We start from the raw sequence: 56,053 nt of genomic DNA on the forward strand, positions 1-56,053 counted from the left end.
CCCCCGACAGGTGATCCAGCGAGGCGAATTTGCGCGCCACATGGTAGGGCTCGTTGTAGGTGGTGGTCGCCGTGGCAATCAGGCCGATATGCTCCGTCACCGCACTCAACGCCGAGAGCAGGGTCAGCGGCTCGAAATGATCCGATCGCGCCATATGGCTGGCGATCTCGCCCGTGGGCGCGGCAATGCTGTCGGCTACGAACAGTGCATCGAACCTGGCCGCTTCGGCCACCCGCGCCAAGTGTTTGTACTGGGCGAAATCCAGCCCGGCATTTGCCGGTACGTCCGGATGGCGCCACGCGGCCACATGGTGCCCGGTGGCCATGAGAAAGGCGCCGAGTTTCAGCTGACGGCTCATGTTAGAAATCCTTGCGCAGTTGCACGCCGAAGTAACGTTCATCGTCACGAGGTACGGCGCGGTAGATGTAGTTGCCGCCACTGGCCAGCAATGGCGAGTAGGACTTGTCGGCGAGGTTTTTGGCCAGCAGCGCCACGCGCCAGCCATCGCTGTAGTCCGCCAGGGCCACGCTGGCGTTCCAGATGCCGTAGGCGCCTTGTTTGGTGTCGAGGTTTTGGCTGATGTCGTACTGCACTTCGCTCTGCCAGCTGTAGTCGGTGCCCAGTTCGATATCCAGGCCGTTATCGAGTGGGATGGTGTAGTCGGCGCGTACGTAACTCTTCCAGTCCGGGCTGTAGGGCAGCGGCTTGCCGTTGACGTTGCAGGTGGCCGCCGCGCCCGCCGGGCAGGCGAATTCGTCGATGCGTGCACGGGTGTAGGCCAGGGCGCCGGAGAGCTTGAGTTGCTGGGTGGCCTGCAAGGCGTAATCGAGTTCGACGCCTTCGGTGCTGACGCTGCCGGCGTTGATCAGGCGGGTCACCACTTGGCCGGCGACCGAGTCGAAAAAGTTGGCCTGGTAGTTGTCGTAGTCGCTGTGGAATACCGCCAGGTTGGTGGTCAGTCGGTTGTTCCAGGCTGTGGCCTTGATCCCGGCTTCCCAGGTGTTGGAGGTTTCCGGCTTGAGCGCATCGGTATCGCGCGGCTGCATGTTGAAGAACACGTTGTAGGCCGGGCCTTTGTAGCCGCGCGAGTAGGTCAGGTAGCTGGTGATGTTATCGGTCAGGTCGTACTGCACGCCGAGGCGCCCGGACCAGCCGTCTTCGTCCACTGAGCCCGAGCTGGACGTGGCCGGTTGAATCCCGCTGACGGTGGTGGCCGAGGTGGATACGCGGCGGTGATCGTATTTCAAGTCGTCATGGGTGTAGCGCAGGCCGGCGATCCCGCGAAAGCGCGAGGTGAAGTTGAGCGTGGTCTCGCCGAACACCGCGTAGCTGTCGCTGGTGGTGCTGTAGTCGGCGACGCCACGGTCGGTGCGCGTGGTGGTGGTGAGCGTGCGCTGGTAAGTCTCTTCGTCCTTGCCATGCATGTAGAACAGGCCGCCGACGTACTCCAGGAATTCACCCTTGGGCGAGGCCAGGCGCAACTCTTGAGAGTACTGGTCGAAGGCCAGCTCACCCTTGTCGGCAGTGCCGGGAAACGCGGCGGTCACGCTGCCGAGGCGGTCGCCATCCTGGTATTGGGTGTTGTCCCAGCCGCGCCAGGCGGTGATTGAGGTCAGGGTGTAGTCGCCCAGGTTCCAGTCCAACTGGGCGGACAAACCTTTGTTGGTGTCCTCGACATGGCTGCGCGTATCGGTGTTGATGTCGCGGTTGTCGCTGGAGGCCCGCACCGGGCTCAAGGCGTTGCTGAATGCCGGGTTCAATGACTTACTGACCACACCATTCGGCGCATCGTCGTGAGACTGCATGTAGTCGGCGATCAGCGTCAGCGTCACGTCGTCGTTGGGGGTGAATTCCAACTTGCCGCGAATGCCTTTGTGGTTGTAACCGTTGACCTCCTGACCGTTGTGCTGGTTGTCGACGTTGCCGTCATAGCTGCCAAACAGCGTGCTGACCGAGCCTTTGAGCACGTCCGGCACCAGGCTGCCGCCGATGCCGAAACGGGTGCGACTTTCATTGCCGCTGTAGTACGACTGGTCGATGTAGCCGTGGGTCTCGGCGGTGGGGGCCTTGCTGGTGATGTTGAGCACACCGGCCGAGGCGTTCTTGCCGAACAGCGTGCCTTGGGGGCCGCGCAGCACTTCGATGCGTTCCAGGTCCAGCAGGTCGAGGGTGGCCTGGCCGGGGCGCGCATAGACCACGCCGTCGATCACCGTGGCCACGGTCGGCTCCACGCCGGGGGAGGTGGAGATGGTACCCACGCCGCGTACGAATAATGAGGTGTCCTTGTTCGATGCGCCGGTACGGAAGTTCAGCGACGGCACCTGTTGCGCGATGCTCGCCACGCCGTTGCGGTTGTCGCGCTCCAGTTGCTCGCCATCGAGTACCGAGACCGCCACCGGGACTTTCTGCAGGGATTCTTCGCGGCGGGTGGCGGTGACGGTCACCGCTTCGAGGGTGGCTTGCGGCTCGTCGGCGGCAATGGCGGCGCCTGCCGGAAGTGCGGTCAAACCGGCGAGGAATAACAAGTGAGTGTGTTTGTGCATGTTGTGCCCGCTCAAAAAAATGCCCTGGTCCGCTGCGGTTCTACGACCGTCAGCGCCTGTGAAGCTGTCTTGGGCATTCGCTTGAGCGAGTAGCAGACAGCGCGCTTTGTTAGCGCTAACATCGGCATTATTGTTAGCTCTGCTTTAGAGCGTCAAATACTTAAAAATTAGTCTCATATTCTTTTTGGTTGTTAACAGGATTCTCCCGTGAGCGAAGAAAAACCGCGCAAACGCCGTGGCGCCGGGCGTGTCACCTTGAATACCGTGGCGCGCCAGGCTGGCGTGTCGGCTATTACGGTGTCGCGTTATTTCAACCAGCCGGAACAGGTGTCCCCAGAACGCCGCGAACGCATTGCCCAAGTAGTCGCCGAGCTGGGTTACGTGCCCAACCTGGTGGCCGGCGGATTGGCGTCGGCGCGTGGGCGGATCGTGGCGATGGTGATCCCGAACATTTCCGGACCGATTTTTGCCAATACCATTCAGGGGTTCAGCGATACCCTCAGTCGCCATGGCTACCAACTGTTACTGGCGTCGAGTTACTTCAGCGCCGAGCAGGAAGAAAGCGCGGTGCGGGCGTTTCTGGGTTGGTCGCCAGCGGCGCTGGTGCTGACCAGTCGCTTCCACAGTGCGGCGACTGAAAAGATGATTGCCGACGCGGATATTCCGGTGGTGGAAACCTGGGACTACGTGCCCGAGCGCGCACCGGTGCAGATCGGCTTTTCCCACTACCAGGTCGGCGTCAGCGCCGCGCGTTACCTGCATGGCAAGGGCTATCGGCGCATGGCCTTCGTGCAGAACAGCGTGGCGGGTGACTTCAGCGCCCATGAGCGTGGGGAAGGATTTGCGGCAACCCTGGTCGAACTGGGCGTGCAGCCCCAGGTGTTCATCCCGGACGCCGGCCGCGCACCGTTCGAGGCGGGCAAGCAGGCCATGGAGGCGCTGATGAGCCACGCCACCCCACCGGAGGCGATCTTCTTCGCCAATGACAACCTGGCCGCCGGTGGCCTGCTGGCCGGGCAGCGTTCCGGATTGAAGTGCGCGGTGCTCGGGTTCGGTGATTACCCGTTTGCGGAAATGCTGCTGCCGAGCCTGAGCACCATCAAACCGCCGGCGCTTGAGATTGGTGTGCTGGCGGCGACGCGGGTCCTGGAAAGCCTGGGGGTCTTACCGGTTGCGGATGACGTCCAGCGGCTGAATTTCTTGCAATGTCAGTTGATCGCGCGTGAGAGTGCCTGACACAACCGGGCGCTACTCACGCGGGCTCGTATGCTTATGTGCCGGTCCGACGAGCTGCCTTCGGGTAGGCCTTGTTTGCCCAGGCGATATCGCCTGGGCTGAGCATCAAGTTTCTTGAGTGGAAGGTATTACTCGTCGTCAACGCGGGGTTGATCGCGTAGTGCATGGCTGAGTCTTCGTCATACGGCAGAAAATCATAGACAGCGCTGCGCGGCAGGGGCAGCAAGTTGGCTTGCTGGTAGTGATGGGGTATATGCCGGTCAAGTTTGGCCAGGTCCCACGGGATATTCGCGTCAGGATGCTGATGGGCATGCCGGGCGCCGAGCATGTGGCCGAATTCGTGCAACACGGTGTGGGCGAATGAAGTCGACGAGTAGTCTATCGGCAGGTTCATGGTCGGCATTCCGGGGGAGACTTTTTGTGCATCGGTACCGACCATTGAGACCCCGGAACCTTGATGAATCGGCACCCCCGAGATGCGAACATCGCCTTCTTCCCCGCTGACGAATTCGAACTTAAGGTTGATATGGGGCAGCCACTCGCTGGCGGCCTGCTTGACCGCCTGCACATAAGGGTCGTCCATCTCGTAGTCATACATGGCGATTTTGAGGGTGCTGTGCTGCGGCCAGTATTTATCGGGCTCACCCACATCGCGGCGACTTCGGGAGAGGCGTTCGGTCGGTTGAATGCTGTCGCCGTCCTCGGCGGGCGAGGGGGGTGACGCGGGCAGCGGAGGCGTGAATAGTCTTGAAGCGATCATGGCGTCTTACTCGGGTTATCTGGGACAAGTCCGAGCATTGATTGGCACGGATCGCCCAGAGCGTTCCATTGCAGCCCCGGCGCTCGCCCGAGGTTTATTTGCGGCGCGGTGGCATTTTGGATACGGTGCAAGCCTCTTCCTCCAGGACTTTTCCATGACCGAGTCGCCGCCGAAAACCCGCCGCGCACCCAAAGGTGAAAAACGCCGCGAAGAGCTGCTGGATGCGGCCTTGCAAGTGTTTTCCCTGGAAGGCTACAGCGGTGCCTCGATGGCGCAGGTGGCGGGGATCGTAGGGATTTCCGTGGCCGGGTTGCTGCACCATTTTCCGAGCAAGATCTCGCTGTTGATGGGCGTGTTGCAGCGGCGTGATGAGGTCAATCAGCGGATTGCCGATGAAGTGCGTGCGGAGAAAACCCTCAATGGTTTGCTCGGCAGCCTGCGCGCAATCAATCGTTCAAATGCCACGGCGCCTGGCGTGGTGCGCGCGTTTACCATCTTGAATGCCGAAAGTCTGTTGGATACCCAGCCGGCCTGGGCGTGGTTCCAGGCGCGCTACGCGGCGATTCACCAACGCATGCAAGGACAGTTTGCCGACCTGGTGGCGGCGGGGGAGGTGCGCGGCGACGTCGACATCGCCGGGCTGGTGGAGGAGATCCTGGCCATGATGGATGGCCTGCAGATCCAGTGGTTGCGGTTTCCCGAGCAGGTGGATCTGGTGGCGCGCTTCGACGCCTACATTGCGCGGGTTGAAGCGGCCATTCGAACCTGAGTCAAACACAGTCAAAAATGTGGGAGGGGGCTTGCCCATCCCACATTAGACCGAGTCGGGATCAGTTACCGGAAGCACTGCCCTGGCTGCTGTCATCGCTCATGTCATAGCCATCACCTTCACTGGTGCCGCTGTCGCCTTCATTCTGATGCAGCACACCGCCAGTCTTCACCTGTGGCAGCTCACGCAACGTCGAATTGAGCGCTGAACGCGGCAACGGGTTGCTGGTGGTCGTCGACAGTTCCTGGCGGAACGGGTTGACCAGCTTGGCGTTCAGGCGAATGTCCTGAGACGACGCGCCCACCGACAAGTTGAAGCTGTCGGCGTCCACCACCCATTGCTTGCTCTTGACGTCGTAGTAGGCCAGCGAGCGATCGTTAAGCTCGATGGTCACGCGCTTGCTCTCGCCCGGCTTCAAGAACACTTTCTTGTAGCCCTTGAGTTCCTTGAGCGCCCGCTCGACTTTCGGGTTGTTCTGGCCCACGTACAGCTCGGCGACTTCGGCGCCCGCCACCTTGCCGGTGTTGGCCAGGTCAAACGACACCTTGATCGGCGCCCCTGCAACTGCAACCCCTGGCGTCACGCTGATGTTGCTGTAGCCGAAGGTGGTGTACGACAAGCCATAGCCGAACGGGTAGAGCGGCTTGATGCCTTTTTTCTCGTAACCGCGATAGCCCAGGAACAGGTCGTCCTTGTAGCTCATCTCAGCCAGGGTTTCCTGGTTGTCGAACTTGGGGAAGGTCGCGTAGATCGGGTTGTCTTCGATGTTGCGCTCGATGCTGATTGGCAACTTGGCCGACGGGTTGACCTTGCCCAGCAGGATCTCCGCCAATGCCTGGCCGCCGTTCTGCCCAGGGTAGAACGCATGCAATGCGGCCGGTACCTGGTCGATCCAGTCGCTCATTTTCAACCCGGTACCGCCGTGCAGGGTGACGACAGTATTGGGGTTGACCTTGGCGATGCTCTGGATCAGTTGGCCCTGGAACTCCGGCAGGTCGAAGCTGTGGTCAAAGCCTTCACCTTCGTATTCATTGCTGTTGCCCGCAGCCACCAGCACGGCGTCGTACTTGGCCAGGTCCTGTGGCGCCACCAGCGAGGCCCAGCTCATCTGCACGCCCACCAAACCGCCCATGGTCGAGAGGTAGCCGTTGCGGCGCGAGTATTCCAGCTTGATGTCGACGGCTTTGCCAGCCTCCAGATTGACCTTGGCGAATACCGGAATGGTCGGTGGGATGCTGTTGTTGGGCAGCGGCTTGCCGTCGCCGTTATCCAGCACTTTCTTACCGTTGACGTAGAGACGCACGGCACCGTCGGCGCGAATCTTGAACACCTGTTCGCCGCTGACGGTCGGGGTGATCTGGCCGCTGTAGCGAATCGAAGTGGCCGCCGTATCGCCGTTCACCGGCAGGCTGTCGGTGGACCAGTCCAGGTCGACATGGCGATCGGTGCGGCTGGCCGCCGGGTCGCCGGACCAGTTGGTGTTGTTGAAGAACTCGGTCTTCACGCCTTTGACGCTGTTGCCGTCGCTGTCCGTGTGAGTCCAGTTGGAGGCCGTCGGGTCCAGGGACAGGCCGTCGATAAACTCGACCTTGGCACCCGGCGCCAATTGCTGCAGGCCGCTCAGCTCGCTGATGTAGTTGGCCGCCATCACATTCGCGCTGCCGAAACCGGTGGGCGGGGCGTATTTGGCCAGGTTGCCGACCACCGCGATGGTCTTGACCTTCTTGGCATCCAGAGGCAGCAGGTTGTTCTGGTTTTTCAGCAACACGATGCCTTCGCGCGCCGCGTTCAGGGCCACGCGGTTGCTGGTGGCGCTGTTCATGTTGTGGCTGGTCAACGGCGCTTTGCTGTCGAACTTGTACAGGTAGATCTGCTTGAGGATGCGCCGCACCTTGTCATCGATGGTCGCGCTGCTCAGCTCGCCGCTGTCCAGAAACGGCTTGAGCACCGTGCTGTTCATCTGGTAGCCCATCATGTCCAGGTCGGTGCCGGCCTGCGCTGCCGGCAAGCCGTTGACCACCGCGTTGTAGTCACTCTGCACGAAGCCTGGATAGCCCCATTCGGTCTTCAGGATGTCGCGCATCAGGTGTTTGTTCTGGCAGGCGAACTCGCCGTTCACTTTCTGGAACGCACACATCATCATCGCCACCTTGCTGTTCTTCGAGGCGGACTCGAAGGGCGGCAGGGTCATCTCGCGCAGCACACGCTCGCTGATGATTTCGTCGAGGTGGAAGCGATTGCTTTCCTGGTCGTTGGCCGCGAAATGCTTGGCGTTGGCCCAAACGCCACGGGACTGGATACCGTTGATCACTGCCGGCCCCAGGCTGGCGCCGAGGAACGGGTCTTCACCGGACAGATACTCGAACGCACGGCCACTGTAGGGCATGCGGTACAGGTTCACGCCGGGGCCGGTGACGAACTGATAACCGCCGCTGGCGGTGTCGTAGCCCAGTGCACGACCCAGGTCGATGGCACGGCGCGGGTTCCAACTGGCGGCCAGGTTCGGTCCGGAAGGGTAGACCACGCCCTGGGCGTTGCCTTCACTGGTGTAGCGCACACCGACGCCGCCGTCGGCACCGTGGATCTGTGGGATGCCGTATTGGGTCAGCGGCTTGACGTCCCAGCCACCGGTGCCGCCGATGTAGGCGAGTTTTTCTTCCATGGTCATCTTCGCCAGGGTTTTGTCCGCGGCCTTTTCTGCACGGTTCACCCGGCCTTCGTCCAAGGCAGGGCTGGTGGCCGCGTGCACCTGGGACACGGCCAGCGCCAGCAGGGCAAACGCCGACTGCGCACCGATCATCTTGCGTTTATTCATGGGGTTTCTCCGACAACTGTTTAGTAAAAATAGGGTGACGCTCGTCACTTTTTCGTGGGCAATAGTTCGCCTTGATCGCAATGTTTAACCGATGGCTAATTGCAATTACTTGGCGGGTTTTGCAGATTCTGTAAGTTTAATAATTGTGTTAATTATTGTTGTGGATGATGTCTTGGCGATATCACGAGATGGCATTTTGAACCGCGAAAACGTGATAATTAAGGCAATTATTGCGGTTATAAGTCAAACGAAAGCTAATTTTTGCGTGAAATAAGAAATATTTCATTACGATTTTGAACTAAGACTAAACCTACCAGTCGATTGGTTTAAGAAAATAGATGGTGGCATGGCGAACTAGTGGCGTTGCTCGGTAGTTCTAAAAGGCCATGTTTTATACACGCTGTCATACACAACGCTTTGCTGTAGGGTCTTGAACCGATTCAAGGCGCCACGTGAGCGTTTCGCAGTTTTTTATCTGGAGAATGTTTATGAAAAAGTCCCTGCTGGGTGCCGGTTTTGTGCTGGGCGTTGCATTGAGCGGCGCGGCCATTGCGGCTGAAGCCACCGACGCGGATGCCAAGTCCGGCGCCGCCGATTCCACCGTGTTGACCCAGTCCCACGATGCCAAGGCTGCCAAGAAGCAGAAGGCAGAAACCACCAAGGGTGGCCGACCGTTGAATGGCAGCCAGGCCGCGCCGAAGACCTCGAACTAACGGCGAAACGCGGCCCCCTGCGGGAGGGGAAAGCCCACTCCCACAGGGGTTCCCAGTAGCCCTTTAGAACATCGCCCCTCAGATAGCTACTCATGCCAAGTCCCTCAACGCCCATCAACGCCTGCCAGATGCACATCCCGCACACCGAACAGGTCTGCGCGTGGCTGATGCAGCACGCCGGCTTGAAAACCGTTGACCTGGAGCGCGCCCGGCGCCTGTCCCAGGAGTCTGACGACACCGAACTACTCAGCCTGCTCACCCGCCTCGGACTGGTCTCCGAAGTGGAGTTGGCCCGCGCCTGGGCAGACCTGCTTGGCGCACCGCTGTTGCTGGCGGACGCAGCGCCGCCGTTGCTCGACCCGTTGCCGGCCCTGACCGAGCGTTTTATGCGCCATCACCAAGTGGTGCCCGTGGGCTGGAGCCAGGGCGGGTTGCGGGTGCTGGCGGCCAACCCGGCGTTGGTTTATCCGTTCCAGGCCATGGCTTATGCGTGCGGTGTGCCGGTGTGGCTGGCGGTGGGCCCGCGCAATGAAGTCGATACCCTGATCGAGCGCTACTACGGCCAGGGCCGCTCGGCGATGGGTACCCTGATCGAAAACCTCGACGAACAGGGCGGCGCGCTCGAAGACATCGAACACCTCAAGGACATGGCCTCCGAAGCGCCGGTGATTCGCCTGGTCAACCTGATCCTGCAGCGCGCGGTTGAACATCGCGCCTCGGACATCCATATCGAACCCTTCGAAAATCAGCTCAAGGTGCGCTACCGCATCGACGGCGTGCTGCACGAGGCGGAGGCGCCGCCGTCCAGTTCATCGGCGGCGGTGATTTCGCGGGTAAAGATCATGGCGCGCCTGGACATCGCCGAACGCCGCCTGCCCCAGGACGGGCGCATCATGCTGCGCATCCAGGGCAAGGAACTGGACTTGCGTGTGTCCACCGTGCCCACCAGTTTTGGCGAGTCGGTGGTCATGCGTTTGCTCGACCGCCAGACCGTGCAGTTCGATTTTCAGAGCCTGGGCTTCGATGGCCAGCGCCTGGAAACCTTCCTCGAAGTGCTCGAACGCCCCCACGGAATCCTGCTGGTCACCGGTCCGACTGGCTCGGGCAAGACCACCACGCTGTACACCGCGCTGTCGCGGCTCAATACCGCCGAGCGCAAGATCATCACCGTGGAAGATCCGGTGGAGTACCAGCTCGAAGGCATCAACCAGATCCAGGTAAAACCGGCCATCGGCCTCGACTTTGCCGGCGCACTGCGCTCCATCGTGCGTCAGGATCCGGACGTGATCATGATCGGCGAGATCCGCGACCTGGAAACCTGCCGCATCGCCATCCAGTCCTCGTTGACCGGCCATTTGGTGCTGTCGACCCTGCACACCAACAGTGCGGCGGCGAGTATCACGCGCTTGCTGGACATGGGCGTTGAGAGCTATCTGATCGCCTCGACCGTCAACGGCATCCTCGCCCAACGCCTGGTGCGCCGTCTTGATCCGGCTACTCGAGAAGCCTTCGAAGCACCGGCCGAATTGATCGCCGAACATGGCCTGGATCGTTTTACCGAGCAGCGCCCGATCATGCTCTATCGCCCTCGCGCCGACGCGCCCGGCGGCGGCTACCACGGCCGCAGTGCAATCACTGAATTGTTGGTGATGAACGATGAACTGCGCAGCCTGCTGATGCGTCAGGCCGACGCCGCCACCCTGGAACAGGCTGCCCGTCGCGGCGGCCTGCGCACCTTGCATGAAGAAGGCCTGCGCCAAGCCGTAGCCGGGGTGACGTCCCTGGAAGAAGTGCTGCGCGTTACCCGAGGGGAGGGCACGTGAGCCTGTTCAAATACCGCGCCCTCGACAGCCAGGGCACGCCGCAAAATGGCACCCTGGAAGCCAAGGACCAGGATGCCGCCGTCGCCGCGCTGCACAAGCGCGGTTTGTTGTTATTGCACATTGATGTGGCCGGCGCTCAAGGGCTGCGCAACGCCCTTGGGCGCGGCCAGTTGAACGGCGCGGCGTTGGTCAGTTTTACCCAGCAACTGGCCACGCTTTTGGGCGCCGGACAGCCGTTGGAACGCTCCCTGGGCATCCTGCTCAAACAGCCCGGCCAGCCCCAGACCCGCGCGTTGATCGAGCGCATTCGTGAGCGCGTCAAAGCCGGTCAGCCTTTGTCCAAAGCCTTGGAAGAGGAGGGCAGCCAGTTCTCGCCGCTGTACCTGAGCATGGTGCGTGCTGGCGAGGCGGGCGGTGCCCTGGAAAACACCCTGCGTCAGCTCAGCGACTATCTGGAGCGCAGCCAACTGTTGAGGGGCGAGGTGATCAATGCGTTGATCTATCCGGCGTTTCTGGTGGTCGGCGTACTGGGTTCACTGGCGCTGTTGCTGGCCTATGTGGTGCCGCAGTTCGTGCCGATCTTCAAAGACTTGGGCGTGCCGATTCCGTTGATCACTGAGGTGATCCTGAATCTCGGCCAATTCCTGGGTGCCTACGGCTTGGCGGTGTTGGCCGGGTTGATCGTGACGATCTGGACCCTGGTCGCTCGCCTGCGCGACCCGCGGCGCCGCGAAAAATACGATCGCCGCGTGTTGGGCATTCGCCTCATCGGCCCACTGTTGCAACGGGTCGAAGCCGCCCGACTGGCGCGCACCCTGGGCACCTTGCTGAGCAATGGCGTGGCCCTGCTGCAAGCCCTGGTCATCGCCCGGCAGGTCTGCACCAACCGCGCCCTGCAAGCGCAAGTCGCCCAGGCCGCCGAGTCGGTCAAGGGCGGCGGCACCCTGGCGAGTGCCTTTGGCTCGCAGCCGCTGCTGCCGGACCTGGCCTTGCAAATGATTGAAGTCGGCGAACAGGCCGGCGAACTGGACAGCATGCTGCTCAAGGTCGCCGACGTGTTCGACGTTGAAGCCAAACGCGGCATCGACCGCCTGCTCGCTGCGCTGGTGCCGTCCCTGACCGTGGTCATGGCGGTGCTGGTGGCGGTGATCATGCTGGCGATCATGCTGCCGCTGATGAGCCTGACCAGCAATATATGAACCCTCAAGGACCCACCTCCATGCGCTCAAAACCTGCACGCCGCCAAAGCGGTTTCACCCTGTTGGAAATGCTCGCCGTGATCGTACTGCTGGGCATCGTCGCGACCATCGTGGTGCGCCAGGTCGGCGGTAACGTCGATAAGGGCAAATACGGCGCGGGCAAGGCGCAACTGGCCAGCCTTTCGATGAAAATCGAAAGCTACGGGCTGGATGTCGGCTCACCGCCCAAGACCTTGCAGCAACTGGTCGAAAAACCGGGTAACAGCGCCGGTTGGGCCGGGCCGTACGCCAAGCCGTCGGACCTCAAAGACCCGTTTGGCCATGCCTTTGGCTATCGCTTTCCTGGCGAGCACGGCGCGTTTGACCTGATCTTCTACGGCCAGGACGGCCAACCCGGCGGCGAAGGCTACAGCGCCGACCTGGGCAACTGGGAATAACCCACGACCATGCCCAACGCCCAACGCGGCTTTACCCTGCTGGAGATGCTGGTGGTGATCGTCTTGATCAGCATCGCGGCCGGGTTGGTCGGTTTTGGCCTGCAACAAGGCCTGCGTGCGGCGAAAGAGCGCCAGGCGGTCGGGCAGATCGTCGAGGCGCTGCGCAGCACGCGCGCCCGGGCGATTGTCGGTGGCACCACTGAAAGCACCGTCTTCGATTTGCGCGACTTGAGTTTCCAGGCGCCCGGTCGCCCGAAAAAACACTGGCCCGCCGAGCTACAGGTAACGCTGCACACCGCCGAGCAAGCGGGCTCGGCGGTGGATTTCTATCCTGATGGCAGCTCCACCGGCGGCAACGTGCTGCTGGTCAACGGCAGCCGACGTTGGCGCATCGACATTGGCTGGCTGACCGGCAGCGTCCAGTCCAAGGCCCTGCCATGAAGGACCAGCGCGGTTTTACCCTGTTGGAAATGCTCGCCGCGCTGACGCTGATGGCGATCTGTAGCACGGTGCTGCTGGTCGCCTTCGGCCAGAGCGCGCGCTCGTTGTTGCAGGTAGCCCATAGCGACCGCCTTACCCATGCCGCCTTGAGCGTAATGGATCAGGAGGGTACCGGGCCTCTGGCGAGCGGCACGCGCCAGGGCGAACTGGACGGCATCGCCTGGCAACTGCGCATCGCCCAACAGCCCAGCCGCATCGGCCAGGCGCATTTGTTTCGCCTGGACCTGAGTGTCAGCGAAGGCCCGCGCCAGGCGAGCTTCAGCACCTTGAAACTGCGCGCCGCCGGGGCTGGATTGTGAAGCGGCGCCAGCAGGGCTTTACCCTGCTCGAAATCATGATCGTGCTCAGCCTGCTGGGGGTGCTGCTGACCCTGGTCGGCGGCGCGTTGCTCGGTGCCAATCGCGCGGTACTCAAGGCCCAGCGCTACACGGTCAGCCTGGATGAAATGCGTGCTGCCCAGCAATTTTTGCGCACCGCCATCAGCGAGGCGTTACCGCTGGATGTGACCGAGGACGACAGCCAGGTCGATGGTTTTTTCGCGGGCGGACCGCAGCGCATGCAGTTTGTGGCGACCTTGCCCGGTGTACTCGGTGGCGGCATTCAGCGTTTCACCCTGCAACTGACTGGCCCTGAGGCGCAGCGTGATTTGCAGGTGGCGTTCGCGCGGTTTGAGTCCCTGGCGCAGGTCAGCGTGCCTGCGTCACGCAGCGAGCCACAGGTGTTGCTCAAGGGCGTCGAGGACCTGCAATTCAGCTATCGCGGCTTGTCGCCCAAGGGCCAGGCCACCGGCTGGATCAGTGAGTGGCCGTGGACCAAACGCCTGCCCTACGCGGTGCGGATTGTCGCCCGCGTCGACGGCCCGGTGCCGTGGGTGACCCAGGTGGTTGCATTGCGCCTGAACCTGTCCGGCGGGGCGCCCGAATGATCAAGCACCAACGGGGTGTGGCCCTGCTGCTGGTGCTCTGGGTGCTGGCCTTGCTCAGTTTGTTGCTGGGCGGGCTGGCCGGTTGGGTACAGCTGGAAACGCGCCAGGCCGCGTGGCATCGCCAGCACACCCAGGCCGTGCTGGCGGCGGAGGCGGGTGTGGCGCTGGCGATGCAAGCCGTGGCCGACCCGTTACAGCGCAAACAGTGGATTGCCGACGGGCGTGAAATCCCGCTGGTGTTCGACGACGCCCAACTGCACGTGAGCCTGCGCAGCGAGCGCGGCAAGTTGTACCTCAACAGCGCCGAAGTGGGGGATTTTGCCCGCTTGGCCCTGGCCTGCGGCGCCACACAGGCCCAGTCCAAGCAGTTGGCCAGGGACTTGGAAGTACGCCGCAACCAGGGCCTTGCACCGTTTCGGGTGGTGGAAGAAGTGCGACAACTGCCGGGCATGACCCAGGCCTTGTACAGCGCGCTGGTGCCGGAAATCAGCCTGTGGAGCGGCCTGGATCGGCCCGATCCGGCGTTCGCGAGCCCGTTGATGCGCCGTGCCTTGAACCTGCCGCACCAAAGTGCGGTGGGTGCCGACCCCGGTGATGTGCTGGTGGTCAGCAGCCGCGCCCAACGCCCCGGCGGTTACCACGCCGAGCTGCAAGCCACGGTGTTATTGAGCCCCGCGCAAGGCAGCGCACAACCTTATCGAGTACTACGTTGGCAAGAATGAATGAACACTTAACCGCGCGGCTGCACCTGCTGACGCAGCCGCTCGCCCGGCGCTGGCACGGCAGCCTGCTGCAACAAGGCTGGCGCCTGTGGCTCAAGGAGCTGCGTGGCTGCCTGCCGGGGTGGTTGTTGCCCCATGACATTCCCGAGCACGTCTACCCGTGGCCGATCACTGTGCCTGTGGTAAAGCTCACCGGCGAGGCGCGCCAGGTGTTGTTGCTGGCACCGGACGCCGTGTTGGTGCAGAGCCTGCAATTGCCTGTGGCCGCCGCACGCAACCTGTCCACGGTCGTCGGTTACGAACTGGACCGCTTCACTCCGTTCGACGCCGCCCAGCTGTACTTTGTCGCGCGTCAGGAACGCCGCACGGCCGCCCATCTACAGGTGACGCTGGTGGCGATCCTGCGCGAGCGTCTGGACCAGATCCTCGATGACTGCGCGGCACTCGGCTTGCAACCCCACGCCGTAGACGTATACGACCGCGCGGGCGTGCCCATGGGCATCGACCTGCTGCCGGCGCCGTTGCGTCCGCGTCAGCGCCCGGCGGGCAAGGGCTTGCAGCGCAGTCTGCCGTGGCTGTGCGGCGCCTTACTGATTGCCGCCATGGTGCTGTGGCTCAACGACCGCCAGCGCGTGCTCGACGCCATGCAACAGAGCGTGCGTGCGCAAAAGGCCCAGGTCGCCGAGGTCCAGGCCCTGCGCCAGCAACTGCTCAACACCCGGGGCGCCGCGCAGTACTTGATCCGCCGCAAGGCCGCGCAGCCGCCCTTGGCCGCACTGCTCAATGAACTGACCGCCTGCCTGCCGCCCGACACCTGGATCGACCAGTTGGAAGTCAACGACGGTGCCGACGTGTCCTTCTCCGGGCAAAGCGCCAAGGCCAGTGCCCTGATCACCCGCATCAAGAACTGCCGCAGCCTGGAAAACGCTCAGTTCGAAGGGGTCATCCAACCCGATGCGCAAACCGGCAAGGATCAGTTTTCCTTGCGCGCCCACCTGCACCAGGAGGCCGCCGATGCGCCGACCACTGACACCCCGTGAACGCCGTGGCGCGGCCTTGATCGTCCTCGCGTTGGTGCTCGGCGGCGCGTATTGGCTGTTGATCGACAGCTGGTTCGCCGGACCGTTGCGCACCCTGGGCGAACAGGCCGAGCAGCTGCGCGAACAGCAGCAACGCTACGCCGGCGTGCTGCGCCAGGGCGACAGCTTGCGCCAGCAACTGGAAGAAGCGCGCCAGGACCCGGCCAGCAGCACCAGCCTGTTACCCGGCGATGACCCCAGCGCGGTGGCCGCCGATTTGATGCAGCGCATCGCCGACCTGATCAATAGCCGCGCCGGTCTCGGTGGCGGCTGCAGCCTGACCCAGCGCATGCCCATCACCCCGGAGCAGGACGATGCCGAGCCCTATCGCCAGGTCAAAGTCAGCCTGACCCTCAACTGCGCCATCGAGCCCTTAACCGCGATCCTCCATGAACTGGAGTACCAGCGACCGTTTTTGTTTGTCGATGAAATGAGTATCCGCCGCGCCCCGGATGCACCCGCCAGTGGCGGCGCCGGCAAATTGGTGGTGCACCTGTTGGTGCGTGGCTACCTGCAACCGGCTGCCGCCGCGCAGGTGCGCCGATGATCAGCACCTTGCGTCCCCTGGAGTGGGGCTTGATCGGCGTGGCCGGCCTATTGGGGCTGCTGATGGCCGGCATCCTCAGCAGCATCGGCGATGCGCCGCAGTGGTTGCCGCCGCCCGCGCCCGACACACGCGCCAATGCTGCGGCCAAGGTGCTGGTGGCCCCGAGCGCAACCCTGGACAGCCTGGCCGGCACCTGGCAGGCACCGTTGTTCAGCCCCGACCGCAGCCCCGACCGCGCGGTGGGCCAAGGCACTGTCTCCAGCCTGTCGAGCCTCACGCTGACCGGCATCGTCCTCGACGGTGACCTGCGCGTGGCGCTGCTCAAGCGCGCCGACGGCCCCCCGTTGAAAGTCCACCAGGACCAGACCCTGCCCAATGGCTGGCGCCTGGAGCACCTGACCCCCCGCGACGCCCGTTTCGTACTCGACGGCCGCAGCCAAACCCTGAGCCTGCGGGCCCTGCGTTTGCCGCCGCCGTCCAGCACACCGCCGATTACCCTTCCTCGCGAGTCCACCCCTTGATCGATACCTTCCCTGGCGCCTTGCGCACCACCGCATTTTGCCTGGCCACCGCCGTCGCCCTCGGTGGCTGCGGGACATTCCCCGACCACCTCGACCCGGACGAGGCCCTGCTGCACGAAGCAATGCAGGGCACCGGCTCGCAACGTCCGCCCGTGGACCCGGCCAGCGAACAGGCGCCGGTCGACAGCGGCCAGCCCCAGACAAAAACGCCGCCCCAGCGCCAACTGATTCGCGGCAACCAACAGTTTGTGCGGCAACCGGTTGCGGCACCGTCTGCGAAGGAGGAGGGCGGCGGCGACATCGTGTTCAACTTTGCCGACCAGCCGATTGAAGCGGTGATCAACAGCGTGATGGGCGATCTGCTGCACGAGAACTACAGCATCGCTCAGGGCGTGAAGGGCAACGTCAGCTTCTCCACCTCCAAACCGGTGAACAAGCAGCAGGCGTTGTCGATTCTGGAAACCCTGCTGTCCTGGACCGACAACGCGATGATCAAGCAGGGCAGTCGTTATGTGATCCTGCCGGCGAATCAGGCGGTGGCGGGAAAACTGGTCCCCGAAATGCGCGTGTCGCAACCGTCCAGTGGCCTGTCGGCGCGGTTGTTTCCGCTGCGCTATATCTCCGCCACCGAAATGCAGAAACTGCTCAAGCCGTTCGCCCGCGAAAATGCCTTCCTGCTGGTGGACCCGGCGCGCAATGTGCTGAGCCTGGCCGGCACCCCCGAAGAACTGGCCAATTACCAGGACACCATCGACACCTTTGACGTGGACTGGCTCAAGGGCATGTCGGTGGGCGTGTTCGGCCTGCAACGCGCCTCGGTGGCCGAACTGATGCCCGAACTGCAAAAGATGTTCGGCCCCGACAGCGGCATGCCCCTGGCGGGCATGGTGCGCTTTCTGCCTATCGAGCGGACCAACTCGGTGGTGGCGATTTCGTCGCAGCCGCAGTACCTCAGTGAAGTCGGCGACTGGATCCACACCATCGACGAAGGCGGCGGCAACGAGCCGCAGATGTATGTGTATGACGTGCGCAACATGAAGGCCACCGACCTGGCCAAGTACCTGCGGCAGATCTACGGCACAGGCGCGATCAAGGACGATACCCCGGCCAAAGTCGCCCCCGGTTTGCGCACGGCAACATTGTCGTCGCCGGGCACCAACAGCACGTCCGGCAGCACGCCGGGTGGCCTGAGCAACAATCTCAATGGCAACCAACCCGCCGCAGAGGATGAGGAGCAGGAGCCCGAAGTCGAGCAGGACACCGCCGAGCAGGGCGCGACCGAAGACGCCCCGGCCAAAAGCCTCGACGCAGGCACCCGGATCACCGCGCAAAAAAGCAGTAACCAACTGCTGGTCCGCACCCGCCCGGTGCAGTGGAAAGAGATCGAATCGGCGATCAAACGTCTCGACAATCCACCGCTGCAAGTGCAGATCGAGACGCGCATTCTCGAAGTCAAACTCACCGGTGAACTGGACCTTGGCGTGCAGTGGTACCTGGGACGCCTGGCGGGCAATTCCACCAGCACCACTGTGGCCAATGCCTCCGGCAGCCAAGGCGCGTTGGGGGGTGGCGGTGCTGGGCTAGGCGCGGATTCGTTGTTCTACTCTTTCGTCAGCACCAACCTGCAAGTGGCGCTGCATGCATTGGAAACCAACGGTCGCACCCAAGTGCTGTCGGCGCCGTCGCTGGTGGTGATGAATAACCAGCCAGCGCAGATTCAGGTGGGGGACAACATTCCCATCAGCCAGACCACGGTTAACACGGGGACCTCGGATACCACCTTGAGCAGTGTTGAATATGTGCAGACCGGGGTGATCCTCGACGTGGTGCCGCGGATCAATCCGGGTGGATTGGTGTACATGGATATTCAGCAGCAGGTCAGTGATGCGCAGGATCAGGCGTCGACTAACAGCGACACGCCGACTAATCCGCGTATTTCCACGCGGTCGGTGTCCACCCAAGTGGCGGTGCAGAGTGGGCAGACGGTGTTGCTGGGCGGGTTGATCAAGCAGGACAACGCCGAGTCGGTGAGTGCGGTGCCTTACCTTGGAAAGATCCCGGGGTTGCGGTGGTTGTTTGGGAATACGAGCAAGTCCAAGGATCGGACGGAGTTGATTGTGTTGATTACGCCTAGGGTGATTACCAGCAGTAGTCAGGCGCGGCAAGTGACGGATGATTATCGGCAGCAGATGCAGTTGTTGCGGCCGGCTCGGTAGGTCTGGGTATGTGGTTTGATGTGGGGCTTGCTTCGGATCTGCGGTTTGTCGGTGTACATATCCGTTATTCAGGTAATAGCGGCTTGTGGTTCCGCTCTTACATCGGGTCACTTTTGTAAAGGCCGGAATGCCGGCCAGCGTGGTTGACGGGGCGATTCCAGATCAAAAGCAAGGTCGCGGCGGCCTCAGAGCCGACCGCATTCCAAATGTGGGAGGGGCGGTGCGACGATTCGACTTGCTCCCGATTGCAGTGGTTCAGTTACAGCTCTGTTGGCTGACATACCGCCATCGGGAGCAAGCCCCCTCCCACAGTTTGATCTCCGTAGACCAGACAGATACCTAGGCTCGGTGTGCCCGTAATCCGACATTGATTTGGGGGGGGCCCCCCAAATCAACATCGAATTCCGGCCAGCGTGGTTGACGGGGCGATTCCAGATCAAAAGCAAGGCCGCGGCGGCCTTAGAGTCGACCGCATTCCAAATGTGGGAGGGGGCTTGCTCCCGATTGCAGTGGTTCAGTTACAGCTCTGTTGGCTGACATACCGCCATCGGGAGCAAGCCCCCTCCCACAGTTTGATCTCCATAGATCAGACAGATAGGTCCTAGCCTGCTGTTCTGCTTTTGATCTTTATCTTAGGCGCCCCGTCAAACACGCTGGCCGCACACCGAGCTTAGGCGAGGTGCCGAGTGTTGGGGCAAGAGTCCTTGGTTACTTTGGGATGGGCCGGCATTCCGGCTCTTTTCCAAAGTGACCCGCCGTAAGGGCGGAGCCAATAACCCGCTGTTACCCCAACAACGGATATCCCCCAATCCACCTAACCCCTCGCACCCAAAAACATCATTATTATGAATAAAGTAATTAATAAATAATGAAATTAGAGAATATTAGCTTATATCAAAACAGCATTATATTTTCAAAACCCATTCCGTTATGTTTGATCGCAACAGCCTACCCCTGACCTCGGATGGTACCCAGCGTAATCAAGATTCTGCGCGCCATAACCGGGTGATCATCCCCCGCAGCAGAATCGTTGGAAGTGAGTTCAACGTATGTTGCCAATTCAATCCCCGCAGTCGCCCTAACCCCAAATCGCCGCAATAGCCCCATAAAACCGAGCACCGCGCATCGCCGCGTGACTGCCCGACTTCGCGATTTGGAAATACAGGCACGCCTATGAAGCAAACGTCAAAACCCACCGCCATCCTGGCCCTGGCAATTCTGGCCAACACCGCCCATGCCCAGGACGACAGCACCTTGTCCACCGTGGTGGTCACCGGCAACCGTGGTGCTGAGCAGCGCACGGTCACCAGCAGTCCGGTGCCGATCGATGTGGTCAGCGCCAAGCAACTGCAAAGCACCGGCAAGCCGGGTTTGATGGAGGCGTTGAGTGCGGTGATCCCATCGCTGACCCTGCCGGAAAAAACCGGTTGGGACGCCAGCGGCATTGCCCGCGCGCCGAACCTGCGGGGTATGAGCGCCGCCGAAGTGCTGGTGCTGGTCAATGGCAAGCGCCGCCACACCGCCGCCACGCTGAATATCAACGGCATCAACACCGGCGCCGCCCCGGCAGACCTGGACCTGATCCCCATCAGCGCCATCGACCATGTGGAAGTGTTGCGTGACGGCGCCGCAGCCCAGTACGGCTCCGATGCCATCGCCGGGGTCATCAACGTGATCCTCAAGGCCGACACCAGCGGCACTTCGGTGACCAATGCCGGCCTTGGCTATGACGGCAAAAAACAGACCGTGCAACAAAGCCTCAACAAAGGCTTTGAGATCGGCAACGGCGGCATCGTGCAACTGGCACTGGATGCCCGCAGCCAGAACGATGACAACAAGGCCAGCGCCAACGGCTACACCTACGCCCAGGCCTATGAGCAAGCCGGCCGTTCCACTTATGGTGGCTACGGCACGCCGAAGACCAACCTGCTGACCCTGGGCTACAACGCCGAGTTGCCTATCGACGACGATTTCAGCCTGTATTCCTTCACCACCTATTCACGGCGCAAGGCCGAGCAGGGGCAGAATTTCCGCCTGCCGACCATCACCAACACCATCACCACCGGGCCTAACGGTTACCCCGGCGGCTACACGCCGACCTGGTACATCGATGAGGACGATTTCCAGGCTGCATTCGGCGGCAAGGGCACCGTCGGCGAGTGGAACTGGGATTTGTCCACCACCTACGGGCGCAACGAAGCGGAGCAGGGCACTACCCATAACCAGAACCCGTCTTTGGGCGAGGCCACGCCGAACAGCTTCACCTCCGGCACTTGGATCAGCACCGAGCTGACCACCAACCTCGACTTCAAGCGCGGCTTCGATATCGGCCTGCAAAAGCCGCTCGACCTGAGTTACGGCTTCGAGCATCGGCGCGATACCTATGAGGTGCAGGCCGGTGATTACGAGTCTTATGCCAACGGCGGTTACTGCGTAGCCCCAGGCAATTGCGCATCAAGCGGGGCGCAGGTCACCAACGGCATTTCGCCGGATGAAGAAAGCAGCGCCTCGCGCAACAGCCTGGCCAGTTACGTCGATGTGGGCTTCAACCCGGTGCCGGACTGGTACGTGGGCACCGCGTTTCGCTACGAGCATTACAACCAGGGCGTGGGCGCCACCCGCAGCGGCAAGTTGACCACTCGCTACGATTTCACTCCACAGTTCGCCGTGCGCGCCACGGTGAGCAATGGCTTCCGCGCGCCGTCCCTGGCCAACAGCCTGTTCAGTGCGCGTTCCACCACCTATGGCGTGGTGGACGGCGTGTATCAGTCGATCAACTACGGGGTGCTGCCCACCGGTTCGGCGGCTGCCCAAGCCCTGGGCGCCCAGGATTTGAAACCCGAGCGCTCGACCAACTTCAGTCTCGGCTTCACCCTCACGCCCACCGACCGCCTGAGCTTCACCGCCGACGCCTACGTGATCAACCTGCGCGACCGCATCACCTTGACCGGCACCTTGCTGGGCCCGGAAATCACCCAGGTGCTGCAAGGCAACGGCATCACTTCCACCTCCGGCGGCCAGTACTTTATCAACGGGGCCGACACCCGCACCAAAGGCCTCGACCTGGTCGGCAACTACAGCCAGGACCTGGGCCAGTACGGCGCGCTGAAGTGGACCGCAGCGTTCAACTGGAACCAGACCAAAATCCTCAACTACAAGGAGTCCACCACAATCCTCGGCACGTCCTACGACCTGATGGACCGCCAGGCACGCAACCTGATCACCGGCGTACAGCCCAGCACCAAGCTGATCCTGGGCGGTGACTGGAGCATCGATCGCTTCAACCTCAACCTGGCCCTGACCCGCTACGGCTCCTACAAGGAGGTCAATGTGTCCGCCGACCGCAGCCTCGACCGGGTCTACGCGGCCAAATGGATCACCGATCTCGACCTTGGCTACAACCTCACCAAAGACCTCAACGTGGCGATCGGCGCCAAAAACCTGTTCGACGTCTACCCCAAGAAACAAGGCGTGCCCAGCAGCACCATGGTCAGCAGCTACGGCACCTATTCGCCCTACGGATTCACCGGCGGGTACTACTACACCCGCTTGACCTATGCCTTCTAAGGCCGAGGAATAAACCATGCCTATTGTCGCCAAACCCTATGACCTGATTGACCAGCCCCGCGAGGTTCGCCAGGTCCGTGTCTCCCCACCGATCAAAGCCCTGCAAGTGGTGCCTGCCCGGCACCCGTGGCGTTGGGCCGGGTCGATCTTCGCCGCTCTGGTGCTGCTCGCGATCGCCCATTCCCTCGCCACCAACCCGCGGTGGGAGTGGGGTGTGTTCGGCCAGTGGTTCTTCTCGCCGTCGGTGCTGCGCGGGCTCGGGCAAACGTTGTTGCTGACACTGTTGAGCACGGTGTTCAGCGTGATCCTCGGCACGGCGCTGGCCCTGGCGCGACTGTCCGGCTCGCCGCTTTTGGCGGCCCTGGCCTGGGGCTATATCTGGTTTTTCCGTTCGATGCCGGCGTTGCTGGTGCTGATCATCCTGTACAACTTTGCCTACCTGTATGACCACATTGTGCTCGGCGTGCCGTTCACCAGCGTGGTATTTGCCGAGTGGTCGACGGTGGACGTGCTCAGCCAGTTCACCACGGCGGTTCTCGGTTTGAGCCTGATGCAGGCGGCCTACGCGGCGGAGATCATTCGCGGCGGCCTGATCGGTGTGGACGCCGGTCAGCATGAAGCGGCAGCGGCGCTCGGTTTGCCTGCATCACGCCGCATCTTCCGGATCATCCTGCCCCAGGCATTGCGCTCGATCCTGCCGTCGGGCTTCAACGAGATCATCGGCCTGGTCAAGGGCACGTCCATCGTCTACGTGCTGGCCCTGCCGGAGCTGTTCTACACCGTGCAGGTCATCTACAACCGCACCCAGGCGGTGATCCCGCTGCTGATCGTCGCCACCGTGTGGTACCTGATCATCACCACCGTGCTGACCAGTGCTCAATATTACGTCGAGCGTCATTTCGCACGGGGAACGGCAAGGGTGCTACCGCCCGCGCCGTTGCAGCGCATACGCGGTTGGCTCAAGGAGAAATCCCATGAGTGAAGCGCGCGCAGGACGTATCCAGATCCAGGGCGTGGGCAAGCGCTTTGGCAGCCAGCAGGTGCTCAAGGACATCGACCTGACCATCGACCCCGGTAAGGTCACGGTGATTCTCGGGCCGTCCGGCTCGGGCAAGTCCACCTTGCTGCGCACCATCAACCACCTGGAGAAAATCGACAGCGGGCACATCACCATCGACGGTGAATACGTCGGTTATCGGCGCAAAGGTGACCTGCTGTATGAACTCAAGGAGCGCGAGATTCTCAAGCGCCGCATCGACGTGGGCTTCGTGTTCCAGAACTTCAACCTGTTCCCGCACCTCACCGCTTGGGAAAACGTCGCCGAAGCGCCTTTGGCCCACAAGCGCTGGAGTAAGGCTGAGGCGCAGTCCAAGGCCGCAGAGCTGTTGGCCAAGGTCGGCCTGGCGGACAAGGTCGATGCTTATCCGCGCCAGCTTTCCGGCGGTCAGCAACAGCGTGTCGCTATCGCTCGTGCCCTGGCGCTGGACCCGAAGGTGCTGCTGTTCGACGAGCCCACATCGGCCCTCGACCCCGAGTTGGTGGGGGAAGTCCTCGACGTGATCAAGGGCCTGACCCAACTGGGCGTGACCTTGGTCATCGTCACCCATGAGATCGGCTTTGCCCGTGAAGTGGCCGACCACGTGGTGTTTCTCTGCGACGGCCAACTGATCGAAGAAGGCCCGCCTGAACAGATTTTCCGCCAACCCCGACATCCCCGCACCGTGGCCTTTCTCGGCAAAGTGCTTTAGTTAACGGAGTGACTGCCCATGTTTATCTCTACCGCTCGTATCGGCCTATTGGCGCTTGCCGTCAGCACCGCACAAAGCGCATTTGCTGTGCAACAGGTCGACCTCAGCCCCGACCGCGTGCGCGTTCATGTGCCGCGCAACGAGGCGGCCATCGCGCAGATCCCACCGGGTTTCAAGTTCGCCCAGCCGGGCAAGTTCACCGTGGCCGTGTCCGGCGTGGCCGGACCACCCCTGGCGCTGCTGGCCAGTGACGACAAAACCACCATCGGCAGCGAAGCCGACACCGCGCAACTGGTGGCCGACAGCCTTGGCCTGCAACTCAATGTGGTGCAGACCAGTTGGGAGGATTGGCCCCTGGGCGTCAGCTCGGGCAAGTACGACGCGGTGATCAGCAACGTCACCGTGACTGAGGCGCGCAAGAAGCGTTTCGACTTCGCCACCTATCGCCAGGACGTGCTCGGCTTCTACGTCAAGACCACCAGCAAGATCTCTGAGATCAAACAGGCTGCGGATATTGCTGGGCTGAAGATCATCGTCGGCTCCGGTACCAACCAGGAAAAAGTCCTGCTGGCTTGGAACGAAGCCAATGAAAAGGCCGGCCTCAAACCCGCGCTGTTGCAGTACTTCGACGACCAGGCCGCCGCGCAATTGGCGGTGCAGTCCGGGCGCAGCGATGCGCTGTTCGGGCCTAACTCGGTGTACGCCTATTCGGCGGCGATCACCGGGGGCATCAAGCGCGTCGGCACGGTGAACGGTGGCTGGCCGTTGCAGGCCGACATCGCTGTGACCACGCGCAAGGACAACGGCCTGGTCAAGCCTATCCACACCGCCCTGGAAGGCGCGATTGCCGGCGGCCAATACGAACAGGTGCTGCAACGTTGGGGCCTGGATGTGGAGCGCGTGGACAAGTCGCTGATCAACCCACCGGGCCTGCCGGATTAAGGAGCAATCGACATGGGACTGACACGACGTGAAGCGTTGTCGAGCATAGCGGCGGTAGGCGGCGAAAAAGCCGTCAAGGATGCACTGGCGGCATTAGGTTTGGGGCCGTCGTCGCATCGCCGTCCGCAACCGTTGAAACTCAAGGAAGGCTTGGGGCAAGGCACCCGCGTGCTGGTGTTGGGCGCCGGGATCGCCGGTCTGGTCACCGCCTTGGAGCTGACCCGCGCCGGGTTTGACGTGCAAGTGCTGGAGGCGCGTGAGCGGGTCGGTGGGCGCACCTGGACCCTGCGCCATGGCGACCGCGTGGACTACAAGGATGGCCGCACGCAAAAGGCGGCATTCGATCAAGGGCATTACTTCAACGCCGGCCCGGCCCGGATTCCCAGCCAGCACCGCACGATCCTCGACTATTGCAGTGAGCTTGGCGTGCCGTTGGAAGTGCTGGTCAACAGCAGCCATGGCGCCCAGGTAAGGCCCGATGTGCAAAAGCCGGCGTTCAGCGTTGGCCAGGCGATCAATGATGCGCGGGGGCACTTGTCCGGCCTGCTGGCCAAAGCCGTGCAGCGTGATGCCCTTGATGATGTGCTGAGTACTGAGGAACGCACGCGGTTGCTGGCGTTTTTGCAGGTGTACGGCGACCTGTCCCAAGAGTTGGCCTTTGAGGGCACGATTCGCTCGGGGCACCTTGAGTCTCCTGCCCATCCGGGCGCGTTGCCGGCCAGTCGCAGCCCGTTGTCGCTGGATCAACTGCTGCACCCGGAACTGTGGGGCGCATTGCTGCACACCGAGTTTCCGGAGTTTTCGGCGACCATGTTCCAACCAGTCGGCGGCATGGACCGCATCACCGACGCGTTCTATCGACGGGTGAGTGATCACGTGCAGTTGGGGGCCGTGGTGCGTCAGATCCGCCAATTGGAGGACGGCGTGGCGGTGACCTATCACGACCAGCACAGTGGCCGCGAACAGGTGGTGCGTGCCGATTACCTGATCTCGACGTTGCCGCTGCCGTTGCTGGCCAAACTCGATACCGACTTCAGTGACCCGATCAAAGCCGCGCTGCTCAGCACCCGCAGCGACCAGGCGACCAAAGTGGCGTGGCAATCCCCGCGCTTCTGGGAAACCGACTACCGCACCTATGGCGGGCTGTCGTGGATCGAACACCCCGCGCGCCTGTTGTGGTACCCGAGCAACGACCTCAACACCCGCGAAGGCCTGCTCGTAGCCGGCTATGTAACCGGCGAGGGCGCCGATGCGTTTGGCGCAAAACCCTTCACCGAGCAATACGCCACGTCCAGAGAAGCGGTTGAATTGCTGCACCCCGGTTTCTCCAAACACCTGCGTAACCCGCTGGCCGTGACCTGGGAACAGATCCCCTACAGCGAGGGCCCGTGGTTGCAACGCGAACACTTCCCGGCTGACGCAAGCAGCCTGCTCGAAGCCGGCCATGGCCGTGTGTACTTCGCCGGCGATGGCCTGGTGCAAAGCGGCGTGGGCATCTGGCAGGAATCGGCGGCCAACTCGGCGCGGCATGTGATCGCGCAACTGGCCGAACGGGTAACCCAACAACGACAGGTCGCGGCACTCGCCGCCTCTTAAGGAGACACACCATGAGCGACAGCATTCAACGTACCAGCGTCGGCGATTTTCCGATCTCGCAGACCGTCACCGTGCCGGCGTCCGCCAGCCTGATCTTTGTCAGCGGGACCTTGCCGGACGCTGCCGATCCTCAGGTGCCGGGGGTCTATGGAAACACCGAAGTACAGACGGTTTCGGTATTCAACAAACTGCGCAAGGTTCTTCAGCAGCAGGACCTGGATCTGGGCGATATCGTGCAATTGCGGGTGTTTTTGGTGGGGGCTGAAGAGACCGACGGCAAGCTGGATTTTGCCGGGTTGCAGCGTGGGTACACGCAGTTCTTCGGTACGCCGGAGCAGCCGAACAAACCGGCACGGACGGCGTTGCAAGTCGTCGCGCTGCCATTGCCCGGAGCGTTGGTTGAAGTCGAAGCCATCGCTGCCCGCACAGCCTGATTCACGCGGTTAACAGTGTGGAAGGGGGCTTGGCCCTCGATGAGGGCGTGTCAGTTGATGCCTCTTTGACTGACCCGCAGCCATCGGGGGCAAGCCCCCTCCCACAGTGGGATCCGTTTTTTGCCAGTCAGTCCTCATGTTCGTTATGGAGAAATCCCTATGTCCACCTCACCCCGGCAACTCAAATTCGGTGCCATCCTCACCGGTGTCGGTACTGCGCAAAACGAATGGCTGCACCCGCAAATCCCCGGCGATGCCAGTGTCGATATCGACTGGTACCGTGCCCAGGCGCAACAGGCAGAAGCGGCCAAATTCGATCTGGTCTTCATCGTCGACAGCCCCTACATCACCCCGGATTCCGCGCCGCATTTCCTCAACCGTCTGGAGCCACTGACCCTGCTTTCGGCCATCGCCGGTGCGACGTCGAAGATCGGCTTGGTGGCTACGCTGACCACGTCCTACACCGAACCCTTCAACGTCGCCCGCCAGTTTGCCTCGCTGGACCTGATCAGCAGCGGCCGCGCCGGTTGGAACGTAGTCACCACCGGCCTGGAAGGCGCGGCCGGCAACTTTGGCCGTGAGCAGCATATTGATCACACCGAGCGCTACCGCCGCGCGGCCGAGCACCTGAGCGTGGTGCAGGGGCTGTGGGATTCCTATGAAGACGACGCCTTCGTGCGCGACAAGGCCAGCGGCGTATTCCTCGACCCGCAACGCCAGCATCGCCTCGACCACCAGGGCGAGTTTTTCTCAGTGACCGGCCCGTTGAACATCGCGCGTTCAGCCCAGGGCCAGCCGGTGATTTTCCAGGCGGGTATTTCCGAGTCAGGCCGCAGCCTGGCGGCGAATTACGCCGAAGGCATTTTTGCCGGCGTGGGCAATTTCGAAGACGCCCAGGCGTACTACAGCGACATCAAAAAACGGACTGCTGCCGCCGGACGTAACCCTGATCACGTGACCATCCTGCCGGGCATTTCGCCGATCATTGCCGACACCGACGAACAGGCCCAGGCCATCGACCGCGAGCGCAATGGCGAGCTGGACCTGGACAAAGCGCTGGTGCAACTGGGGCGGCCGTTCAACTACCACGACTTCAGCCAATACCCATTGGATGAACCCTTCCCGGAGCTGGGCGACTTGGGCAGCAACGGCTATCGCGGCCATGCCGAAAACATCAAGCAAGTCGCCCGTGACCAAGGCTTGACCCTGCGCCAAGCGGCGCTGCGTTTTGCCAAGCCGTTCTCCAGCTTTGTTGGCTCGCCCAAGACCGTGGCCGACGAGATCGAACGCTGGTTTGTCGAAGGTGCGGTGGATGGTTTCAACATCCACGTGGGCGCACCGGATGACTTCGCGCGGTTTACCGACCAGGTGCTGCCGTTGTTGCGTGAGCGTGGGTTATTTCGCAGTGAGTACAGCCACAGCACCTTGCGTGGGCATCTTGGGCTGCCGGTGCCGGTGAATCGGCACACGGCTGCGCGGAGCGAGGCGGCCTGAGGGTTACCACCATTTCCAGCGGCCCTGTTGTTTCAGGGTCGCGATGATGGCTTCGCGTTTGTGGCGTAGCTCTACCGACTTTTGCCGCAGTTCGCGGCAGCGGTTGCTGTTTAGGATCAGCAGACCGACAAGTGGGCCGAGTAGGGCCAGTGCGTAGAGATAGGTGTTGGGGCGCCACAGGATGGCGGGTAGGGATATCAGCAGGCAGAGGAGGTAGATCGCGACGTTTATCCATACCCAATGGATTCGGCCGTAGAGCACTTCGTATTTGGCCAGGGCGAAAACTGCGCCCAAGCCCGCGGCGCTGAAAAAGCATGTCTTGGCGACAAAATCTACGGGGTAAGTAGGCAAATACGTAAGCATCGCCAAGATCGTTGTCAACGCTATCGAGAAACACCCTGCCAATGCATCACCTCCAATCACGGGCATGAACCGTTTGAGGAGTTGCCAAGGATCCTCAATAAAGAGTGATGAGTAATATTGGTCTTTTATCTTCCGTTGTTGGCTCACTGGTTAACTTCCTCGTAGATGCCCAACGCCAGAGTTCTTACGTTTCCAGAGACTGTACTGCTGGTAAAGCCGAGCAAGGCCGCAGCTATATCCATTTTGTGCGCGGCAGTTGCACGCTGCATTTGAATAGCGCTGATACGTTTGGTCACGTTGCCAGAGGCTTTTTCCAGCTTGAGCAACTTGGTCGTCAGTCTTGGATCTCGGATTTTAAGCAGCTCATTGTTCAATTTTGTCCGTTCTTGCCGTGTCAGGCCTCTAAGCACTTGCCTAGCTGTTTTTCCGGTTACTTTTGTGGTCGTTGTGACGACTTTCACGGTGACGAATGCCGAGCTGGCAACACCCATCAAAGCAATACCGTCCAACACTGCTGTTGCGGCCTCATACCACGTCTCGTTATCCAAGTAGTCATTAACTTCCGGAAAGGCTAACTCTGATGCTGTACGTAAAGCGCCACCGATGCATTGAACTGTACTTGCAACGGCAGCAGCTTTACCGATAAACGAAATTATCGAGCTAGCCCCAGCTGTAAAAGGCATCAGCGCAGCCCCACTCGCAATGACCATCCAACTCAACACTACTCCGGTGCACGCAATTGCCGTATTTATAGCTTCCACCGCCAACCTCGACTCCCGAGGCTCATGCTCCAACATCCGCTTGAACTCCACCGGCCCCACATACCTCGGCGCTTCCCGCAGCACCACTTTGATCGGCCGCACGCTGCAAATCGCCTGGAACTCCCGCAGTACCACCACGTTGAAATCCCCATCGATATACACCACCCCCGCACCAATCAACGCCGGGTCGGCGTCTATGGCGAAGAACAACCGCCGCAGGTCGAGGCTGCTTTCAATGCGTTGGCGTGTAGTACGGTGGGCTGAGGGGAATCCATCCTTGAACAGAGCGGCCGTCATTCCTTAACTCCTTTTTTTGGGAGCTGAGAGAGTAAAGACGCCGCAACTGGGATGAATGTCGGAAGCTTCGCCATTTACAGTCGGGTACGTCCTGAAGCGACGTTGACGTCTTGTATGCCCGCTCCTGATTGAGGAAAAGTGCGCGCCACGTCACTTCCGGCGGACCACAGGACAAGGAGCCAACATGGCAGTCGACATGTTTTTGAAACTGGGCGACATCAAGGGTGAATCGCAAGACTTGGCCCATCGTGACGAGATCGATATCACCAACTGGGGGTGGGGATTATCGCAAACGGGCTCGATGCATTCCGGTACGGGAGGCGGTTCGGGCAAGGCCGACTTCACCAACCTGAACCTGACCAAACCCCTGGATAAATCCAGCCCCAACCTGATGATGGCGTGCGCCACCGGCAAGCATTATCCCGAGGCCAAATTGGTGGTGCGCAAGGCCGGCGGAACCAGCCCGGTGGAGTATCTGGTGATTACCTTGAAGGAAGTCATGGTGGTGTCGTACAGCACCCGCGCTGACACGGCCGATGATGTTTTGTACGACAGCATCGCCTTGAACTTCGCCACCGTCGACGTCAGCTACCAGCCGCAGAAGGCGGATGGCGCCAAGGACGGTGGGCCGGTGAAGTTTGGCTGGAATATTCGGCAGAACGTCAAAGTCTGATCCCTTGCCGCCAACCCGGTTGTCTACCCGCTCGACGGCAATGCGACGATGGCAGCGTTGGGCACCAAACAGCTCAACCGCCTGTTCCTCAGCCCCATGCCGCTGCGCATCGAACACAATGTGCCCACCTTCGACTGCATGCCGCAGGTGGGCGAGGGCGCCCAGCATGACCCACTGACCACGTGCCCAGCGGCGCCGCCTGTGCTTAGAGGATGTTCAACGGGTAGCTGACAATCACCCGATGCTCATCACTGTCCCGTTGGGTCGTCACTTCAGTGCGCAACGACGCGTGGCGCAGGGCAATGCTCAGGTTCTTCAGCGGCCCCTGCTGGATCACGTAGCTCACCGTCAGGTTGCGCTCCCACTCGCTTTTATCCCCTGTGGGCGTGCGGATGTTCGAGCCGCTTTCGTACATGCCCATAAAGCTCAGGCCTGGCACGCCGACCGAGGCGAAGTCATAGCCGTAACGCACCTGCCAGGTGGTTTCCCCGGCGCGCTGGAATTTGCCGATCATCGACTCGGTCATGAAGTAGGCCGTGGAACCGTCACCCTGGTTCAACCACACCGCATCGCTGTCGCCGCTGACCTGTTGCAGGCCGGCGGCAATCGTGTGGCCGTTGACCAGGTAGGTGAATTGGGCGCTGCTCAGGCGGCTGTCGACCTTGCCCTTGGTCACGCCGTCGCCGTAGTAGCCGAAGGTGTAGAACGCCGGGTCGTTGCCGTTGGCGCCGTCGGAACGGTTGTCGAAGTGGCGCAGGTCGGTGCGCAGGGTGCCCGGGCCGATCTGCCAGTCGTACTTGAGGCCCAGGAAGTTCTGTTTGTAGAAGTCCTGCAGGTTGCCGTAGTAGTACTGCAAGGTCAGGTCTTTGGTCGGTTTGTAGTCGACGCCGCCGTAGTAGAACTTGTTGACGAACTCACCGGTACGCGCGTTGTTGGCGCCGGGAATCGACATGCCCATCTGGTCGCTTGAACCACGGCCCTTCACGTGTTCCAACTGGCCGAGGGTGAAGGTGAAATGGTTCAGGTCCTTGGACTGCACCTGCCCGCCATTGAAGGTCTGTTGCAACATGCGGTCGGTGGACATCACCACCGGCAGCATCGGCACTAGAGTGCCGTATTTCAGCTCGGTCTTGGCAAAGCGCGCCTTGGCCGTCAGCCCCAGGCTGCCGAACTCATCCACTGCGCGGCCATCGCTGTCGGTGGGGAACACGTTGCCGTTGAACGCGGTGCTTTGCGGGTTGTAGTGGCGCCCCTTGCCGGAGTCCAGACGCACACCGAACATGCCGATGGCGTCCATGCCGAAGCCCACGGTGCCTTGGGTGTAACCGGACTCGAAGTTGGCGATAAAACCCTGGCCCCATTCCTGGGTGTAGTTGGGGTCGGCGGCGCCGCTGCGGTTGTCGGCGTTGCTGAAGAAGTTGCGGGCCAGCACATTTAGCTTGCTGTCTTCCACCAGGCCTGCGGCGTAGCCCTGCTGGGCGATGATCAGGCCACAGAGGCCGGCGAGTACGGTTGGTGCGCGATTGAAAAGCTCCATTGGTGTCATCCCCATGTGTGATTGGTTTTTTGAGGGCAGTCAAAAGCGGCAGTGAAAGTTTTCTATTTTTTTTCAGGAGCGGGAGCAACGGTGGCCGGCACGACGTGCAGTCGCACCGGCGGTAAGCGGTACAGGATGAACAGGGCGAGCACGCCAATCCCCGCGCACAGCAGCAGGCCCACGCCCACCGACTGGGCCAGCGCATCGCGGGCCAGCTCCAGCCATGGCGTGGCGTCGAGATTGGCGTGCAACAGCACTTGTGGGTCGGCATACAGGGCAATGCCCTCGGCGTGGCCCGCCGCAAGAAACACCCGTTGCAGATGGGTGCTGTAGAGCAGGTTGACCAGCACGCCCATGCCGGCAGTGCCGAGCAAACCGCCCACCAGACGCAGGGATTGAGTGAGCGCGGTGGCGATGCCGAGAAACTGCCGTTCGGCCAGGGTCTGGGTGAATACCGTGAGGTTGAGCAGGATGAATCCCAGGCCCAACCCGGCCAGTAGAATCAAGCCAAGCAACTCATTGAACGACGCGCTTCGTCCGACCACTGCCAACCCCAGGCACGCCAGCAACAACGCGACAAAACCGGTCAGCGGCAACCAGTTTGGGTTGCGCAAACGGGTCACGATTCGGCTGTTGACGATGGCGCCGAGGGTGATGCTCAACGCCAGCGGTGTGATCAACACACCGGCGTCCTGAGGCGAATACCCGTAGGCGCCTTGCAGTAAGAGCGGCAAGTAAAACAGCAGCGAAAACATGATCGCCCCGGCGGCCACCGACAGTGTGAACAGCAGTTGCAGGCTCGGCAGGGTGAACAGCGCGGCCGGCAACAGAGCATGCGGGCAACGCCGCTCCCAGTGCCACAGCGCAATGATCGCCGCGATGCACCCCAGACCTAACGCCGCGCTGAGTGCGAGGCTCGAATGCCCCAGCCATTCCACAAACAATTGCAGACTGCCCAACGCCAGGGCGATCAACAGTGCGCCGGGCCAATCCAGACGAATGCTGCTGTGTTGTTGCGGGCGATACCACGGCAGGAAACGCCAGGCAATCAACAGCGCCAGGCAGCCCAACGGTAGGTTGATATAGAACACCGAGCGCCAGCCGAAGGCGCCGGTGAGATAGCCCCCCAGCCCCGGGCCGATGGCATTGACCACGCTGAACAGCGCACTCAACAGCATCTGCCAGCGCAGGCGCTGGCGGGTGTCGGGAAACAGTTCGGGGATACAGGCGAACGCGGTGCCGATCAACATGCCGCCGCCAATGCCCTGCAACGCACGGCCGATCACCAGCACCAGCATGTCGTTGGCCAGGGCGCAGGCCAGGGACGCCAGAGTGAAGATCAACGTGGCGGCCAGTACGAACGGCTTACGCCCGTAGTAATCCCCCAGCCGCCCGAAAATCGGGATGGTGACGATGGACGCCAACAGATAACCAGTGGCAACCCATGCATAGAGTTCAAAGCCGTTGAGCTCGGCCACGATGCTCGGCAACGCGTTGCCGATCACGGTCTGGTCCAGCGCCGAGAGCATCAGCACCAACGAGATGCCAATCATCGCCAGCAAGGCTTGCTTGAAACTCAGGGGAGGGTGGGCCGCCGCGGTCATCGTCGATCCTCAGCGCAACGCGGTAACGGCAGCGGCAATGCGCGCGCAGCCTTGGTCGAGGGTGCTGATGTCGGTAGCAATCGACATGCGAAAGAACGGTGCCAGGCCATAGGCCGTGCCCGCCACTACCGCCACGCCCTGGCTTTCGAGCAGGTACATCACCACTTCGCTGTCGCTGTTGAGGGTTTTACCCTCGGCGGTTTTTTTACCTAGCAGACCGCCGCAGTTCACATACAGATAGAACGCGCCGTCCGGCTTGCGGCAGCTCAGGCCGGGGATTGCATTGAGCAGTTCAAGGCAACGGTCGCGTCGTTGCTGGTACACCTCGACGCTGTGTTTGACGAAGTGTTGGTCGCCGTTGAGCGCTTCCAATGCCGCCGCCTGACTGACTGAGCAGGCGTTACTGGTGGACTGGGATTGCAGGGTCGCCATGGCGCCGATCAGGTCGGCGGGGCCGGCGGCATAACCGATGCGCCAGCCGGTCATGGCGTAAGTCTTGGACACGCCGTTGACCACTAGGGTGCGGTCCTTCAAGGCCGGTTCAATGGCCAGGATGTGTGGGTTGTCCAGACCGTCGAAGCGGATGTGCTCGTAGATGTCATCGGTCATCAGCAGCACATGCGGATAGTCCAGCAGCACGTCGGCCAGGGCGCGCAGTTCGGCGTGGCTGTAGCTGGCGCCGGTGGGGTTGCTCGGTGAGTTGAGCAGCAGCCAGCGGGTGCGCTCGGTGATCGCTTCGCGCAACTGTGCTGGGGTCAGCTTGAACCCGTTGTGTTCCGGGCAGGCCAGGGTCACCGGCTCGCCTTCGCAGGCCAGGACCATGTCCGGGTACGACACCCAGTAGGGCGCAGGGATCAGCACTTCATCACCGGCGCCTAGGGTGGCGGCGAAGGCGTTGAAGATCGCGCTCTTGGCGCCGCTGGTCACCAGTACATGAGCGGCGGTGTAGCTCAGGCCGTTCTCGCGGGCCAGTTTATCGACGATGGCCTGGCGCAGTTCCGGGGTGCCGGCGTTTTGGGTGTAACGGGTTTCACCGCGCTCGATGGCCGCGCTGGCGGCTTGGCGGATGTGGGGGGGTGTATCGAAATCCGGTTCGCCCACTACCAGGTTGATGATGGACTGGCCTTGGCGACGCAGCTCGTTGGCGCGGTCGGACGCGGCGCTGCTGGGCGATGGTTTGATGCGTTGCACACGGGCGGCGATGCGGGAGGCGGTCACGGGCGTTCCTCGATGATGGCGTTGATGGCGTCACAGTACGAGGGCCGGGCGAGGGGGCCATAAGACGAGTTTGTTCTGGGTTGATAGGCAGTGCTTATGGCTGGGCTTGCACCAAGCAGGTGCGTCCAGTCCTGGCTGCTCCGAGCGGGTGCTTTGGGTGGGGGATCAGGAGCAACCATAGCAAAGCCTTATGGCTGGTTATGCGGGTGGCCTGTCTTTTGCAAACCTGCCAGGTGTACACAAATCCAAATGTGGGAGGGGGCTTGCTCCCGAAAGCAGTGTGTCAGTCACAGGTGCATCCACTGACACTGCTATCGGGAGCAAGCCCCCTCCCACATTTAAGGCATCACTTTTCCCTTACATGAGCACCGCCATTTTGAACCTGCGTCGATTGAAGTATTTCGTAAAACTGGTCGACATCGGCAGCATGACCCAGGCCGCTGATGTGTTGCATGTGGCGCAACCGGCGTTGAGTCAGCAACTGGCAACCCTGGAAGCCGAGTTGCAACAACAATTGCTGATCCGCACCAAGCGCGGGGTGACGCCGACTGAGGCGGGCAAGGTGTTGTATGGCCATGCGCAAATTATCCTGCGCCAGTGCGAACAGGCTCAGAGCGATATCAATGCCACCGGCCATGCCTTGTCCGGGCAGGTGTCGGTGGGGCTGGCGCCGGGGACGGCGGCGTCGACGTTGTCGCTGCCGTTGCTGCGCACCGTGCGCGAACGTCACCCCGGCATCCTGCTGTACCTCAATGAAAACTTCGGCACCACGTTGAGCGAACTGATCATGAACGGCCGCATGGACATGGCCGTGCTTTACGGCGGGCGGGAGGTGCATGGTTTGAGTTTTGTCTCGCTGCTGCGCGAGCCGCTGTACCTGGTGAGTGCCGACCCGGCCATTGCCAGTCGCGAAGACATCCCGCTGGCCGAGTTGGCCGACATGGACATGCTGTTGCCGCGCCCCTACAACGTCATGCGTCGGATGGTGGACGAAGCCTTCCTGCGTATCGGCCTGGGTGTGCGGGTAGTGGCCGAGATTGAATCGTCCACCACGCTCACCGCCGCCGTGGCCGACCACTTCGGTTCGACCATCCTGCCTGAGTCGTCGGCGCGGGTCATGGCCGCGGACCCTTCGGTGCATATGTGCCGCATCGTCGAGCCCGAGGTGGAGGCGCCGTTGGCGTTGTGCCTGTCCGGGCATTTGCCCTTGTCCGTGCCGGCCCAGGCGGTCAAGGCGATTCTGCTGGAGCTGGTGGCGCAGATGCGTGGCAGCGCCGTGTGAGGCGTCATAAGGTCGGCTTATCACCCCAAAGCCAAAGCGTCTTGGCCGCGTTTCGAGGGGCTCGGTAAATTGGGCTCATCCACTCAAGACACGCTCGACAGGCAGGGGCCATACATGGATTCAGCACGTATCAAGGGGTTGATGGATTTGCTGGCCGAATCCGATCTGCTGGAACTGAGCCTCACCGAAGGCGACAGTACGCTGCGGCTGTTCAAGCAGGCGGGGCAGGGGACTACCAGCGTTGCACCGACCGTGGTCGCAGCCCCCAAAGCTGCACCGGCTGCCAGCGCCGTTGAAGTCAAAGCCAGCCTTTATGGCGTGCTGCACCTGACGCCCGCCGTCGGTGAGCCGCCTTTTGTGACCGTGGGGCAAAGCATCGAGGCCGGCCAGACCGTGGCGGTGATCGAGGCGATGAAGATGTTCCACCCGGTAAAGGCCAAGGTGGCGGGCCAGGTGGTTGAGATCCTGGTCGAGGCCGGGGTTGAAGTCGACGCCGGCCAGTCGCTGTTCCGGCTCGGTTGACCCTTACGCGTATTCGTTATTCAGGTGAATCCAATGTTCGACAAAGTGCTGATCGCCAACCGTGGCGAAATCGCCCTGCGCATTCAGCGTGCCTGCCATGGCCTGGGCATCAAGACCGTGGCGGTGTTTTCCGAAGCGGACCGTCACGCCCACTACGTGCAAAACGCTGACGAATCGCTGTGCATCGGTCCGGCCGCGCCGGGCATGAGCTACCTCAACCAGACGGCGTTGCTGTTCGCCGCCAAGGTCACTGGCGCCCAGGCGATCCACCCTGGCTACGGGTTCCTTTCGGAAAACGCCGGGTTTGCCGAGCGCATCGAAACCGCCGGCCTGACCTTTATCGGCCCGAGCGCAGCCTGCATCCGCACCATGGGCGACAAGGTGGCCGCCAAGCGTGCCATGCGTGAAGCCGGTGTGCCGTGCGTGCCGGGGCCTGATTCGACAATGCCTACCGACGACGCCAGCATTCTCGCCATCGCTGCCGAGATCGGTTACCCAGTGATCGTCAAAGCCGCCGGTGGTGGCGGTGGTCGCGGCATGCGCGTGGTGCAGGCCGAAGCCGAGTTGCTCGCTGCCATCGCGCTCACCCGTGAAGAGGCGCGGTTGGCGTTCGGCAACCCTGAACTGTATATCGAGAAATTCCTCGGCCACCCGCGGCATGTGGAAATCCAGGTGCTGTGTGATGCCCACGGCCATGCGATCTGGCTCGGCTGCCGCGACTGTTCCCTGCAACGCCGCCACCAGAAAGTGTTGGAAGAAGCGCCGGCACCGGGCATCGATCCCGCATTGATCGCCAAGGTCGGCGAACGCTGCGCCGAGGCCTGCCGCCGGATTGGCTATCGCGGTGTGGGCACGTTTGAATTCTTGTACGAAGACGGCGAGTTCTTTTTCATCGAGATGAACACGCGTCTGCAAGTCGAACACCCGGTCACTGAAATGACCACCGGCATCGACATCGTGCAGCAGCAACTGCGCATGGCCCGCGGCGAAGTGTTGGGCTTGCGCCAGGAGGATGTGCAGCTGAACGGCCACTCCCTGGAGTGCCGGATCAACGCCGAAGACCCGATCACCTTTATGCCCACACCCGGCTTGATTCAGCGTTGGGAAGTGCCCGGCGGATTTGGCGTGCGGGTTGATTCCCATGTCACCACCGGCTACCGCGTCCCGCCGTACTACGACTCGATGGTGGCCAAGGTAATCACCCACGGCGCCACGCGGGAAGAGGCGTTAGCGCGGATGCGCCTGGCCCTGAGCGAAATGATCGTGGACGGCATCAGCACCAATATCCCGCTGCACCGAGACATTCTCGACGATCCGGCATTCTGCGCCGGCGGTGTCGACATTCATCACCTGGAGCGCTGGTTGCAGCAAAGGAGCCCGACATGAACACCGCACCTTCCATCAGCCTGCTGGGCTCCAGCGCGTTGCTGTTCGAGGCGCCGGGCGAGCTCGATCTGGCCCCGCAGCAGCGTATCTGGCGCCTGGCCCTGCAAGCGGGCGAATGGCCGGAAATCCACGAAGCCGTGCCGGGCATGAACAACCTGATGCTGACGTTCCTCACGCCGCCCCGTGAACTCAACGGCGTGTGCCAGCGCCTGCTGGATGCCTGGGAACAGAGCCAACCGCTGCCCCTGGAAGGGCGAATTGTCGAGTTGCCGGTGGTGTACGGCGGCGAATTCGGCCCGCACATGGCAGACGTGATCGCCCACACCGGGCTGGATATCGAGACCATTGCCAACCTGCATTGCGAGCCGCTGTACCCGGTGTACGCCCTGGGCAGCCACCCCGGTTACTGCTACCTCGGCGGCATGGACCCACGCCTGGCCACGCCCCGTCGCCAGGTGCCGGTGCTGAATATCGGTGCGGGCTCTGTGTCCATCGGCGGCGTGCAGACGGGCGTCTCCGCCTCGGCCGGCCCCAGCGGCTGGAACACCATCGGCCGCACCGAGATGGCATTTTTCGACCCCGCCCAAACCCCGCCTGCCATCTTGCGGCCGGGTGATTTCCTGCGCTTGCGCATCGAGAGGATCATTCGATGATCGAGATTCTATCGGCCACCGCTCTGGCCACCGTGCAGGACCTCGGTCGTTTCGGCAGCCTGGGTTACGGCGTAGGTACCTCTGGCGCCATGGACCATCTGGCCCTGGCCTTGGGCAACTTGCTGCTGGGCAATCCCGAAGACGCCGCTGCGATTGAAATCCCGCTGTTTGCGTTTGAAGTTCGCCTGCTGCAGGACTGCGCCTTTGCCCTGACCGGTGCCGCCTGCGACGCCACGCTGGACGGCCAGCCGTTGCCGCCGAACTGGGTTTTCCAAGGGCGAGAGGGTCAAGTGTTGAGCCTGGGTTATCCGACGTCTGGCAGTCGCGCTTATCTGTGTTTGGCGGGGGGCGTGGACGTGCCGTCGGTGCTGGGTTCACGCAGCACGCAATTACGTGGCGAGTTCGGTGGTTTGGACGGTCGGGCGTTGCAGCAGGGTGATCGACTCGCTGCCTTGCGACCAGGCCTCAGCACCTTGGCGCTGGACTTCGGCGTTTTGGCGCCCAGTCTCTCGCTGCCGTTACAGGTAGACGGCGTGCCCGCGATGCGCGTGCTGCCCGCCGCTGAATACGAGCGCTTCCAGGAAACCTCCCGCGCCGCGTTCTGGGCTGGCGAGTGGAAGATCACCACCCAGAGCAATCGCTATGGCTACCGCATGGAAGGTGAACCGCTGATGCCCATCGCACCGATGGAAATTCGCTCCCACGGCATCGTGCCCGGCGTGATCCAGGTGCCCCATGGCGGTCAGCCGATCATCCAGATGCGCGACGCGCAGCCCAGCGGCGGCTACCCCAAGTTCGGCAGCGTGATCGAGGCTGACCTATGGCGTTTGGGGCAGGCGCCGATCGGCAGCAAAGTGCGCTTTATCGAGTGCACTTATGAAGAGACCGTTGACGCCTTGGAAACCAATCGACGTTACCTGCGTGAAGTCAGCCGTCTGGTGGAGCTGCACCGTCAAGGAGTGAAAGCATGACGCTTGAAGAAATTCGCCAACTGGCGCTGTGGCTCAAGGAACACCACTTGGCTGGCGCAGAGATGAGCAGTCCTGGCGTGCACCTGACCCTCAAGCGCGGTGCGCCTGCCGTCTGTGTGGTCACGCCAGTCGCGGCTGCGACAGTGGATGACAAGGTGCTGCGCACCACCGGCCTGGGTCGTCTGCTGCTGACTCATCCGCAACAAAACCAGCCGTTCGTGGCTGTGGGCGATCAGCTTAGCGCCGGTCAACTGGTGGCCGTGCTGCAAGTGGGTGACCTGTTGCTGCCTCAGCGCAGCCCGAAAGCCGCCAAGGTCGTGGATATACGCGTGCCGTGCGGCACCACCGTCGGCTACGGCGAAGCCTTTCTGGGCCTGGAGTACCCGGTATGAAGATCGATTTGAATGCCGACCTCGGCGAAGGCTTCGGCCCGTGGCGCATGGGCGAGGACGAAGCACTGATGAGCCTGATTTCCTCGGCCAACGTCGCCTGCGGTTATCACGCCGGCGACCCGTTGATCATGGACACCACCGTACGCCTGGCGAAAGCCGGTGGCATCGACCTGGGCGCGCATGTGGGCTTCCCGGATTTGATGGGCTTCGGTCGTCGCCAAATGAACATCGAGATCAAGGAACTGGCCACCTATGTGATCTACCAGCTCGGTGCGCTGGCCGGGATGGCGGCCGTGAATGGCCATCGCATGACCCATATGAGCTTCCACGGCGCCCTGGGCAATATGGCCGCCGCCGATGTGGCGCTGGCCGAGCCGTTGGTGCGGGCGGTGGCGGCGTTCGACCCCACGCTGATCATCAGCTCTTCCAGCAGCCGCGCCATCGAAGGCGCGGCCGAAAAATGTGGTCTGCGCGTTGCCACGACGTTCCTCGCCGACCGCGCCTATGACGATGACTGCCTGCTGGTGCCACGCAAGGTCGAGGGCTCGGTGATCAAGGAGCCTGCGGCAGTCTTGCAACGGGTGCGGCAGTTGCTGGAGGAGGGCACCGTGACCGCCCTGAGCGGCAAGGTGCTGCGGGTGCCGGCCCACTCGATCCTGCTGCACGGCGACACCCCCGGTGCGGTCGACCTGGCGCGCACCATTCGCCAGGAAATCGAGCAATTGGGCGGGCGGATTACCCCGATTTCCCAGCTGCTGGCGGCGTCATAAGCAGGCCTTATCGCCACACAATAATCGCGTCTTGGTCCAGCGCCTGAAGGCTGGATAGAGTCGAACCATAACCCGCGACACAAGGATCACCCCATGCCATTTTCCGACTACAAAACCGCACTGGTCACCGGCGCCTCATCGGGCATCGGTGCCGCCGTTGTGGAGCGTCTGTGCCAGGAAGGCGTGCAGGTGCATGCCCTGGCCCGCAGTGCCGACAAGTTGCAGGCACTGGCGGCAAAGACTGGCTGCATTCCCCACGCCATCGACGTGACCGATATTGCCGGCCTGACTCGGTTGTTCGCCGAAAACACCTTCGACATCCTGGTCAACAACGCCGGTGTCGATAAACCCGGCTCCTTGCTCAAGGCCGATGCCGACGGTATCGACCTGCTGATCGACGTCAACCTTCGCGCGGTGTTGCACCTGGCGCGCCTGGCGTTGCCGGGGATGGTCGAGCGCGACTGCGGGCACATCATCAACATCAGCTCGATTGCAGCAGCCTACAACTTTGGCGGCAACTCTACCTACCACGCGACCAAGGCCGCGGTGAGCATGCTCTCGCGTCAATTGCGCATTGATGCCTTCGGCAAGCGCGTGCGGGTTACCGAGATCTGCCCAGGCCGAGTGGCCACGGACATCTTTGCCCATGTGCATGGCGACTCCGAGGAGACCTACAAACGCTTCGTCGAAGGTTTTGAATTGCCCCAGGCCGAAGACATCGCCAACGCCATTGCCTTCGCGATTGCCGCGCCGATTGCCGTCAACGTCGGGCATATGGAAATCACCCCCACCCTGCAAGTGCCGGGCGGGCTTTCTACCGCGCGACCTCAGGATTATCAGGGCTGAAACCAGCCCTCTAAAACAGAACGGATCGATCCGTCATTGCTGCACCGCGCCACGGCCACGCCGGGTGACTTTGATTTCTGCCCTAGCCCAATGCCGATAGGGATTGACCATGAAGCAAGACTTCGATTTGGCCGCGATTCTGCAAGGCGAGTATGCCGAGCTGATCGTCAAGGGCATCGAAATGACCTTGCAGCTGGCGTTGTTCGCCTGGCTGCTGGCGATGGTGCTGGCGCTGACGCTGGTTACGGTGCGCCTGACCGGCAACAAGCTGGCCGACCGTCTGGTGGCGGGGTACGTGTCCTACCACCGCAACGTGCCGACCCTGGTGCAACTGATGCTGTGGTACTTCGGCGTGCCCACGTTGCTCAGCGAGTCCGCGCAACTGTGGCTGGCCAACCACAACACCGAATACCTGTTTTCGGTGATCGCCCTGGGCTTGTGCCAGGCCGCGTATTTCTGTGAAGACATGCGCAGCGGCCTGCGCGCCATTCCGGCCGGGCAGACCGAAGCGTCCAGAGCCCTGGGACTGGGCTACGTGCGCTCAATGCGCTACGTGATCCTGCCTCAGGGGGTGCGCAACTGCCTTCCGTCCTTGATCAACCACACCGTGTTGTTGTTCAAGAACACCAGCCTGGCCATGGCGATTGGTGTGATGGAGCTGACCTACGCCAGCCGCGAAGTGGAGAACTATACGTTCCGCACCTTCGAGTCGTACCTGGTGGCCACGGTGTTCTACCTGGTGTTTTCACTGCTGCTGATGGGCGCCGGGGCGTTGCTCGCTCGGCACTTCAGCAAAGCCCTGGCGAGGTAGATGGCGATGTTCGATATCGTTGAAATCCTGCAGAACAACTGGACGTTGTTCCTCATCGGTCAATACCCCCACGGCCCATTGGGTGGCCTGGCGAGCACTCTGATCCTGGCCGCGCTGGCATTGCTGTTGGCGTTCCCGTTCGGCTTGCTACTGGCGCTGGCGCGGGTATCGCCGTGGAAAGGTTTGTACTGGGTCGCCACGGTGTGGGTCTACGTGCTGCGCGGTATTCCGTTGCTGATGGTGATCTTTTGGACGTACTTCCTGGTGCCGTTGCTGATCGGCCATAACATCACCGGCTTCATGACCATGCTCTGCACCCTGGTGATCTACCAGAGCGCCTACCTGTGCGAAATCATTCGCGGCGGCATCCAGGCCTTGCCGAGTGGGCAATACGAAGCGTCCCGCGCCCTTGGCCTGGGCTACGTGCGCACCACGCTCTGGGTGATCCTGCCCCAGGCACTGTACAACGCGTTGCCGAGCCTGATCAGCCAGTTCATCTCGATCATCAAGGAGACCTCACTGGGCTACGTGATCAACGTGCAGGAGGTGACGTTTGCCGCCAACCAAGTCAACAACCAACTGCTGACCAAGCCGTTCCAGGTGTTTTTCATCCTGGCGATCATCTACTACCTGCTGTGTTTCGGCCTGACCCGCCTGGCCGGTTATGTGGAACAGCGCATTGCGCGCAAGCGCCTGGGCGACGGAGGGCAAACCCTGCCTGGCCAACCGTTGCTGGCCACCGATAATTGAAGAGGGCTGCGCTCATGCATCCAATGATCATGTTTTCGAAAATCAATAAATGGTACGGCGAGTACCAGGCGCTCACTGACATCACGGCCGAAGTGCAACCCGGCGAAGTGGTGGTGCTGTGCGGCCCTTCGGGGTCGGGCAAATCCACCTTGATTCGCACGGTCAATCGCTTGGAAGACATCCAGGCCGGCCAGATCCTGTTCGACGGCCAGGACGTTCACGGCACCGACGCGCAGATCAACCGCCTGCGTAGCCGCGTGGGGTTTGTGTTCCAGAGCTTCAACCTGTTCCCGCACCTGTCGGTGCTGGAAAACATCACCCTGGCCCCCAACAAACTGCGCAACCTCAAGGGCGCGGCGGCCAAGCAAAAAGCCATGGAGCTGCTCGACCGTGTCGGCCTGGCCCACAAGGCCGGTGCTTACCCGGCGCAGCTGTCCGGCGGGCAACAGCAACGCGTGGCAATCGCCCGCGCACTGGCGATGGAGCCGCCGGTGATGCTATTCGACGAGCCCACCAGTGCCCTCGACCCGGAAATGGTCGGCGAAGTGCTGAGCGTGATGAAGGGCTTGGCCAAGGACGGCATGACCATGATGTGCGTGACCCACGAGATGAATTTCGCCCGCGAAGTGGCCGACACCATCTGGTTTATGGATGCGGGGCAGATTCTGGAAAAGAGCAGCCCCGAGGCCTTCTTCACCCAGCCCTCGCACCCGCGAGCGCAACGTTTCATCGCCGACCTGCGGGCCCATTGAGCTGCGGCGGTTTTGCTCCCTCTGCCATTTTGCTGGTCCAACTTTCTGGAGATTTCCCATGGGTATGAAGCATCTGTTTACTGCGCTGGCGTTGGGGCCACTGGCAATCGCGGTCGCACAGGCCGACCAACTGAGCGACATCATGGCCAAGCAATCCTTGAGCTGTGGGGTGTACGCCGACGTCCCGCCATTTTCCGCACCGGACCCGAAAACCCGCGAGCTGGTCGGCATGGACGTCGACCTCTGCAAAGCCCTGGCCAAGACACTCGGCGTAGCCCTGGAACTCAAGCCACTGTCGGTTGAAGCGCGTATTCCTGAAGTGAAAATGGGCCGTGTCGATGTGATCTTCGCCAACCTGGCCTACACCAAGACCCGCGCCGACCAGATCCAGTTCAGCGACCCTTACTACATCGCCAAGGAAACCCTGGTGGTGCGCGCGGCGAATGCCGACCAGCCGAAAAGCTTCTTCAAGGACAAGCGCATCAGCTCCACCAAGGGCTCGACCTCCGAACAGTCGATCCGCCTTGCCGGCGCCACCCCGGTGACCTTCCAGGACACTGGCTCGGCCTACATGGCCCTGCAACAGAACAAGGTCGTGGGCCTGGTGACCAACACCATGACCGCCCTCAAGCTGGTCAATCAGGCCAAGGCCGGTGGTGTGGAACTGGCGATTGCCAAAGAACCCATGGCCCTGGAGCCGATTGGTGCCGGTATGCGCCGCGACGAGCCCGCGTTTTTGGCCAAGGTCAATGAGTCGCTGATGGCGATGGAAAAGGCCGGGGAGATCGACGCGATCTGGGAGCGCTGGATCGGTCCGAACACCGAGTACAAGATGGTGCGCGAGGACAAGGTCCAGCCTTTGAGCGCGTTGAAGTTCGAGCCGTTGCCTTAAGGGTAATCGGTCACAAAAAAGCCCGCCGTGTGTGATGCACGGCGGGCTTTTTTACTGCGTGCTCCAGACAGGGTTCAGATCCTCATCAATCATCCAGTGCGGCTGGCCAGGTGTGATACGCACGCCGCCGACCCAGCGCTCATGCGTTGCATGGTCGGGCCAATGGGCTCGGCCATGGAGCACGTCCTGCCCCAAGGGGGTCAGCGCCAACATGCGTTGCGGCCATGGTTTTTGTGGGTCTGTCTCGGTCAGCAACGGCTTGTCGCCATCGATCAATGGCCGCAACAGCACCTGAAACATCATGTCCCCCATGGACGGCAGCGGGTCGCGCTTGGCCATCAATTCGGCGAACACGCGACCGAACGGCAACGGCCCAGCTTCGGCGAGGTAGGTGAGGGACAGGCGTTCGGTCAGCGACAGACCATCGTGTGTTCCCGGCAATTCCTGCAACTGGCGCAACAGCGCCGGGGCAAGCAAGGGCAGGGCGGGGTGTTTGCCGTGGGCCAACGCTGCCCATGCGATGGGAGAACTGTCGCAATAGGCTGCCCAGGCGCGTTTGGCCAGTTGCACGGCCTCGTCACCGATCAGTCTGCGCTGCGGCCAGAGCCAGGCGAGCACGTCCGGCGCCAGTTGGCCGATGCCGATAAAGCGCTCGACGCCGGGAATGCGGTCCACCTCGATCAGCTCCAGTTTGCCCGGTGCTTGTTCAAGACCGGCCAAGGCGCGGATCAGGAACAACTGGTCATAGGCATCTGCCTCGCACCACAACACGCTGTGTTCGGCGCTGGCCAGGGTTTCGAGGTGGTTGTATTCATCGTCGACACGGCGCGCTGCATCCGTCTCATTGATGGCAAAGGCTTGGCTGATAAAGGCACTGCGCATCGCACGAAATGCCGGGCTGGGCAGATCACGCACCGGTCCCATGCACAGCGGGTCGCTGAGCATGTGGAACCGGCCCTTGAACCCCGCCACCTGCAGGCTATGGGCGATGTCATTGCCGCAGCGCCAGTGGGTGGTGCGCGCTTCATCGCTGGCTGCAAAGTCGGGATGGCGAGCGGCGAAGTCAATGGCGTCGATATGGGCCTTGAGCTTGGGCCAACTGCTGAAACCCAGTTGTTTGGCCACCTGCCATTGGGCCTGTGACAGTGTGGCAGCCGGGTCTTGGCTTTTCAGGTGCCGCAACAGTTCCTTGGCGCGCTTGCGCTGCTGCTCAAGGTTGAGACGGCCATCGGTGTTGGAAGATAGGGGGCGTTGGGACATACGATCTCCTTGCACAGACCTTTTCCGCTTTAAGGTTGGGAGTCGTAGAAATGAGGTGAAGCTTGAGTGTCTTGGGCGCAGCCCTTTCCGCGGAAGGTGGCGTAGAGAGCGCCAGGCGGGAAATATAGGCAGTGTGGCGCTCGATTGCAAATCAGGCATGCGCCCCCGATAGGGTTTAAGAATCGTCTTAAAGTCATGCGCTCCCGCTGACGGTTACCGTGTGCACCGTTGAATGATCGACGTTGCTGCCCAACTGTCAGGTTTACCCTATGTCCACTAAAACGCTCCGCTTCTTGATTGCCGATGCTGACCTTCAGCAGCGGATCAGGATTGAGAAGATGCTCAACCTGATGGGCTATCACCGCATCGCGCCCTTGAGCTCGTTCGATGAGTTGCGGGTGCTGACGCGTTCGGGAGGCGTGGCATTCGACCTGTTGATCATCAACAGCGCATTGGTGAGTTCGCCGCAGGAGAACCTGATGGAGTACTGCCACGCCAACCCGTTGATTCGTCACACGCTGATTTACGATGGGCAATGCACACCGCATGTGCTGGTAGCGGGCAATCAGCCGACCTTGCACCTCTCAGTGCCGCACTTGCCGGACTTTATCGCGCTGCAGCATTGCATGGGGATCGTCGATCCTGCCCCTCGCATACGCGTGGGTAAGCGGCCGACCTTGCGCGTTGCTGACAGCCCCAATCCAGCATCGGCGCGCTTCCAGGGTGACCCGGCCTTGGTGGCGTGCGCAGTGGGGCTGTCGCCCAGGCGTTGAGGGGGTCAGGGGTTACTTGTCTTTGCGTGCATCCATGGTTTTCTGATGCTCGGCCAGGAACGGCTGCTCCGCCGGATCAAAGCGATCAATGCCGGCCGTAAAACGATGCCAGTACGGATACAACGGTTGGCGCCGTGTCACCGCTTCGATACGCGAGGACTGTTCGTCGGTGAGTTTCAGTTCGGTGGCCGCGAGGTTGTCGCGCAGATGCGCTTCAGTGCGGGCGCCGACGATCAGCGAGGTAATCCCCGGACGATCCTTGAGCCACGCCAGGCAGGTACGCGCCACCGACACGCCGTGTTCATCACCCACGGTGGCGAGGGTTTCGATGATGTCCAGCGCACGCTCCTGGTCATGGACGTAGGGTTCCGGCCAGTCGCTGCCCTGGCGGGTATTGGCCGGCGGTTTTTGCCCACGGCGCGTGGAGCCGGTTAGCAGGCCTTCGCCCATTGGCCCCCACACCAGGGTGCCGACGTTCTGATCCAGGGCCAACGGTAGCAACTCGTACTCGGCCTCGCGGGATTCCGGGGTGTAGTAGATCTGTTGGGTGATCGGCTTGAGCATGCCGTGCAGTTCGGCCTTGCCCAGGGTTTTCATCATCTGCCAGGCGGTGAAGTTGCTGGTGCCGAAGTAACGGATTTTCCCCGAGCCCACCAACAGCCGCAGGGCTTCGAGGGTTTCCTCGATGGGCGTCATGCCGTCCCAGTTGTGCAATTGGTAGAGATCGATGTGGTCGGTACCGAGGCGCTTCAAGCTGGCTTCGCAGGCGCGAATCAGGTGGTAGCGCGAGGAGCCGGAGTTGTTCGGGTTGCTGTCTACCGGGCTGCGGCCCTTGGTGGCCAGCAGGATATCGTTGCGTTTGTCACCCAGGGCCTTGCCGACCACTTCTTCGGCCAGACCGTGGGAATAGAGGTCGGCGGTGTCGACCATATTGACCCCGGCATCGAATGCGATATCGAACATGCGCTTGGCTTGGGGCACGTCCACCGATCCGCATTTTTCAAACTCGGCGCGACCGCCAAAGGGCACGGTGCCGAGGATGATTTCGGATACCAGCAGGCCCGAATGGCCCAGTTGTCGGTATTGCATGTCGTCTCCTACTTAACGTTGAACCTGAGTTTCTGAACAACGTGGGTGGCGATAGTTTGGATTTTTTCATGAAAACTTCCTGCGCCTGCTTCACCATTGCGCCCAACAGGTTTTAAGAGGAATACCGCGTCCATGAGCGCCCTGATAGAAACCCGCGCCCTCACGCGTATCGACGAGCGTCGCCAGGTGGCTTTGCTGCAACCCACGGATTTCACCTTGAAGCGCGCCGACCGTGTCTCCATCACCGGCTCATCGGGCTCTGGAAAAAGCGTCTTCCTGCGTGCGCTGGCTTTGCTCGATACGCCGAGTTCCGGGCAAGTGCTGTGGAATAACCAGCCGATCGTCAACGCGCAGATCCCCCATTACCGCAGCCATATCAGCTACCTGTCTCAACGCCCGGCGTTGCTCGAAGGCACGGTGGAGGACAACCTCAGGTTCCCGTTCAGTCTCAAGACGCTCCACCAACGCCGCTTTGACCAGGACGTGGTGACGACCTTGTTGGGGCATGCCGGCAAGGCGGCGGATTTTTTGACCAAGAACGCGTTGGACCTGTCGGGCGGTGAGTCCCAGGTGGTCTCGCTGATCCGCACACTGCAACTGAACCCCGAAGTGCTGTTGCTCGACGAGCCAACCGCCGCCCTCGACCCTGCGTCATCCCGTGACGTGGAAGCGCTGATCGACGCCTGGTTCGCCGGTAACAAGTCCCGCGCCTATATCTGGGTATCCCACGATCTGGATCAGGCACAGCGCATGAGTGACATCCACTTGCACATGAGTGCCGGTGTCCTCAGCGGAGCGGCCCAACCATGAATTATCAAAACCTCACTGCCCTGGACATGGGCATTGCCGCGTCGCTGATCCTGGTCAACGGCGCGCTGTCGTTGCTGCTGCGCCTGGGCCTTGGACGCCAGTTGTTATGGGCGGCGGTGCGCACCGTGGTGCAACTGCTGGCCATCGGTTACCTGCTGGGCTGGGTGTTTGAATTCGCCTATTGGTACGTGGTGCTGCCGCTGATGTGCGCCATGACCCTGATCGCCGGGCTTTCGGCGGCGGGACGTGGGCGGCGTACGTATCGGGGGCAGCGGGTCGACAGCATTCTGTCGGTGTGGGGCAGTTCGTGGCTGGTGACGGCGGTGGGCTTGTTTGCGGTGATCCGCATTCACCCATGGTACGAGCCGCAATACGCGATCCCGATCCTTGGCATGATCCTCGGCAACACCTTGACCGGCGTGTCCTTAGGGATTGAGCGCATGACCCAGGAACTTACCTCGGGCCGCAACACCATCGAAATGATCCTGGCCCTCGGCGGCTCACGCTGGGAAGCCGCCCAGGAAGCCATTCGCCAGGCCGTGCGCGCCGGGATGATCCCCACGCTGAACCAGATGACCGTGGTCGGCATCGTCAGTCTGCCCGGCATGATGACCGGCCAAGTGCTGGCCGGAGAGAGCCCTGTGGACGCGGTGCGGTATCAAATCGTGATCATGTTCTTGATCGCCGCGTCATCGGCGTTGGGCACGGTAGGGGCGGTGTTGCTTACCTATCGGCGGTTGTTTTCGGTGAGCCACCGCTTTTTGCGCGAGCGACTGGAAGAGCGCTGACAAACCAGCCCCTGTGGGAGCCAGCTTGCCGGCGATGGCGGTCGATCAGGCAACCTCAGGTTATCTGGCCCACCGCTTCAATCCACCTCCGCCACACCAAAGTCGAGCACCACCTTCATCGCCTGGGTCTTGTCCGCTGCCAGTTCAAACGCCTGCACGGCTTGCTCGTACGGCACCGTATGGGAGATCACCGGCCGTACATCAATGACCTGGCGATTGAGCAAGTCCACCGCCTGGGCAAACTCACTGTGGAAGCGGAAGGTGCCGCGCAGGTCGATCTCGCGGCTGACCAGCAGGTTCAGCGGCAGCGACACTTCACCGCCCAACCCGACAGTGACCAGCACGCCGCGCGGGGCGATGCAGTCCAGGCCGTTACGCAGGGCTTGGGCACTGCCGGAGACTTCGAACATCACCTCGAAGTAACCCTTCTCGGCGGTGTAGCGTTTGAGTGCATCGATGCCGTCGGCGATGTTATGGGTGCGCGTGGCGCCCATTTTTTCCGCGCAGGCCAGTGCGCTGGTGGACAGGTCCACAGCGACGATTTCAGCGGCACCGGCGGCGCGCAGGCTGCCGATCAGCAGGTTGCCGATGGGGCCGCAACCGGTCACCAGTACGCGCTTGCCGAACACCGCGCCGGCCCGTTGGATCGCATGCAACCCGACCGACAACGGCTCGGCCAGCGCACCTTCGGCGAGGCTGACGTGATCGGCCAGCACATGTGCCTGATGCGTCTCGATCACCAGGCTCTGGCGAAACGCGCCCTGGATATGCGGAAAGGGCATCGCGCTGCCGTAAAAGCGCATGTTCAGGCAATGGTTGGGCAGGCCTTGATGGCAATAGCGGCAAGCGCCGCACGGGCGTGACGGCGATACGGCAATGCGCTGGCCGACCTTGAACTGGCCGGCGTCCGAGCCCACGGCGTCGATCACTGCCGATACTTCATGGCCGAGCACCATCGGCTCGCGCAGGCGCACAGTGCCGAAGCCGCCGTGCTGGTAATAGTGCAAGTCCGAGCCGCAGATACCGCCGCGGGCGATGCGTACACGCAGTTGCTCGGGCCCCAGAGCAGGGGGTTCGTCCTGGGGGCTCACCCGCAGGTCTTTTGAGGCGTGGCAGACAATGGCGTGCATAAGGTTCTCCAGGGTTACAGCGACGCGGTGATGCCACCGTCGACATACAGGATATGACCGTTGACGAAACTTGCGGCATCGCTGGCCAGAAACACCGCTGCACCGGCCAACTCGGCGACGTCGCCCCAGCGGCGGCTCGGTGTGCGCTGCACCAGCCAGTCGCTGAATTCGGGGTTGGCCACCAGGTTGGCGTTCAACTCGGTCTTGAAGTAACCGGGGCCGATACCGTTGACCGTCAGCCCGTGCGGGCCCCAGTCGATGGCCATGCCCTTGGTCAACATCTTCAACGCGCCTTTACTCGCCGCATACGGCGCGATGCCCGGGCGGCCCAATTCACTTTGCACCGAACAGATATTGATGATGCGCCCCCGTTTGCGCGGAATCATCGCCCGCGCCACGGCCTGACCCACCAGGAAGGCGCTGTCGAGGTTGGTGCTGATCAGTTCGCGCCAGTGCTGCTCGCTGTAGTCTTCCAGCGGCCCACGGCGTTGCATACCGGCGTTGTTCACCAGGATGTCCAAGGGGCCGAAGCGTTCCTCGATTGTTGCCACCCCGTCCTGGATTGCTGCGCTGTCGGTCACGTCGAAGGCCTGGGTGTGCACCTCCAGGCCTTCGAGGGTCAGCAGGGCGGCGGCGTCACGCAATGTGCTGCGGTTACGCCCGTTGAGCACCACCCGTGCGCCCGCTTGGGCCAGGCCACGGGCGATGGCCAGGCCGATACCGGCACTGGAACCGGTGACCAGCGCCAGCCGGCCGTCGAGGCGAAAGGTGTCTAGAACGCTTTGCATGGGCATATTTCTCCGCGCGCGCTTGTGATAATCAAAACGCTGTCTGATGGGCTTAACTTCACCTCGGTGTAGGGCGCAGGTCCAATGTTCATTTATGATCGGCTGATCAATATCCGTGATAACCAGGAGGGCTGGATGGAACTCAAGCACTTGCGCGCCTTTGTGGTACTGGCCCAGGAGCTGCATTTCGGCCGGGCGGCGGGGCAGTTGTCGATTGTGCAACCGGCGCTGAGCATGCAGATCAAGCAACTCGAAAGTGGCTTGGGCGTACGCCTGCTGGACCGCAATCGGCACTCGGTGACGTTGACCGACGCCGGTCGGGTGTTCCTGCCGGAAGCCCAGGCGACCCTGCACCAGGCCGCGCGTGCGGCGGAGGCGGCGCGGGCCTCCAACCGGGGGGAAATCGGCCGAGTGCGGCTGGGCTTTGTGTCGTCGGTATTGCCGCAACTGTTGCCCGAGTTGATCCGCGCGGTGCATCAGCGCTACCCGCGTATCGAGCTGGAACTCAAGGACATGCCCGGCCCCGATCAAGCCGCCGCGTTGAAGCATGGCCGCCTCGATTTCGGCTTGATGCGCCTGCCCGCCGCCTACCCCGGTGTGCAGACCCGTGTGGTGTTGCGCGAGCCGTTCTGTGTGGCCTTGCCGATGGATCATCCGTTGGCCGCACAGGATTCGATCCAGCCCAGCGATCTGCTCGACGTGCCGGTGTACATCCTCGCGCGGCGCTATGCGCCGGGGTTCTACGACGAATTTATCCAGGCCGTGGGCATCCCGCTGCAGATCGCGTCCGAGCTGGGCGAGTTCACCACCATGCTCGCGCTGGTCTGTGCCGGGTTGGGCGTCGGCGTTTTGCCGCAGCAGGCTGCGCGGGCGTTGCCAGCCAACTGCGTGTCGCGGCCGCTGGTATTGGGAGCGTTTCAGGCCAGCACGGGGTTGGCTTGGACCGAGTTGGACAGCGCAGTGAAGACCACGCTGTTTACGCTGATCGTTGAACTGTTTGGCGAGTGATTGTTTCACCCGGTGAAATGCTGGATTGTAAAACCTGGTGATTCCATTGATCGACGCAGCGGTAGAACATCTCAGGTGTCGGAACCCCCACCTTTTGGAGCCTTACATGTCCCAGCCTGCGATCAAACTCTATGGTTTTCCACTGTCCGGCCATTCCCATCGGGCCGAGCTGATGCTGTCCCTGCTGGGGCTGCCCACCGAATTCATCCTGGTGGACCTCAAGCAAGGCGCCCATAAATCCGCTGATTTCACGGCGACGATCAATCGCTTCGGCCAGGTGCCGGCGATTGACGATAACGGCACGGTGCTGGCGGACTCCAACGCGATCCTGGTCTACCTCGCCACGAAATACGGCAACGGCCACTGGCTGCCAAGCGACCCGGTGGGGCAGGCGCGTGTACAGCGTTGGTTGTCGGCGGCTGCCGGGCAGCTGCATGCCGGGCCCGCGACTGCACGGTTGGCCACGGTATTTGGCGCCGACGTGGACGCGGCGGCCGCCATCAGTCGCGCCCATGCCTTGTTGGAACTGGTGGAACAGCAACTGAGCGAAACCCGCTTCCTGGCTGGCGAGCAGCCGAGCATTGCAGATATCGCGTTCTACACCTACGTGGCCCATGCGCCGGAAGGTAATGTTTCGCTGGTCGACTACCCTAAGGTGCGCGCCTGGCTTGCCAGTATTGAGGCCCTGCCAGGTTTTGTGGGCATGCCGCGTACGGCGGTAGGTTTGCAATCACAGTAACCTTCCTGAGGCGCATCGATGGACCGATTTCACGAAATGCAGGTGTTCCTGGCGGTGGCCGAGGAGGAGGGTTTCGCTGCCGCCGCGCGCCGCCTGAACACCTCGCCGCCCAGCGTGACCCGCGCCATCGCGGCCATGGAACAACGCATCGGCACCCAGCTGCTGGCGCGCACTACGCGCAGCTTGCACCTGACCGAAGCCGGCCAGCGTTACCTCGCAGATTGCCGGCGCATCCTCGCCGAGTTGGACGAAGCCGAAGAAGCGGCGGCGGGCAGTTATTCGATCCCCTGTGGACACCTTACGGTGACCGCACCGGTGCTGTTTGGCGAGCTGTTTGTGGCGCCGTTGCTGGGTGACTATCTCGACCGCTTTCCCCAGGTGAACATCAATGCCTTGCTGGTGGATCGGGTGGTCAACATGGTCGACGAAGGGGTTGATGTGGCTGTGCGTATCGGCCATCTGCATGAACCGGGGCAACAGGCGATCAAGGTGGGCGAGGTGCGTCGTGTGGTGTGCGCGTCGCCTGGTTATCTCGACCAGCACGGTCGCCCGCTGCACCCCGAGCAATTGCGCGCAGCGCAAATCATCGGCCTATCCTCCAGCCATTTGGTCAGTGAGTGGGCGTTTGTCGACGCCGGCCAGCCGCTGACGGTACCCATCGAACCACGCCTGGTGGTCTCGGCGAATAACGCGGCGATCAACCTGGCGCGCCTGGGCTGGGGCATGACCCGTGTGCTGTCGTATCAAGTCGCGGCAGCGGTGGCGGCCGATGAACTGGAGATTGTGCTGGAGGCTTTTGAACCGGCGCCGCTGCCGATCCAGGTGGTGTTCCAGAGCAGCGGGCGCGTGCCGGCCAAGGTCAGTACGTTTGTGGATTTTCTCAGCCAGCGCCTGGGCCAGGACGCCGCGCTCCAACGGCACGGCTGATGGAGCGCTTTCGCGATATGCAACTGTTCGCCGCCATGGCCGGACAACCGAGCCTGGCCTCGGCGGCGCGCCGTGCGTGCGTCTCCGGCCCGACCTTGGTACGTGCCATTGCGCGGTTGGAAGCACGCCTGCACGTGACGTTGCTGCAACGCAGCACCCAAGGCGTGAGCCTTACGGACGCCGGCAGCGCCTACCTGGCCGACTGCCTGCAACTGCTGGCCAGCGTGGACGCCGCCGAAGCCTCGGCCAAGGGCGCGCATGTGCAGGCTCAGGGCAATCTGCGGGTGTTCTTGCCGCTGTTGTTCAGCCGTTACCTGATGGCGCCGGTGTTGGCCGACTATCTGGAGCGGTACCCCGACATGCGCGTGGTGGCGCGTTATCACGACTATGACCCCAACCTGCATGAGGAGGGCCTGGACGTGGCGATCCTGGTGGGCGAGCTGCCCAGCTCGTCACTGATCGCGCGGCCGCTCGGGCAGGTGCGGCAACTCCTTTGCGCCAGCCCCGATTATCTCGCCACCCACGGCGAGCCCCGGCACCCGAGCGAGCTCAAGCAGCATCGGCTGATCGCCAGTGCCGAGCACGTGCATTGGGATTTCCCAGGCTATTTGCTCAAGGCGCGTGCGCGGTTGAGTTGCTCCACGGTACAAGGCGCAATCAATGCCGCCGTGCAGGGGGCGGGCGTGGTGCGTTGCCTGAGCTACCCGCTGCACGGGCCGTTGGGCAGCGGGCAATTGCGCCGGATCTTGCCGGCCTATGAAGGGCCGCCGCTGCCAGTCAATGTGGTGTATCGCGAGGGCCGCAACGCGCCGATGCGTGTGCGCAGTTTTGTCGACCATTGCGTGGCGGCGTTGCGGGAACACCCAGCATTTCAGTTGGCGTAACAGTGGATTGTCTGGGGTGGTTATTCCCTCTGTTGGCGGGCAGGGCGCAGCATCGCAGCATCTAACGGGAGGTCATCGCCATGAATCCAATCGAACTATCCCCCTGGCATGCCGGCGAACGGCAGATGCAGGAAAGCGCCGGCGTCGCTGAGCGCATGGCTGTGGTCGGGCCCAAAGTGATTCGTGATCACTTGCCTGAGCAGCACCGGGATTTCTACCCTTTGCTGCCATACCTGTTGCTGGGTGTGGTGGACGAACAGGGCATTCCCTGGGCGACGATGGTTGAGGGCGCACCGGGTTTCGCCCATTCGCCCGAGCCGCAGACCCTGCAAATCGACAGTCTGCCCAATACCAGCGACCCCGCTCGCAATGCCGTGCGGCAAGGAGCGTCCGTGGGGCTGCTGGGCATCGACCTCAACACCCGCCGTCGCAACCGCATGAACGGCCGCATCGGCGCCCTCGATCACGAAGGTTTTTCGGTGGACGTGGTGCATACCTTCGGCAACTGCCCTAAATACATCCAACTGCGGCCGGTGGACGGTATCGCGCGCAAACCCGGCACCGTGGCCGAGCGCTCCAGCAGCCTCGACGCTGGCGCCCAAGCGATGATCCGCAACGCCGACACCTTCTTCGTCGCCAGCTATGTGGACGCTGAAGGCGAACGTTCGGTGGACGTGTCCCATCGCGGCGGCAACACCGGCTTTGTGCGCGTCGACGGCAACGTGCTGACCATCCCGGACTTCGCCGGCAACCTGTTCTTCAACACCCTGGGCAACCTGGCAGCCAACCC

The 56,053-nt window shown here is 62.1% G+C and carries 55 protein-coding genes (1 of these 55 cut by a window edge); 42 read left to right on the forward strand and 13 right to left on the reverse strand.

Features of this window, described 5'->3' with window-relative positions; translation table 11 throughout:
• Together G9Q84_RS26275 and G9Q84_RS26280 are read right to left on the reverse strand one after the other, a co-directional pair.
• Positions 1–358 (reverse strand): LLM class flavin-dependent oxidoreductase (locus tag G9Q84_RS26275; RefSeq protein WP_181644325.1); only part of this gene is annotated, 358 nt, incomplete at its 3' end.
• 1 nt (position 359) lies between these two features.
• Entirely contained in the window at positions 360–2,543 is a 2,184-nt protein-coding gene (locus tag G9Q84_RS26280; protein WP_181644326.1) for a TonB-dependent receptor, read from the reverse strand.
• Positions 2,544–2,750: 207 nt separating this feature from the next.
• Between G9Q84_RS26280 and G9Q84_RS26285 the strand changes: the two genes are divergently transcribed.
• Positions 2,751–3,779 carry a substrate-binding domain-containing protein gene (locus G9Q84_RS26285; RefSeq protein ID WP_181644327.1) on the forward strand — a complete coding sequence of 343 codons (1,029 nt, stop codon included), beginning with the start codon at positions 2,751–2,753 and terminating at the stop codon, positions 3,777–3,779.
• A gap of 34 nt (positions 3,780–3,813) precedes the next feature.
• Here the strand turns inward: G9Q84_RS26285 and G9Q84_RS26290 are convergent, their stop codons facing one another.
• On the reverse strand, positions 3,814–4,539 hold the full coding sequence (locus G9Q84_RS26290; RefSeq protein ID WP_181644328.1) for a M12 family metallopeptidase: 726 nt from the start codon (positions 4,537–4,539) through the stop codon (positions 3,814–3,816).
• A 154-nt stretch (positions 4,540–4,693) separates the two neighbouring features.
• Between G9Q84_RS26290 and G9Q84_RS26295 the strand changes: the two genes are divergently transcribed.
• Entirely contained in the window at positions 4,694–5,308 is a 615-nt protein-coding gene (locus G9Q84_RS26295) for a TetR/AcrR family transcriptional regulator (RefSeq protein ID WP_032887231.1), read from the forward strand.
• Positions 5,309–5,369: 61 nt separating this feature from the next.
• On the opposite strand, the gene G9Q84_RS26300 is transcribed toward G9Q84_RS26295, so the two are convergent.
• Complete coding sequence (locus G9Q84_RS26300; RefSeq protein ID WP_032887232.1) at positions 5,370–8,123, reverse strand: beta-glucosidase; 2,754 nt, start codon at positions 8,121–8,123, stop codon at positions 5,370–5,372.
• Between the two features lie 488 nt (positions 8,124–8,611).
• Here G9Q84_RS26300 and G9Q84_RS26305 point away from each other — a divergent pair, with 488 nt between their 5' ends.
• The 19 genes from G9Q84_RS26305 to G9Q84_RS26395 all read left to right on the forward strand — a co-directional run bounded on the left by G9Q84_RS26305 (position 8,612) and on the right by G9Q84_RS26395 (position 28,587).
• Complete coding sequence (locus G9Q84_RS26305) at positions 8,612–8,836, forward strand: hypothetical protein (RefSeq protein WP_032887233.1); 225 nt, start codon at positions 8,612–8,614, stop codon at positions 8,834–8,836.
• A 92-nt stretch (positions 8,837–8,928) separates the two neighbouring features.
• Complete coding sequence (gene gspE / locus G9Q84_RS26310; RefSeq protein WP_242461487.1) at positions 8,929–10,659, forward strand: type II secretion system ATPase GspE; 1,731 nt, start codon at positions 8,929–8,931, stop codon at positions 10,657–10,659.
• Positions 10,656–11,858, forward strand: coding sequence for a type II secretion system inner membrane protein GspF (gspF, locus tag G9Q84_RS26315; RefSeq protein ID WP_032887236.1), 1,203 nt, complete (start codon positions 10,656–10,658; stop codon positions 11,856–11,858). Before gspE ends, gspF begins: the two co-directional genes overlap by 4 nt.
• A gap of 20 nt (positions 11,859–11,878) precedes the next feature.
• Positions 11,879–12,295 (forward strand): type II secretion system major pseudopilin GspG, encoded by a 417-nt coding sequence (gene gspG, locus G9Q84_RS26320; protein ID WP_095185610.1) that lies wholly within the window; start codon positions 11,879–11,881, stop codon positions 12,293–12,295.
• A gap of 9 nt (positions 12,296–12,304) precedes the next feature.
• Positions 12,305–12,736 carry a prepilin-type N-terminal cleavage/methylation domain-containing protein gene (locus tag G9Q84_RS26325; protein ID WP_032887238.1) on the forward strand — a complete coding sequence of 144 codons (432 nt, stop codon included), beginning with the start codon at positions 12,305–12,307 and terminating at the stop codon, positions 12,734–12,736.
• Complete coding sequence (locus tag G9Q84_RS26330) at positions 12,733–13,095, forward strand: type II secretion system protein (RefSeq protein ID WP_181644329.1); 363 nt, start codon at positions 12,733–12,735, stop codon at positions 13,093–13,095. Before G9Q84_RS26325 ends, G9Q84_RS26330 begins: the two co-directional genes overlap by 4 nt.
• Positions 13,092–13,721 (forward strand): prepilin-type N-terminal cleavage/methylation domain-containing protein, encoded by a 630-nt coding sequence (locus tag G9Q84_RS26335; protein WP_181644330.1) that lies wholly within the window; start codon positions 13,092–13,094, stop codon positions 13,719–13,721. The genes G9Q84_RS26330 and G9Q84_RS26335 overlap by 4 nt, the downstream gene beginning before the upstream one ends.
• Complete coding sequence (locus tag G9Q84_RS26340) at positions 13,718–14,443, forward strand: general secretion pathway protein GspK (RefSeq protein WP_181644331.1); 726 nt, start codon at positions 13,718–13,720, stop codon at positions 14,441–14,443. Before G9Q84_RS26335 ends, G9Q84_RS26340 begins: the two co-directional genes overlap by 4 nt.
• Entirely contained in the window at positions 14,440–15,483 is a 1,044-nt protein-coding gene (locus tag G9Q84_RS26345; protein ID WP_095185612.1) for a PilN domain-containing protein, read from the forward strand. Before G9Q84_RS26340 ends, G9Q84_RS26345 begins: the two co-directional genes overlap by 4 nt.
• Entirely contained in the window at positions 15,458–16,069 is a 612-nt protein-coding gene (gene gspM / locus G9Q84_RS26350; RefSeq protein WP_095185613.1) for a type II secretion system protein GspM, read from the forward strand. The genes G9Q84_RS26345 and gspM overlap by 26 nt, the downstream gene beginning before the upstream one ends.
• Entirely contained in the window at positions 16,066–16,590 is a 525-nt protein-coding gene (locus G9Q84_RS26355) for a general secretion pathway protein GspN (RefSeq protein WP_099600901.1), read from the forward strand. The genes gspM and G9Q84_RS26355 overlap by 4 nt, the downstream gene beginning before the upstream one ends.
• The gene (gene gspD / locus G9Q84_RS26360; protein ID WP_122756837.1) at positions 16,587–18,806 is read left to right on the forward strand and encodes a type II secretion system secretin GspD; all 2,220 of its coding nucleotides are present in this window, start codon (positions 16,587–16,589) and stop codon (positions 18,804–18,806) included. The genes G9Q84_RS26355 and gspD overlap by 4 nt, the downstream gene beginning before the upstream one ends.
• Before the next feature lie 1,173 nt (positions 18,807–19,979).
• Positions 19,980–22,373, forward strand: a complete 2,394-nt coding sequence (locus tag G9Q84_RS26365; protein WP_181644332.1) for a TonB-dependent receptor plug domain-containing protein — start codon at positions 19,980–19,982, stop codon at positions 22,371–22,373.
• 16 nt (positions 22,374–22,389) lie between these two features.
• Positions 22,390–23,355, forward strand: coding sequence for an amino acid ABC transporter permease (locus tag G9Q84_RS26370; RefSeq protein WP_181644333.1), 966 nt, complete (start codon positions 22,390–22,392; stop codon positions 23,353–23,355).
• The gene (locus tag G9Q84_RS26375; RefSeq protein ID WP_032887251.1) at positions 23,348–24,121 is read left to right on the forward strand and encodes an amino acid ABC transporter ATP-binding protein; all 774 of its coding nucleotides are present in this window, start codon (positions 23,348–23,350) and stop codon (positions 24,119–24,121) included. Before G9Q84_RS26370 ends, G9Q84_RS26375 begins: the two co-directional genes overlap by 8 nt.
• A gap of 18 nt (positions 24,122–24,139) precedes the next feature.
• Complete coding sequence (locus G9Q84_RS26380; RefSeq protein WP_032887252.1) at positions 24,140–25,063, forward strand: ABC transporter substrate-binding protein; 924 nt, start codon at positions 24,140–24,142, stop codon at positions 25,061–25,063.
• A 12-nt stretch (positions 25,064–25,075) separates the two neighbouring features.
• Positions 25,076–26,659 (forward strand): flavin monoamine oxidase family protein, encoded by a 1,584-nt coding sequence (locus tag G9Q84_RS26385; protein WP_181644334.1) that lies wholly within the window; start codon positions 25,076–25,078, stop codon positions 26,657–26,659.
• A gap of 11 nt (positions 26,660–26,670) precedes the next feature.
• Entirely contained in the window at positions 26,671–27,093 is a 423-nt protein-coding gene (locus G9Q84_RS26390; protein ID WP_032887256.1) for a RidA family protein, read from the forward strand.
• Positions 27,094–27,252: 159 nt separating this feature from the next.
• On the forward strand, positions 27,253–28,587 hold the full coding sequence (locus G9Q84_RS26395; protein ID WP_181644335.1) for an LLM class flavin-dependent oxidoreductase: 1,335 nt from the start codon (positions 27,253–27,255) through the stop codon (positions 28,585–28,587).
• 3 nt (positions 28,588–28,590) lie between these two features.
• Here the strand turns inward: G9Q84_RS26395 and G9Q84_RS26400 are convergent, their stop codons facing one another.
• Both G9Q84_RS26400 and G9Q84_RS26405 read right to left on the reverse strand, forming a co-directional pair.
• Entirely contained in the window at positions 28,591–29,097 is a 507-nt protein-coding gene (locus tag G9Q84_RS26400) for a hypothetical protein (protein ID WP_099600907.1), read from the reverse strand.
• Positions 29,094–30,008 (reverse strand): Ssp4 family T6SS effector, encoded by a 915-nt coding sequence (locus tag G9Q84_RS26405; RefSeq protein WP_122752863.1) that lies wholly within the window; start codon positions 30,006–30,008, stop codon positions 29,094–29,096. Before G9Q84_RS26405 ends, G9Q84_RS26400 begins: the two co-directional genes overlap by 4 nt.
• Before the next feature lie 184 nt (positions 30,009–30,192).
• Between G9Q84_RS26405 and G9Q84_RS26410 the strand changes: the two genes are divergently transcribed.
• The gene (locus G9Q84_RS26410) at positions 30,193–30,681 is read left to right on the forward strand and encodes an Hcp family type VI secretion system effector (protein ID WP_032887259.1); all 489 of its coding nucleotides are present in this window, start codon (positions 30,193–30,195) and stop codon (positions 30,679–30,681) included.
• Positions 30,682–30,886: 205 nt separating this feature from the next.
• On the opposite strand, the gene G9Q84_RS26415 is transcribed toward G9Q84_RS26410, so the two are convergent.
• The 3 genes from G9Q84_RS26415 to G9Q84_RS26425 all read right to left on the reverse strand — a co-directional run bounded on the left by G9Q84_RS26415 (position 30,887) and on the right by G9Q84_RS26425 (position 35,040).
• Entirely contained in the window at positions 30,887–32,218 is a 1,332-nt protein-coding gene (locus tag G9Q84_RS26415; RefSeq protein ID WP_181644336.1) for an OprD family porin, read from the reverse strand.
• A 62-nt stretch (positions 32,219–32,280) separates the two neighbouring features.
• Complete coding sequence (locus tag G9Q84_RS26420; protein WP_181644337.1) at positions 32,281–33,822, reverse strand: MFS transporter; 1,542 nt, start codon at positions 33,820–33,822, stop codon at positions 32,281–32,283.
• A gap of 9 nt (positions 33,823–33,831) precedes the next feature.
• Positions 33,832–35,040: an aspartate transaminase gene (locus G9Q84_RS26425; RefSeq protein WP_181644338.1), complete on the reverse strand. Its 1,209-nt coding sequence runs from the start codon at positions 35,038–35,040 to the stop codon at positions 33,832–33,834.
• 376 nt (positions 35,041–35,416) lie between these two features.
• On the opposite strand from G9Q84_RS26425, the gene nac reads away from it, so the two are divergent.
• The 12 genes from nac (at position 35,417) to G9Q84_RS26485 (ending at position 45,067) form a co-directional block, all read left to right on the forward strand.
• Positions 35,417–36,322, forward strand: a complete 906-nt coding sequence (gene nac / locus G9Q84_RS26430) for a nitrogen assimilation transcriptional regulator NAC (RefSeq protein ID WP_032887298.1) — start codon at positions 35,417–35,419, stop codon at positions 36,320–36,322.
• A 114-nt stretch (positions 36,323–36,436) separates the two neighbouring features.
• Positions 36,437–36,844: an acetyl-CoA carboxylase biotin carboxyl carrier protein gene (locus G9Q84_RS26435; RefSeq protein WP_032887263.1), complete on the forward strand. Its 408-nt coding sequence runs from the start codon at positions 36,437–36,439 to the stop codon at positions 36,842–36,844.
• A 33-nt stretch (positions 36,845–36,877) separates the two neighbouring features.
• On the forward strand, positions 36,878–38,230 hold the full coding sequence (gene accC / locus G9Q84_RS26440) for an acetyl-CoA carboxylase biotin carboxylase subunit (RefSeq protein ID WP_181644339.1): 1,353 nt from the start codon (positions 36,878–36,880) through the stop codon (positions 38,228–38,230).
• Positions 38,227–38,883, forward strand: a complete 657-nt coding sequence (gene pxpB / locus G9Q84_RS26445) for a 5-oxoprolinase subunit PxpB (RefSeq protein ID WP_032887265.1) — start codon at positions 38,227–38,229, stop codon at positions 38,881–38,883. Before accC ends, pxpB begins: the two co-directional genes overlap by 4 nt.
• Positions 38,880–39,854 (forward strand): 5-oxoprolinase subunit C family protein, encoded by a 975-nt coding sequence (locus G9Q84_RS26450; protein WP_181644340.1) that lies wholly within the window; start codon positions 38,880–38,882, stop codon positions 39,852–39,854. The genes pxpB and G9Q84_RS26450 overlap by 4 nt, the downstream gene beginning before the upstream one ends.
• On the forward strand, positions 39,851–40,246 hold the full coding sequence (locus tag G9Q84_RS26455) for a biotin/lipoyl-containing protein (RefSeq protein ID WP_181644341.1): 396 nt from the start codon (positions 39,851–39,853) through the stop codon (positions 40,244–40,246). The genes G9Q84_RS26450 and G9Q84_RS26455 overlap by 4 nt, the downstream gene beginning before the upstream one ends.
• Positions 40,243–41,016 (forward strand): LamB/YcsF family protein, encoded by a 774-nt coding sequence (locus G9Q84_RS26460; protein WP_099600913.1) that lies wholly within the window; start codon positions 40,243–40,245, stop codon positions 41,014–41,016. Before G9Q84_RS26455 ends, G9Q84_RS26460 begins: the two co-directional genes overlap by 4 nt.
• A 93-nt stretch (positions 41,017–41,109) precedes the next feature.
• Complete coding sequence (locus tag G9Q84_RS26465) at positions 41,110–41,862, forward strand: SDR family oxidoreductase (RefSeq protein WP_032887269.1); 753 nt, start codon at positions 41,110–41,112, stop codon at positions 41,860–41,862.
• Positions 41,863–41,971: 109 nt separating this feature from the next.
• Complete coding sequence (locus G9Q84_RS26470; RefSeq protein ID WP_095185631.1) at positions 41,972–42,673, forward strand: amino acid ABC transporter permease; 702 nt, start codon at positions 41,972–41,974, stop codon at positions 42,671–42,673.
• A 6-nt stretch (positions 42,674–42,679) separates the two neighbouring features.
• Positions 42,680–43,423, forward strand: a complete 744-nt coding sequence (locus tag G9Q84_RS26475; protein WP_032887299.1) for an amino acid ABC transporter permease — start codon at positions 42,680–42,682, stop codon at positions 43,421–43,423.
• Positions 43,424–43,446: 23 nt separating this feature from the next.
• Positions 43,447–44,175 (forward strand): amino acid ABC transporter ATP-binding protein, encoded by a 729-nt coding sequence (locus G9Q84_RS26480; protein WP_177434288.1) that lies wholly within the window; start codon positions 43,447–43,449, stop codon positions 44,173–44,175.
• A gap of 58 nt (positions 44,176–44,233) precedes the next feature.
• Positions 44,234–45,067 carry an ABC transporter substrate-binding protein gene (locus tag G9Q84_RS26485; protein ID WP_032887272.1) on the forward strand — a complete coding sequence of 278 codons (834 nt, stop codon included), beginning with the start codon at positions 44,234–44,236 and terminating at the stop codon, positions 45,065–45,067.
• 51 nt (positions 45,068–45,118) lie between these two features.
• Here the strand turns inward: G9Q84_RS26485 and G9Q84_RS26490 are convergent, their stop codons facing one another.
• Positions 45,119–46,327 carry a DUF1835 domain-containing protein gene (locus tag G9Q84_RS26490; protein ID WP_122680564.1) on the reverse strand — a complete coding sequence of 403 codons (1,209 nt, stop codon included), beginning with the start codon at positions 46,325–46,327 and terminating at the stop codon, positions 45,119–45,121.
• Between the two features lie 269 nt (positions 46,328–46,596).
• On the opposite strand from G9Q84_RS26490, the gene G9Q84_RS26495 reads away from it, so the two are divergent.
• Positions 46,597–47,100, forward strand: coding sequence for a chemotaxis protein CheY (locus tag G9Q84_RS26495; RefSeq protein ID WP_181644342.1), 504 nt, complete (start codon positions 46,597–46,599; stop codon positions 47,098–47,100).
• 12 nt (positions 47,101–47,112) lie between these two features.
• Here G9Q84_RS26495 and G9Q84_RS26500 read toward each other — a convergent pair whose 3' ends face one another.
• Entirely contained in the window at positions 47,113–48,189 is a 1,077-nt protein-coding gene (locus tag G9Q84_RS26500; RefSeq protein WP_181644343.1) for an aldo/keto reductase, read from the reverse strand.
• A gap of 132 nt (positions 48,190–48,321) precedes the next feature.
• Between G9Q84_RS26500 and G9Q84_RS26505 the strand changes: the two genes are divergently transcribed.
• Together G9Q84_RS26505 and G9Q84_RS26510 are read left to right on the forward strand one after the other, a co-directional pair.
• Positions 48,322–48,999, forward strand: coding sequence for an ABC transporter ATP-binding protein (locus G9Q84_RS26505; RefSeq protein ID WP_181644344.1), 678 nt, complete (start codon positions 48,322–48,324; stop codon positions 48,997–48,999).
• A complete protein-coding gene (locus tag G9Q84_RS26510) occupies positions 48,996–49,787 on the forward strand; it encodes an ABC transporter permease (protein ID WP_099600917.1) in 792 nt (263 codons plus the stop codon). Before G9Q84_RS26505 ends, G9Q84_RS26510 begins: the two co-directional genes overlap by 4 nt.
• Positions 49,788–49,864: 77 nt before the next feature.
• Here G9Q84_RS26510 and G9Q84_RS26515 read toward each other — a convergent pair whose 3' ends face one another.
• Positions 49,865–50,917 carry an L-idonate 5-dehydrogenase gene (locus G9Q84_RS26515; protein ID WP_181644345.1) on the reverse strand — a complete coding sequence of 351 codons (1,053 nt, stop codon included), beginning with the start codon at positions 50,915–50,917 and terminating at the stop codon, positions 49,865–49,867.
• Positions 50,918–50,931: 14 nt separating this feature from the next.
• A complete protein-coding gene (locus tag G9Q84_RS26520; RefSeq protein ID WP_032887279.1) occupies positions 50,932–51,705 on the reverse strand; it encodes a glucose 1-dehydrogenase in 774 nt (257 codons plus the stop codon).
• Positions 51,706–51,840: 135 nt separating this feature from the next.
• On the opposite strand from G9Q84_RS26520, the gene G9Q84_RS26525 reads away from it, so the two are divergent.
• The 5 genes from G9Q84_RS26525 to G9Q84_RS26545 all read left to right on the forward strand — a co-directional run.
• Positions 51,841–52,713, forward strand: coding sequence for a LysR family transcriptional regulator (locus G9Q84_RS26525; RefSeq protein WP_181644357.1), 873 nt, complete (start codon positions 51,841–51,843; stop codon positions 52,711–52,713).
• Positions 52,714–52,819: 106 nt separating this feature from the next.
• Positions 52,820–53,452, forward strand: a complete 633-nt coding sequence (locus G9Q84_RS26530; RefSeq protein ID WP_095185638.1) for a glutathione S-transferase family protein — start codon at positions 52,820–52,822, stop codon at positions 53,450–53,452.
• Between the two features lie 18 nt (positions 53,453–53,470).
• Positions 53,471–54,379: a LysR family transcriptional regulator gene (locus G9Q84_RS26535; RefSeq protein WP_122756827.1), complete on the forward strand. Its 909-nt coding sequence runs from the start codon at positions 53,471–53,473 to the stop codon at positions 54,377–54,379.
• Complete coding sequence (locus G9Q84_RS26540; RefSeq protein ID WP_179178730.1) at positions 54,379–55,263, forward strand: LysR family transcriptional regulator; 885 nt, start codon at positions 54,379–54,381, stop codon at positions 55,261–55,263. The genes G9Q84_RS26535 and G9Q84_RS26540 overlap by 1 nt, the downstream gene beginning before the upstream one ends.
• Positions 55,264–55,343: 80 nt before the next feature.
• Positions 55,344–56,053, forward strand: partial view of a pyridoxamine 5'-phosphate oxidase family protein gene (locus G9Q84_RS26545; protein WP_181644346.1) — the 5' portion only. Its footprint extends 223 nt past the window's final position; the window shows 710 of its 933 coding nt (coding positions 1–710); its start codon is at positions 55,344–55,346; its stop codon lies off the right edge, out of view.

It is taken from the genome of Pseudomonas sivasensis, assembly GCF_013778505.1.
Taxonomy (GTDB): domain Bacteria; phylum Pseudomonadota; class Gammaproteobacteria; order Pseudomonadales; family Pseudomonadaceae; genus Aquipseudomonas; species Aquipseudomonas sivasensis.

Coding starts and splice junctions, on each gene's coding strand:
- G9Q84_RS26280 (WP_181644326.1), bottom strand. CDS start 2,543: ATGCACAAACACACTCACTTGTTATTCCTCGCCGGTTTGACCGCACTT.
- G9Q84_RS26290 (WP_181644328.1), bottom strand. CDS start 4,539: ATGATCGCTTCAAGACTATTCACGCCTCCGCTGCCCGCGTCACCCCCC.
- G9Q84_RS26295 (WP_032887231.1), top strand. CDS start 4,694: ATGACCGAGTCGCCGCCGAAAACCCGCCGCGCACCCAAAGGTGAAAAA.
- G9Q84_RS26300 (WP_032887232.1), bottom strand. CDS start 8,123: ATGAATAAACGCAAGATGATCGGTGCGCAGTCGGCGTTTGCCCTGCTG.
- G9Q84_RS26305 (WP_032887233.1), top strand. CDS start 8,612: ATGAAAAAGTCCCTGCTGGGTGCCGGTTTTGTGCTGGGCGTTGCATTG.
- gspE (WP_242461487.1), top strand. CDS start 8,929: ATGCCAAGTCCCTCAACGCCCATCAACGCCTGCCAGATGCACATCCCG.
- gspG (WP_095185610.1), top strand. CDS start 11,879: ATGCGCTCAAAACCTGCACGCCGCCAAAGCGGTTTCACCCTGTTGGAA.
- G9Q84_RS26325 (WP_032887238.1), top strand. CDS start 12,305: ATGCCCAACGCCCAACGCGGCTTTACCCTGCTGGAGATGCTGGTGGTG.
- G9Q84_RS26330 (WP_181644329.1), top strand. CDS start 12,733: ATGAAGGACCAGCGCGGTTTTACCCTGTTGGAAATGCTCGCCGCGCTG.
- G9Q84_RS26340 (WP_181644331.1), top strand. CDS start 13,718: ATGATCAAGCACCAACGGGGTGTGGCCCTGCTGCTGGTGCTCTGGGTG.
- G9Q84_RS26345 (WP_095185612.1), top strand. CDS start 14,440: ATGAATGAACACTTAACCGCGCGGCTGCACCTGCTGACGCAGCCGCTC.
- gspM (WP_095185613.1), top strand. CDS start 15,458: ATGCGCCGACCACTGACACCCCGTGAACGCCGTGGCGCGGCCTTGATC.
- G9Q84_RS26355 (WP_099600901.1), top strand. CDS start 16,066: ATGATCAGCACCTTGCGTCCCCTGGAGTGGGGCTTGATCGGCGTGGCC.
- G9Q84_RS26365 (WP_181644332.1), top strand. CDS start 19,980: ATGAAGCAAACGTCAAAACCCACCGCCATCCTGGCCCTGGCAATTCTG.
- G9Q84_RS26370 (WP_181644333.1), top strand. CDS start 22,390: ATGCCTATTGTCGCCAAACCCTATGACCTGATTGACCAGCCCCGCGAG.
- G9Q84_RS26375 (WP_032887251.1), top strand. CDS start 23,348: ATGAGTGAAGCGCGCGCAGGACGTATCCAGATCCAGGGCGTGGGCAAG.
- G9Q84_RS26380 (WP_032887252.1), top strand. CDS start 24,140: ATGTTTATCTCTACCGCTCGTATCGGCCTATTGGCGCTTGCCGTCAGC.
- G9Q84_RS26385 (WP_181644334.1), top strand. CDS start 25,076: ATGGGACTGACACGACGTGAAGCGTTGTCGAGCATAGCGGCGGTAGGC.
- G9Q84_RS26390 (WP_032887256.1), top strand. CDS start 26,671: ATGAGCGACAGCATTCAACGTACCAGCGTCGGCGATTTTCCGATCTCG.
- G9Q84_RS26395 (WP_181644335.1), top strand. CDS start 27,253: ATGTCCACCTCACCCCGGCAACTCAAATTCGGTGCCATCCTCACCGGT.
- G9Q84_RS26405 (WP_122752863.1), bottom strand. CDS start 30,008: ATGACGGCCGCTCTGTTCAAGGATGGATTCCCCTCAGCCCACCGTACT.
- G9Q84_RS26410 (WP_032887259.1), top strand. CDS start 30,193: ATGGCAGTCGACATGTTTTTGAAACTGGGCGACATCAAGGGTGAATCG.
- G9Q84_RS26415 (WP_181644336.1), bottom strand. CDS start 32,218: ATGGAGCTTTTCAATCGCGCACCAACCGTACTCGCCGGCCTCTGTGGC.
- G9Q84_RS26420 (WP_181644337.1), bottom strand. CDS start 33,822: ATGACCGCGGCGGCCCACCCTCCCCTGAGTTTCAAGCAAGCCTTGCTG.
- G9Q84_RS26435 (WP_032887263.1), top strand. CDS start 36,437: ATGGATTCAGCACGTATCAAGGGGTTGATGGATTTGCTGGCCGAATCC.
- accC (WP_181644339.1), top strand. CDS start 36,878: ATGTTCGACAAAGTGCTGATCGCCAACCGTGGCGAAATCGCCCTGCGC.
- pxpB (WP_032887265.1), top strand. CDS start 38,227: ATGAACACCGCACCTTCCATCAGCCTGCTGGGCTCCAGCGCGTTGCTG.
- G9Q84_RS26450 (WP_181644340.1), top strand. CDS start 38,880: ATGATCGAGATTCTATCGGCCACCGCTCTGGCCACCGTGCAGGACCTC.
- G9Q84_RS26455 (WP_181644341.1), top strand. CDS start 39,851: ATGACGCTTGAAGAAATTCGCCAACTGGCGCTGTGGCTCAAGGAACAC.
- G9Q84_RS26460 (WP_099600913.1), top strand. CDS start 40,243: ATGAAGATCGATTTGAATGCCGACCTCGGCGAAGGCTTCGGCCCGTGG.
- G9Q84_RS26465 (WP_032887269.1), top strand. CDS start 41,110: ATGCCATTTTCCGACTACAAAACCGCACTGGTCACCGGCGCCTCATCG.
- G9Q84_RS26470 (WP_095185631.1), top strand. CDS start 41,972: ATGAAGCAAGACTTCGATTTGGCCGCGATTCTGCAAGGCGAGTATGCC.
- G9Q84_RS26475 (WP_032887299.1), top strand. CDS start 42,680: ATGTTCGATATCGTTGAAATCCTGCAGAACAACTGGACGTTGTTCCTC.
- G9Q84_RS26480 (WP_177434288.1), top strand. CDS start 43,447: ATGATCATGTTTTCGAAAATCAATAAATGGTACGGCGAGTACCAGGCG.
- G9Q84_RS26485 (WP_032887272.1), top strand. CDS start 44,234: ATGGGTATGAAGCATCTGTTTACTGCGCTGGCGTTGGGGCCACTGGCA.
- G9Q84_RS26490 (WP_122680564.1), bottom strand. CDS start 46,327: ATGTCCCAACGCCCCCTATCTTCCAACACCGATGGCCGTCTCAACCTT.
- G9Q84_RS26495 (WP_181644342.1), top strand. CDS start 46,597: ATGTCCACTAAAACGCTCCGCTTCTTGATTGCCGATGCTGACCTTCAG.
- G9Q84_RS26500 (WP_181644343.1), bottom strand. CDS start 48,189: ATGCAATACCGACAACTGGGCCATTCGGGCCTGCTGGTATCCGAAATC.
- G9Q84_RS26505 (WP_181644344.1), top strand. CDS start 48,322: ATGAGCGCCCTGATAGAAACCCGCGCCCTCACGCGTATCGACGAGCGT.
- G9Q84_RS26510 (WP_099600917.1), top strand. CDS start 48,996: ATGAATTATCAAAACCTCACTGCCCTGGACATGGGCATTGCCGCGTCG.
- G9Q84_RS26515 (WP_181644345.1), bottom strand. CDS start 50,917: ATGCACGCCATTGTCTGCCACGCCTCAAAAGACCTGCGGGTGAGCCCC.
- G9Q84_RS26520 (WP_032887279.1), bottom strand. CDS start 51,705: ATGCAAAGCGTTCTAGACACCTTTCGCCTCGACGGCCGGCTGGCGCTG.
- G9Q84_RS26525 (WP_181644357.1), top strand. CDS start 51,841: ATGGAACTCAAGCACTTGCGCGCCTTTGTGGTACTGGCCCAGGAGCTG.
- G9Q84_RS26530 (WP_095185638.1), top strand. CDS start 52,820: ATGTCCCAGCCTGCGATCAAACTCTATGGTTTTCCACTGTCCGGCCAT.
- G9Q84_RS26535 (WP_122756827.1), top strand. CDS start 53,471: ATGGACCGATTTCACGAAATGCAGGTGTTCCTGGCGGTGGCCGAGGAG.
- G9Q84_RS26540 (WP_179178730.1), top strand. CDS start 54,379: ATGGAGCGCTTTCGCGATATGCAACTGTTCGCCGCCATGGCCGGACAA.